The following is a 57,671-nucleotide window of genomic DNA, read 5'->3' on the forward strand; positions in this document are numbered from 1 at the left end:
ATGAAATCGGATTACCAACAAATGTTCCACCAACGGCTCCATCACCTGCTGTGTCCATTATGCTTTTCCTACCGATAACAGCCGATAATGGAAGTCCTCCAGCAATAGATTTCCCGAGTGTAATGATATCTGGCTCAATGCCAAAATAATGTGAGCCTAGGAATTCACCTGTCCGACCATAGCCCGTTTGAACCTCATCAGCAATAAATATTATTCCAGTTTCATTGCATATTTTCTGTAAAGCCTTCAGGTAGCTAGCCGGCGGAGTAATAAAACCAGCCTCTCCCTGGATAGGTTCAATAATTAGGGCGGCCACTTCACTAGGAGGTATCTGTGTTATAAAGAGATTTAACAAAGCTTCTATCGCTTGTTCTGAAACTTCCTCCGGGTCATTTGTACCCATCCAGCGGTAGGGATTCGGATAAGGAATACGGTATATATCATTAAAAAACGGACCCATTTTCTCCTTATAAGGTTTTACTTTGCTTGTCAGTGAAAGTGAAAGCATTGTTCTTCCGTGAAATGCCCCTTCAAAGCAGATAATACCTCTTTTTCCGGTTGCCTTTCGTGCAATTTTTATGGCGTTCTCAACCGCTTCTGTTCCTGAGTTGAAAAAGGCAGCTCTTTTTCTTTCTTCACCCGGCATCATTCTACATAACCGGTCTGCAAGCTCAATGTAAGATTCATAGGGTATAACAGTAAAATCAGTGTGTGTAAAACGCTCGGCTTCTCTCTGAATGGTCTGAACCACTTTTGGATGGCTGTGACCGACATTGAGGCATCCAACTCCACCTGCCATATCCAGAAATACATTTCCATCCAAATCCCACACACGGGCTCCTTTGGCATAATCAACAATGGAAGGGACAAAAGTTCCGAATGCACGTGCCACAGAACCTTGTTTTTCCAATATTTTTACGGATTTTGGTCCTGGTAGATCTGTATGAATCTTCGCAAAAGCCATATTATCGCTCCTCTTAAACTGTATTCTTTTTCTAACGATTTTCCCTATTGTATTTTGAGATTTGTTTTTGAAAATCATATTCCGCTCTGCATATACATCCTCGGTGCCGGTGGCTTTACTGATTATACAGGTCCGTTTACTAATACTTAAAACGTGTTATGGTTTTACAGATATTTAATTTATTTAACTGCATAAACAGAAGAAATAGCGTTACGCAAACTAAGAGGTCTCATGTCAGTCCAAACTTTCTCAATGTGCTGCAGGCAAACCTCCTTCTCTCCTACTGTGCCTTCTTCCGTCCAGCCTGGTGGTGTATTTTTGTGCGCTGGCCAGATGGAATATTGTTCTTCATGGTTAAAAACAACTTTGTATAAAAGCGATTCCTGAGTCATCTTTCTCACCTCCTTAAAAAATTTAATATTCAGCCACTAAGTGGCGGTATTTACTTGATTCCATCCGTTCATCACTGACAATCCGTCCGTAATCGACATTAATAACTCTTTCGGCCAAGTGAAAATACTGGTCATCATGCGAAATAACTAGAATTGTTTTCCCACGTTCTTTAAGATCCTGGAGAAGATGCGTGTAAAAAATCTCCTTAAATACCGGGTCCTGATCTGCAGCCCACTCGTCGAACACATAAAATGGCCTGTCTTCAAGATAAGCTGTCAAAAGAGCTAGTCTTTTTCTTTGCCCTTGAGACAGCCTCGTAGTCGATAGCTTCCCATTTCGGATAGTAACTTTGTGGTCCAACTGTAACAGTTCCAGATAATGTTGAGCCTCTTCCTGTTGTTTTTCTAAGTCTATTCCCAGAAGATTATCAAATAGATAAAAATCACTAAACACGACGGAGAAGAGTTGACGGTAATGGTCTATACTATCTTTTGTCACTTCTTCGCCATCAAGAATAATAGACCCAGAGTCTGGCAGATAGAGGCCGGTAAGCATTTTCGCAAGTGTGGTCTTACCGCTTCCGTTCCCACCGACAAGAAAAACAATCTCTCCTGGTGTAAAAGTTAAGTTGTCTATTTTCAAAGTGAAATTCAGGTCTTCTTTTTCTCTGTAATACTGATGAGTGAGCCCTTTAAATTCCAACTTCTCATAACCTCTTTTTTCCAGGTTGTTTTCTGTCAGTACATCGTCTCCAAGGGATAGGCCAAGGCTGTCTATTTTCTTCAGTGAGATATTTGCCCGTCCAAAGTTTGGCATAATGTTTAAAATAGTTATAAGCGGAGTCATCATATATAAAATCGCCAATGTATACCCCACCAAAATTTCTGAACTGACCGAACTGAAGACAGGACCCAGAAAGAGTACGAATCCTATGAAGAAGAGAAATAGCAGCTGCCCCCAATTTCCAGCAAATGTATACAGTGTCATCCCACGGACTGTACATTGGTAAACTCCATGTACCGTTGGCTCTAGTTCATCCTGAAAGAAACTCAGTCTTCTTTTTTTATTGGTTTTGAGCTCTTTTGTACCCTGGGTAAGGGCATTAAAATGATTAAACAGCTCATCTTGTTTCTCCCTAGCCTGAATCAAATACTTATTGGCGAATTTCATCAATAGCTGGTAGCTTAGAAAAGCTGCCAGCATAAAACCGAGACCAATGCCTAAAACAGGCAGAGAAAGAAAACCCATATACCCAAGACATCCAAGGACAATTACCAAATTGGTTATGAGCATAGGGCTAACACTAACTGCATTCATAATCGCTGCTACGTCATCCGTAAGACTAGCCAAGAGTCTATGAGGACCTTTTTCTTCCAGAACGCGAAGAGGTGTAGAAAGAATCCTTTTGCTTAAATCTAGTCTTAACTCGATGATCGAACCTTGTGCCAGACGTATTAGGAGGTAGCCAGACACAAAACTAGTCAGCAACATAGCTAGGCATAGACCCGCGAACCCCAAAATAATACGGAGCATACCAGGATTCTCTAGTGTCAGAATATGATTGACCAGAGCAATTACCAGAGTACCGCTGCCTCCAGAGATAATGCCAGCAACAATGGCAAGTACTACATTTACCTTTGAGGTGCTAAATAAGAATTTAAATATTTTCATAGTTCGTTTCTCACCTGTTCCTGGTAGGAATTCTTTGGTTTGACCAGCTTTGTCTTTAATCCCTCAAGATGTAGAGGAGAAAATCTAATAGTATCTTTTGGCAATTCTTCATACATAACCTTTCCTTCTGTTAAACTTGTCCAGAAGTTTCCTTCCTTGGCACCAGAAGTAAGGATAAGAAGATTAGAGCGTACTTTCCCAGGAAAACCACTATTCCACAATTGTTTTTTTATCTGTCTATTGAAATGGTCAAGCTGGAATATAGTATAAATATCCTGGTATTGGACTTCTTCACTAATCAAATCCTGGTCAACAAGAAGCTCCCTTGTTTTTTCCCATATTTCATCTTCCGGTAATTCCTTTAAGGATTGAGGATAGCTTTCATCCCCTCCTGTCTTGCTGATTGCCCTCCGGAGGAATTCTTCCTTCACTAAGGGATCGTCTGTTTCTCTCTTTAACGGTTCCGAAATAGCGTTATCTTCTATTAAAAACAGTGTCTCTATCTCTTCTCCTTCAATCTCCAGAATCTTCACAACCTCTAATGCAAGCAAGCATCCTGTTGATTGCGCACCGATTATAAATGGCCCTTGCGGTTTAAATTTCCTGATTCCATTTACCGTTAGTTGCGCTATTTCTTTTAGGTTTATATATGGTTCAGCCAATTCAACTTTTAAGGTTCCCACTTTTCTTAAGTCTGCCTCTTCAAGATCTTTCAGAAATGGAGGTGGCTGGATAGCAATTATCCGGTAATCTGACCCAATTGCCTCTGCGAGATCTGTTGCTTGAGGAATCATTGAAGACGGGTATATGGCTTCCATCTCTGATATAAAGAATAGCGTTGGACCCAAATCTGTCACTTCAGTAAACAATTCACCATGCCTACTAGTAAGTTCATTCTTAGTAAATGCATTAATTCGGCCGACAATGGAGTTTCTTCCAGTCGCTTCTTCCAAAATCTCATGAATAGTCGGCTTTTCATAAATCACATCTAATGGAATTTTTTGACCAAGCAGCTTTTCAATCTGCCCCATTAAGTGAACAACATTTAGGGAATTTCCCCCTAGTTCAAAGAAGTCGTCGTGTATTCCGATTTGGTCCACTCCGAGAATTTGCTGAAAGATTTTCACCATTTTTCTTTCCATAACAGTAGTAGCAGGTGTTATGTCTCTCTCACTTACAGTTCCAAGCATCGGTTCTGGCAGCTTACTTCTGTCCAACTTTCCATTTGGGTTTACTGGAAGCTCTTCCATCAAAATGATCCTCTCTGGCACCATAAAGCGTGGAAGACCTTTTCTCAGAACTCTTTTGGCTTCTTTTTCGTTTAGTTGCTCTCCATTTTCAGGTATTACATAAGCAACCAACATTCCATAAGGAGATAAATCATCTTTACGGTAGATAACCACACCTTCTTTAAACTCAGGCTGTTCTCTTATGATAGATTCAATCTCACTTAACTCTATTCGCAGGCCTCTCATCTTCACCTGACTGTCTTTACGGCCGATATATTCAATTTCTCCTTCGGGGCTATACTGAGCAAGGTCGCCAGTTTTATACAAACGTTCTCCTAATGAAGAGAAAGGATTTGGGATAAAACTCTCAGCTGTTAAACTTGGTTTTCCGTGATAAGCAGCAGCCAAGCCAAGTCCTCCGATATAGATTTCTCCAGGTACTCCAATTCCAGAAGGATGTAAGTTATCATCCAATATATATATTTTTGTATTGGACATCGGTCGTCCAATCCGAACAACTGCATCCTCTCTCCTACAAGCAAAAGATGTCACTTCAACTGAAGCCTCAGTTGGTCCATATTGGTTGTAAAGTTCAGCATCAAACATTCTAAAAAATGAATCTTTTATTTGTGAAGTTAAAGGTTCCCCGCTGCACATTACTCTTTTAATCGTAGTAATAGAACCAGCTTCCAGTGCCTTCAGGAACTCCTGTAGCATTGTTGGAACAAAAAACAGTGTAGTTATTTGGTGCTCTTTAATCAGGCCGGCAAGATAGCTGCTGTCTTTGTGGCCTTCAGGCTTCGCAAGTACAAGAGCTCCTCCTGTGCAAAGTGTACTGAAGATTTCAAATACGGAATAATCAAAGCTTAATGGCGTTTTGTGAAGTCCCCGTTCTTCCTGTGAAATCCCGTAGTGCTTTTGCATCCAGAGAATCCGGTTAACAACCCCTTTGTGGGCAACCATTGTCCCTTTAGGCCTTCCTGTTGATCCCGATGTATAAATCATATAAGCAAGCTTTGGCGCTGATTTTTGAATAGGAAGCGAGCGAGATGCATGCAGTATATTTTCTATATCGATAAGGCTGTCAGTGATTCCTTCAAGCTCTGCTGAGCGTTTTTCTGTAGTAAGGGTGCACTTTACTTTTGAATCCTTCAGCATATATTTGATTCGGTCTTCGGGATAAGAAGTGTCCAAAGGTACATAAGCACAACCAGATTTCAATATCCCAACCAAACCTGCGATCATTTCAGCTGAACGATCCATATAGATACCGATAAAATCATTGGTCATTCCCCTACTTTGCAAGTAAGCAGCTACTTTATCACTTTCTCGGTCAAGCCATTGATAAGTGTACTCCTTGTTCCTTTCAATCAGTGCCACCCTGCCTCCATCCTGTTTTTGAATAAGCTCATGAAGGGAAAGGTGTTCATCATTAAATGTTTCTTCATTTGAGTTCCAACCAAACACTACTTTTTCATAAATATCATCAGGCAGAAAAGGTCGATCATTATGCGGTTCTTCTGGGCATTCCGCAATGGACTTCAGAATAGTATGATAAATCCCTGCGATCAAATCCATTTGGCTTTCTGTAAATGTACTCTCATCGTAGGCCAGCGTTAGACGAATTTCATAGTCTGGCGGATGGTTCGAGAATGTGACCATTAATTTAAAATGGGTATCATTAGCTGAATGGCTGTTATATCCTTCAACCTGTATTTTGTCAGAAGTCAGCAGTGGCTCCATTGAATGAAAATACACATAATTAAAAGCTGTATCAAAGAGCGTAGACTGGTTAATATGACGTTGTATCTCCGGCAGAGGAAGTCTCCTGAATGGTAAGATCTTTTGCTCTGTTTCAAAAATCATCTTCATATGATCAATCCAGCTTCCTGAAAATACCTGCTGCCTGAATGGCAGTGTATTTATAAAAAGACCTTTGACCTTTTCCCCGTCTTTTTCCTCCATTCTGCCGTTAGAGACCATTCCTGTTACTATATCGCTTTGGCCCGTGATAGACTGCAGAGCTTTGATATGCGATCCAAGCAACATACTTTTTACAGGGATTCGATATTCCTCTGAAACTTGCTTTAGTTTTCTGGATGTTTCCTTTGACAGTTCTACAATCCTTCTTCTCACTCTAAAAGTGCCTTTTTGCTTCCGTTTTTCTTCATAAACCGGGAGCTTAAGAACTTGACACTCCGCTAAAAATTCTTTCCAAAATTCAATGTGCTCTGCACTATTAATAGCTTCCTGCTCAAGATAAATAAAATCCCTGTAGTCAATGGCCAGTTCTTCCCTGTTGGCTATTTCTTCCCCTTCCAGCAAATTGAAGTACACCTCAAAGATCTCAGCAAGTGTTGAAGTCAGGCTCCAACCATCAAAGATAAGATGGCACTCAGTTAAGCTGAACTGAAAAGTTTCCTCTGAACGCTGATGAATAAAAAAACGGAGCAGGCTTGGCTTTGTCAGGTCAAAAGTGTTCTTCTTCTCTTCCTGCACATATTCATCAATAATATTTTCCTGATCCGGATGGTCTAAATGTCTTATATCCATAAAGCCAACAGGCAGAAGTGCATTCTCGTGAACCATCTGCATGGGAATGCTAAAATTCTTAAGATCAAACGATGTACGAAGCATCACATTCCCAGCAACCACTTTCTGTACCGCTTTTGAAAATAAGGAGTAATCAAACTTCCCTTTAAGCAGCACGCTGTCAATATTATGATAAAGAGGCTGTTCAGGATATTGTTCCATGTGAAAGAACATTCCTTCTTGAACTTTTGCGAGAGGATACACATCCTTGACTCCTTCAGGAATAAGAGTCTTTTCTTCTTCAGGAACAAGAGCAAATGGTTCAAGAGAAGCTTTTCGGTTCACTTGGCGACCGGGCTCATTCAACAACTGGACAAGCTCTTCTATGGTTTGATTTTGAAACAGATCCTCTAGAGTGAAGAGGTATCCGACCTCTTCCGCTTTTGATATCACTTTTAGGCAGCGGATACTGTCACCACCTAGAGAGAAAAAATTATCATCGAGGTATACCTGTTTTTTGTTTAATATTTCCTGCCAAATGCCTGCAAGTGTTTTTTCCTTGTTAGTTTCCGGCAATCTGGCCGTTCTTCCAGGATGTTGGCCGCAGAGTTTTAGCAGCGCTGCCTTATCCGCTTTTCCGTTAGTCGTTAAAGGAATTGAATCAACAGAATGTAAATGTGCAGGGAACATGTACTTCGGTAAATCGTGAAGAAGCCTTTGCCTCAGTCCTTTAATTGCTATGTCATTAGCAAGTTCTTTAAAAACAACAAAAGCCGCTATTTCTTTTTCATTATTTTCATTGATCCTTACAGTTACTTCACAATCCTTTATCGAAGGATCGTTAGATATATAGCTTTTGATTTCTCCTAACTCAATCCGGTGTCCCTTGATCTTTACCTGGTCATCCGCCCTCCCGATATACTCAATATCACCACTCGGGAGTATCCTGCCAACGTCCCCTGTACGGTAAAGACGCCCGCCCTTATTAGAAAATGGATCCGGGATAAACCGCTCTGCAGTCAGAGCAAATCGGTTATTGTAACCTCGGGCAACGCCATCTCCGCTAACAAATATTTCTCCTTGTACTCCAATTGGAACAGGCTGAAAATCCTCATTAAGAATATAAATCTTAAGGTCGTTTAGTGGGCGGCCAATCAAACTTTTAGATCCCTCATGCGTTTCTTCTAATCGTACCTCCCGCCAAGTCACATGCACTGTAGTCTCCGTAATGCCGTACATATTGATTAGGTGAGTCCTGTCTCCGTACTTTTCAAACCAACGTGAGAGGTCATCAAAATGAAGCGCTTCGCCGCCAAAGATAATATATTTTAAGTTGAGGTTTGCAGGTACCTTTTCCATCTCATGTAACAGCTCTTTGAATGCTGAAGGAGTTTGATTCAATACGGTGATGTTTTGCTGAAGCAACAAGTTTAAAAATTCATTTGGGCTTCTTCTCACTTCGGATGGAACAATCACAAGTTTCCCTCCGTAAAACAAGGCTCCCCATATCTCCCAAATTGTAAAGTCAAAAGCCAGTGAATGAAAAAGTGTCCAAGCATCATTTTCAGAAAATGCAAAATGTTCCTCGGCGCTCCAAAAAAGTCTTCTGACGTTATGGTGCGTATTTAAGACTCCCTTTGGTTTTCCTGTCGAACCAGAAGTGTATATAATATATGCCACCTGTTCCGGATAAACGTCCATGGAATTTCCACCACTGCCCTCTAAATTCCAAGGATCTTCCTCGTAAATGATTGATTTGTAATTCCCACCCAGGCTAAAAGTATTTTTGAATTTTGCATGAGAAATTACAATGTTACACCGAGAATCTTCTATTATATATAGCAATCTGCTCTCAGGCTGTTCAGGGTCGAGAGGTATATAGGTACCGCCTGCTTTCAGAACACCAAGAATGCTGATGATATATGAAATTGAACGGTCCTGCAGGATAGCTACCCTTGTCTCTCTTCCAACCCCGTTTTTTCTTAGGTAGTTCGCCATCCTGTTACTTTCTTGGTCCAACTCAGCATATGTAATTTCTTCTGTTCCATAGACGATAGCTGTCCGATTTGGAAATTTTTTAACTTGTTCAGCAAATCGTTCATGTATATTACCTTCTTTTGGATATTTGCAGCTCTTTTCTCCAAGCAGATAACTCTCTTCAATAGGAGTAATGGCTTTAATCTCTCCTAATCGTTCATTTGGAGAAAGGATCATTTCTGATAGAATCTGAAGATAACTATTAATCATTCTATTGATAGTTTCTTCTTCAAAAATTGTGCTATATTCAAAGAAACCTTCTATTCTCTCTGGTGTATCCAATAACGATAGTGACAAGTCAAATTTGCTAGTTCCCGTTTCTACTTCATAAGGTTGAAGAAGGCATTTATCCAGCCGGAGTGTGGACTGCTCTTTCCGCTGGTAAACAAACATAGACTGAAACACGGGATTATTAGTTAGGCTTCTTGTCACATTTAAGAGGTCAACCAGTTTATCGAATGGAAGCTCCTCATGATCCTGTGCCTCCCGTACTATTTCGGATATTTTCCTCATAAAGGCAACGGATGTCTCTTGGTGATCAATATCTGCTTTAAGAGGTAGAGTATTGGCAATACATCCTATCAGTCTTTCAGTGTCCATCTGCTGGCGATTGGCAACCGGAACCCCAAGTATAAGCTCTTTTTGATTAGTGTATTTGTATAAAAAAACATAATAGGCTGCTATGAAAATAACAAAAGGAGAAACCTTATACTCCACGCTCGCATCTCTAATAGCACTTACAATGACGCTGTCTACTTCAAATCTTTTAATGCTTCCTGCAGATTTCCCTTCTTTGTTCATGCCAGAATCTGCTGGAAGCATAAGGGGAGGAGGATTCTCCCCGATCTTTTTTTTCCAATAAGCAGACTGTCTGTCTAAATCCCCATTTTCAAATCTTCCACGTTGCCATTGTGCATAATCGGCATATTGTATGTTCAGTTCCTCAGACTTTTTCCCTGTAAAGAGGTCTGTTATCTCCTGCATCAGGACTCCTGTAGACCATCCATCAAATACTATATGGTGAAAAACCAATAACAGGATATGATCTTCTTCAGTAAGCTTGTAAATTTCTATTTTGTACAGAGGGCCGGAAGAAAGACTGAATGGGACAGATGCTGATTTTTTTATCTGTTCATTTGCTTTTTTTTCCTTTTCCTGCAATGTTTCCCCATTGATTTTAATTACAGGGATTTTCACCTCTTGATAAGGATTGATGTGCTGAGTTGGTGTACCCTTAGAATTTTCGAATCCCGCCCTCAGAACTTCATGTTTTTGTATAATCCTGTTAAAAACTTGTTCCAATTTATTAAAATCTGCCGGTCCAGTCATTCTCATGGCAAGCGGAATATTATAAGCTGCACTTGAACTTTTAAGTTCGGAAGCAAACCACATTCTTTCCTGCGCATAAGATAAAGGATATTCATTTTGATTCTCCCGCTTAGGAATGGTGTTTGCCGTTCTTAGTCCCATTTGCTTTTTCAATTGCTTTAATATCTCAAGTTCTTTTTCCAGACTCAAAGGTTACCCTCCTTTCATATCTTTGCTTCTTCGGAAGCCATTTTTTCGGCTTTTAGATAAGCTTCGGAAACCAGTCGAATATACTTATCTTCATGCGGGTATAGTTCTTGAATACCCTTTGCCAGATTTTCAACTGTCTCTGATTCAAATAACAGACTGACCGGTACATCGAGCTCATAAATTTTCCTTATACGGGAAATGATTTGCGTAGCGTTCAATGAATGCCCGCCCAGTTCGAAAAAATTGTCTCTGATTCCTACTTGCTCTTTTTTAATGACACTTTTCCATATCCCTGTTATTACTTGTTCCAATTCAGTTTTCGGAGAAACATACCTTCCTTTCTCAAGCCTATTGTATAAGGCCAGCAGTGAATTTCTATCTGTCTTGCCGTTATTATTAAGCGGAAACTCGGCTAAAGCGATAATTTTGGCTGGCACCATATACACCGGCAGCCACTTTCTTAAGTACTCTTTTATCTCCTCTTCTTCTGCATTCCCAGTGCAGAAAGCAAGGATCGTTGTTCCTTCTTGGACAAGTGGAAAGACGATTGCTTCTTTCACAGAAGGATGTGTCCTCAACACCGCTTCCACTTCATTTAAATCAGCCCGTTTGCCATTAATTTTTATCTGTTCGTCAATGCGTCCGACAAATTCAAGCTCACCGTTTACCATGAGGCGGGCAAGATCTCCAGTTTTATAAAGCCTTTTTCCGTGTTCGAATGGATCAGGCAAGAATTGAGTTGCGGTCAGGCTCCGGTTTTCAAAATAGCCGCGGGAAACAGATGTCCCTCCTATATAGAGCTCTCCAGTCTCCCCTACAGCTGTTCTTTCCATTTCCTTGTTCAGCACCAACACCTTCGTATTTCTAACTGGTTTTCCCATTGGCACAAACAATTCATTTTTGATAGAGGAGAACGTTGAATTCGAAGTAGTTTCTGTAGGGCCATATAGATTAATAACCTGTATATTCGGAAACAGCTCCCATGTATCTTTGAGCAGAACACTGCTGATTTTTTCTCCACCTACCAACAGATGAGTTATTCCTGTTTTTACTTTTTCTGCTAGGATATCATCTTTAAGTATTTCCCCCACTAGAACATTCCATAGAGAAGGAACTAGGTTCAAAGTATTCAGTTCATATTCTAAAAATTTCTCAAGAAAGCGAACTGGCTCAAGAACATCTTCTTCTGAAAAGAGTGTTACCTTTTTTCCCCTCATCAACGGATAAAACAGTTGTTTTAAAAAGGCGTCAAATCCAAGTTCTGAAATAAAAGGTAGCTTTAAGTCCTCGTTTTTGAACTGCTGATCCACCCATAAAATATAATTTAGCAGGCTGTCATGCTGAACTGAAACGCCTTTAGGCATACCGGTTGAACCTGAAGTGAAAAGTACATAAGCTAGTTGTTCAGGAAGAACGGAAGATACGAAAGGCACTTCATCTTCCTGCTGAATTTTTAATCGCTCTGCTTCCAAGTCCAGGACTTTAATGCCTAAGTTAATATCTTTCAAACCAGCTTGTTCTTTTGTAATCGCTAAGGATGCGCCACTGTTCTTAATAGCGTATTGTACTCGGTTAACAGGCCACTTCACGTCAATTGGAACAAAGCAGCCTCCCGCCTTTAAAACTGCTAATATACTAATGACAGCCTCTTCAGATCTTGGAAGAAAGATAGCTACACGGTCCTCTGGATTGATATATTGTTTAATATATCTTGCCAAACGGTTCACTTTGCTGTTAAGTTCCCTGTAAGAAAGCGTTTTGCTATCCACAACTAGAGCTGGTAGATCACTATGGGCTTGAAAGCTTTCTTCCAATAGCTCTAAGATAGAACTCCTTTCTCGAACAGAATCTAGACTATATGTTCTGTTTAGTTGGTCTTGTAGGAAATTCTCTTCTGTCTCAGTTAAGAAAGACAGGCATTTAAGTTTTTTCTCTGGGGAATCAGCACAAACCTTAAGATGATGGATAAATTCATTTAGCAATTTTTCTGCATCATCTCTTCTGTAGTTGCATGCATTAAATTGAAGAATCATTTTATATCCTTCTTCAGCAGGAAAAATTGTCAGAAAGAGTTTATGCTTTTCAGAATAGGTGGCCAAATCTTCGATAGATACAGAAAATGGTTCTGGCCAGTCAATCTTATCGATATAACGCGCCTGGTACGGAATAAAGTCTTCAGACTTTGACATAAGTGTCAGTGGATTCACATATTCTGCTTTATCAAACAGAGCCTTTGTATGCTTTTGCCACTTCTCCGCATATTCGATATACGTATAGTCGTTATAATCAAGCTGTACAGGCAACACTTTCTCAAACTGACCAACACTTTCTTTCAACTCTTCATATTCCCTTCCCTCTGCTACAACCCCGACCGGCATGTCTAAACAAGACAGTTTGGATAAGAACACTTTCCACCCGGAAAGAAGAAGAGAGGAAACAGAAAGGTTATACCGCATTCCTAAATTTTTTATTTCAGAGGATAGAGTCTGGTCTATCTGTTTTTTAATTCTTTGGAGACTAAGGTTTTTTGACTGCTCATTAAGTCTTTCGTAAGGAAGCACCGCTTGCCGCGGGATTTCTATTTGGACCTCTTCACTTTCATATATGTCATACTGCCACTGGCTAAAATCTACATACTGAATAATTTCTTCTTCTGGTAACTGAGTGTTCCCAACATAAAGGCTGATAGCCTGATGGATAATCATTTTTAAAGAAGCTAGATCTGTACATAAACTTAATCCATAAAGATTAATTTCATATTCTTTATCTTTTAATTTTCTTATCTCAATATGAACGTTTTTGCCTGCCCCAACATCTAATCTATTGCTTACAATCTGCTGGATGGACAAGTTATGGTCTTCCTCTTTATTTGAACTAGGAGAATATGAAAAACTAAAAGGCACTTTTTCATCAATTATTTGAAGAGGGTACTCCATTCCCTCAACCTCCTGGAACCTTGTTCGCAGGATTTCATAGCGGTTCATGCATTCTATTAAGCACTCTTTTATTCTTGGGATAGAAAGGATCCCATTCATTTTGACAGATAGAAAACTATAAAACGGAGCTTCATAGACACCTTGCAATTTCCAGATCCTTTTCTGATGGTTTGACAAAGAGTAGCCTTCCATCGTTTTCATAAACGTCCCCCCTTATTATTTATTCCAACTGCATGTTTCTGTCATTCCCACCAGTGTTCTTCGGTTTCCGGTATATGGTGAACGACCATGTGCCGTAAGCATGTTATCGAGCATCAGAATATCGCCTTCTTGCCAGGAGAACATCACTGTTTCTTCTTCGTACACTTTTCGGATATGCTCCAGTACTTCTGGCTCAATCTCTGTTCCATCTCCATAAAAAGAATTTTTGGGAACATCCTGGACATCATATTGCCTTAAAATTTCTTCCCTAATTTCCTTGTTAAGTGTAGTAAGGTTAAAAGCGGTTATTTGATTGAACCAGAGAGGTGCTCCGGTCACAGGATGATCTGTTATAGCGGGACGTATCTGTTCTATCCTCAAGTGATCATCCGTTTTCCAGATACAATCCATTGCGTTTTGTCTGCAAATCTCCTCTACTTCCTCCTTAAGTTCCGTTTGAAATACATCTTGCCATTTCATTCCTAGGGTAAGTCCAAGATTTCTTACATACATTACTTGTTTGTCTTCAAACTTTTTTCTTATCTGCGGATCAATCTTTTGATAGATTCTCCGGCTATCAGCTATTGGTGTTTCCCCACCTGAAACAGCTGCGATGTTACAGTAAAAAAAGATTTTCATTGGCCATTCGTTGCTGTAGGCCATTTCATTATGCAGCTCTATCCACTGATCTGAATCAAAATCAGTTGAAGTGTAAATTTGATTCTTTACTGCGCTTCTTGGAGTAGCATGATCTTTGTATTCAAGGAGGTCCCCTGCTATTTCACGAATAAAGGTATGAAAATCCCTAATACCCTCTACCTTAAAGCCTCTAAAAAGTATTCCTCCATGCTTTAGCAGGAAAGCATTTAGTTCTTCACGACTCTTACTGGCCCATTTGAATAAGTCTACTTCCTCAGAGTTCGGAGTGATTACAATAGGTAAGAACTTTCCTTCCTTTAGAAGATTCTTGGTAACAAGTGGCTTATTCATCTGTACAGTCTGCCTTGTTCTCCGTTCCACTTTTAGTGTTTTTGTCATTGTTTGGGCTCCCTTTTAACTTAATATTGATATAGATGTTCTTTTCCGGCTGCTTAATCTGCTCCGATTCCGTTCCTTTTTTTGGGACTCTTGTGATTGATTATGATAAAGTAGAAGCTTTTCCATTTCTGCCATCAGCATTCCTACTTCACACCCTGAATCAGTTCCCATTTGTGAAAGGACTGCTACAAGAAGATCCAGGTACAAATTAATGTCATCTTCATTAAAGTGAGAGCAACTGTAGTTAATATCCAACGAGAGGCTATCTTCAGGCACGATGGAAACTGTTAATGGAAAATTCGTTTGCTCAGCAATCTCCACATCCTGCACGCTGACACCTTCAAGAAGCTGCTGTTTTCCATCCGATGACAACATATTAGGGAAATTGGCAAAAATAAGACATGTCTCGAATAAGGGATCTTTTGATTTATATCCGATTATTTCCTTAATTTCTGTTAACGGCATATGCTCAATCTGACTTATTTTTCCTTGCAGGTTTTGAACTTCGGACAAAAGGCTCCTTACAGACTTCCTTTTAGTGACTTTAACCCCGATTGGAAGGGTATTAATGAACATCCCAACCATTTCTTCAATCCCCTTTACAGGGGCTGATCGACCAGAAAATACTGAACCGAATATTACCTGCTCCTTTTTCCCGAGAAAGCTAAGTAATAGTGACCATCCGCATTGAACAATAGTATTCAACGTAGCTTTTTCTCTAGAAGCTAAAGTCTTTAAGTTACCAGTGAGATCCAGTGAAAGCTTCCTCTTTATTTCCCTATGCCCACTGCTCGCCAAGTTTGATTTAGTTGCAGTTCCAACAAGTATCGCCCTTTGATCGTAATTTAATAAATTCTCTTTCCAGAACTCGTCTGTGTTTGAACGATCCTGTGTGCTTTGCCAGAAAGAAAACTCGCCAAAAGAAAGGGATGCCATTCTTCTTAGCTCTATGCCTGAAATGATATTTCTGTATGCTTCTGATAGCTGGTTAATTACCATAGGCATTGACCACCCATCAAGAAGGAGATGATGATAGGTCCAGATGAAATAATGGGTTTCTTCATTTAAGCAAATCAGTTTAAGCTTTAGCATCTGATCCCTACCTGGAATAAACCCTGTCAATCGCTGCATTCTTCTTAAATCTTCTAAATCAGTCTCGGCACTCAAACTAGATTTTCCTGACCAGTCTTCATACTCCACCTGCACTTTAGGTTCTGAATTTATTACATGAATCGGCTTGGTGAAGCCTTCCCATAAAAAGTCCGCCCTGAGAATACTGTTAGAAGCCAATACATGATCCCATGCTTTTGAGAACGCCTGTACAGAGAACTCCCCGCAGATTCTAAACGCCATCTGTTCTACATAGACGCCTGAATTCGGGTGCATAAGTGTATGAAAAAGCATTCCTTCCTGGACCGGCGATAAAGGAAAAATGTCTTCTATATCAGTAGAATGACTACTAACAAGTTCCCATTCATCCTCTCTGAGGCTGATTTTTGGAAAAGATTTTGGCAATAGCAGCTTATATTCAAATTGCTTGGCGAGGGCAATAATGTCCTTCACAGTTGAAACAAAAGTGGAAATAAGTATTTCAATCGTTTCATCTTTATGGACATAACTACTGTACATCCAATCTAAAGAAAGCTTTCCTCCTATGACTGCCCCCTCGACATCAATTAGATATGCTCTTCTGGACTCTTTACTTCTGATCGGTTCCGCACTCCTGTTGGAAATTTCAAAGAAATCATTTTCCCTAGAGTGCATTACTTGGCCTAGATAATTAAAACTGACATCAGATGCATTGTCTTTAAGCTCTTTATCTGTTAAATATTTCAATATTCCAAACCCGATACCATTTTGCGGTATACTTCGGATTTGTCTTACGGTACTTGTCAGGCTTTCGAGAAGTGATTGATTTTTACCTGTGTCAGACAAAAAAGGGAAAAGTGCTGTAAACCATCCAACAGTCCTGCTGAGTTGAACGCCTTTATTTATTTCTTCTCTACCGTGTCCCTCTAGGTCTACTTTGACTTGTTTATTTCCGGTCCATTTTCTTAAAGTAAGGATTAAACTTGTAATAAGTATCTCCTGAATCTTGGCATCCAAAGTTTGATTGACACCGGTTAATAGATATTGTGTTTCTTTTTCAGTAAAACTGATCGTTTTCTTGACCTTGCTTCCCTCTGTGTTTCGAATATCCGAGTTAATGAAATCTCTAGGTATCTTGGTACTGAATGCCGCTGTTTTTTTCCAATAGGGATACTCTTTCGCCAGTTTTTCACTTTTCGCATAATTCTGGAGAAAATGACCCCACTCTTTGAAAGACATTCCTTCATTAGGCAATTTCACTTGCTCATTCTTTAATATCTGATTGTACGCTGATTGCAGGTCCTCTAGTAATATTCTCCAGGAAACACCATCTACGATTAGATGATGGGCAGTAAAGAAAACTTCATATTTCTTTTCTTTTTCATTTCTGAAATATAGAACCTTCATCAATGGACCATTACTAAAGTCAATAGATGACTGGGCTTCCTGAATTCTTTTATTCTGGGAATCTAACGCAGCTTCACCATTTATGTCTATCACTTCAAATGTAAAACCAGGACTATCATCCGGAATCTGTACCCACTCATCACCGTTATGGATGAACCTTGTTTGGAAAGCTTGGTGGGCTTCAACCATACACGTTAGAGCCTGCTTAAATTCACGAACAGCAAGATCTTCTTTTGAATTGATAAAGACAGATTGGTTCCAGTGATGTGGATTTGCAAGTTCCTTTTCAAAGAACCATTTCATTATTGGTGTAAACGGCTGGCCATTTGCTCCTCCCAAATCTGTTAAATTAGAATTCAAGTATTCGTCGCTCTCGTTCTCCAGAGCAAGTGAAATATTTTCAATGGTCTGGTGTTCAAACAAGTCTTTAGTTGTTAGATGAATGTTTACTTCCTGACACTTTGCAGCAATTTGAAGTGCTAGAATGGAATCTCCGCCAAGCTCAAAATAATTATCATGGATCCCTACTTTATCAACCCTAAGTACTTCTTCCCATATGCAGGCCATTTTTTCCTGAAGAGAGTTCACCGGAACAGCAATAGAAGTACGTGTATTTTCAAGAACTTCAGGCAACGGAAGAGCTTTACGGTCAACCTTTCCATTTGTAAGCATTGGCAGTTCATCCAGTACTATAATCGATCTAGGGATCATATATTCCGGGAGCACGCTTTTGAGTGATGCTTTTAATTCCTCATTAGATATTGCTTTGTCCAAAGTTACATAAGCGTAAAGTGTTTTTCTTCCTGAAACTGATTCTGCTTTTACAATGGACTGCCTTACTCCAGGGATAGTTAACAGTGCTTTTTCTATTTCTCCTGTCTCGACCCTGTAGCCACGTATTTTTAGCTGGTCATCGTTTCTTCCAAGAAAATCGATTTCCCCTGTAGGAGAAGATGCTACTATATCCCCCGTGCGATACATCCTCCCTCCTGGAACTGTGCTGAATGGGTCCGGCAAAAATCGTTCGGCGGTCTGCGCTGGTTTCAAATGATAACCGCTTGAGAGGATAGGTCCTCCAATGTAAAGTTCCCCCGGCTTCCCATCGGGCACTAGTCTGTCCATGTTGTCCAGAATATAGGTTTTTCTGTTTGGGAATGGGATACCTATACTCACAATTGGTGTATCAGGCAGTTCTTTGCTAATTTTATAGTAAGTACAGGTTGTCACAATTTCTGTTGGTCCATAAAAGTTATAAAGTTCTGTTTTCCCTTTATTTACCAGGTTCCATGCTTCAGCGTGAGCTTTGGAAAGCTTGTCCCCTCCAATTGCCAGCATCCTTAACGAAGGCATTTCCAGCTGTCTATTGGTTAGACGGTAATACTGTACAACTTCAGTCCAATATGGGGTTGGAAGATTCCCAATAGTTATTTCATATTCATTCACTTTGTCTACAAATTCTTGAGCATCCCACAAATGTTCCCCCCGGATAAATACTTCTCCCCCACTAAATAATGTCGGGAAAATTTGTTCCGTTGAAGGATCAAATGTTATAGTGCCAAATTGAAGCACTTTATCCGATTCTTTCAATTGAAAAGTTTCCTTGAAAGATTGATAGTGAAGTAGAGCAGCATTATGGGTGACCGTCACTCCTTTAGGCTCACCTGTAGAGCCCGAGGTATACATCAGGTATGCGGAATGCAAACTGCTTACCTCCGCTTTTGCTGTTCTACCACCAATGTCTTGTTTAACCGAGACTGGGATACAAGTAATACCAGTGAAACTAGCAGTCTGCCCTTTTTTTCCTACAATCATGAAACGAGCCTCTGAATCATGAAGAATATATCTTATCCGTTCTTCTGGCATATGCTTGTCAATAGGAACATAAACTCCGCCTGCCTTTAAGATACCCAATATGGCAATTACAAGATCGGCCGACCTTTCCATCATGACAGCAACGTGCTGTCCTGTAGTTAGCCCTTTTTCCACCAGATGTGCTGCTAACTGATTGGAACGGCGGTTAAGCTCTTTATATGTATAAGCATCATTTTCACTTCTCACAGCAATCTTGTTCCCGTAGATAAGAACCTGTTTCTCAAATTGTTCATGTAATGTAAATGGTCCCGTTATCTTCTGTTTTAAAGTTCTTCCATGTATTACTGTTTTTTTCGTTTCTTTTTCATCCTTTAGCTGAAGGCTATCCACTGTTTTGTTTACATCATCAAGAACCTGATTCATAAATAAAGTTAATCTGTTCAAGATAGCCTCGGCATCATCATTATTGATTGCAGAGGAAGAAAAATGGAGGCGGAGAAGGAGTTTCCCTTCATATGGAATTACCGCTAAACTAACAGGAAAATTGGACTTTTCCTCTACCTGGAAACGAGTAATGGCTAGGCCTGCTTTTTCATCTGTAAAAAGCTTGGGATCAAATGGATAGTTCTCGAAAACAATGATGCTGTCAAATAGCGGTTTATCTGCGCTTAGCCCACTGACTTTTTGCACTTCGAACAATGGGGTATATTCATACTGAAGCAATTCAGTCTGCTCTTTTTGAACCTGCTGGATTACTTCCAGCATTGTATCTTCCCTTTTAAGTCGAATTCTTAAGGGGAGTGTATTTATGAATGGACCGACAATTCTATCGGAGTTTCTCACTTCAGGCCTGCGACCGGACATTACTGTCCCCATTACCACATCCGTAAAGTCAGTCCTGCTGTTTATCAATAAAGCCCATAGGCTCTGTAAAACCGTAAACAGAGTTACGTTATGATCACGGGCAAGTGATTCAAGTCTTGTTCTTTCCTGTTCAGATATAAAGCAATCCCTGTACTGATCCTGAACGGAGTGCATACTATTACCCCGTTTTGTTTTGAGATAACTGGGTTCTTCCAATCCTTCCAGCTTTCTTCGGAAAAATTCAAGAGCTTCACTAAGCTCTTGTTTGTTAAGCCAAGAAATATATTCTCCGTACTGTGGAGTATTTTCTAAACTAAGTGGCTCATCTCTTATTGTTGAATGGTAAAAGTCCAGAACATCCTTTAGTACAAGGGGCATAGACCAGCCATCCATCAAAAGGTGATGAAAGGTCCAGATGAACTCATATCCATCAGTTAGCTTTATTAAACAAAACTTCATCAAAGGTCCCTTCTCAAGGTCAAAAGGTTCTACTCGTATATCCTCAGCAGTTTTGTTAAGTTTTTCATCGGCTTCATATAGCGGGCAATCCCATGACTTTTCCTCCCACGGAACTTTTATTTTTTTTTGTACTACCTGAAGTTGGCTGTTAATCCCTTTCCAATGAAAAGTGGTCCTTAGAGCATCGTGCCGCTCGACGGTCTTTTCCCAAGCCCGACGGAAAACTTCCTTTTCAAGAGCATCTGATAATGAGAACCGAATCTGCTCAATATATAAGCCTGTTTCTGGCTGATGTACAGCATGAAACAGCATACCTTTTTGCAAGGGAGAGCATTCATAAATATTTGCAATATTTTTTATATCCATAAAGGGACTCCTTACTAGTTACTTTGTTTAAGAGAAAGCAAAAATTTATCCAAAGCTCCTTGGTCCAGGTTTGCTTCAGGAAAATCACTTGCTACCAGGCCAATTTCTTCCGTTACTGTACAAAAACGTATCAACTCACGGATATTAGTTAGAATATCTGTACAAAGGCGACCAATATCTTCTTCAGAAAAACTTGGACTATAATGTATTCGCACACATAGTTGCTCATTGAAGATATATGGTTCAAATTCTAGGAGATAGACTCTCTTTTCAGAAGGGTTTTTTACAGACTCGCTTAGATAGCTGTGAAAAGAAAAGTGTTTTGAACGGAAAAAAGTCTGATCCACTTTTCCAAGATAGTTGTAGCTGAAGAGGCTATTACTAAGCTGCGGCCCCTCCATTTCTTTTAGCCACCGTGCGACACCATAGGTAATTCCTCCATTTGGAAATCTTCTCAAGCTGTTTTTCGCATGTTTTAACAACACATTATCTTGAGCCTTTAAAAGGCTACCTTCCAGAAAGACTGGATAAACACTTGTAAACCACCCTACAGTCCTTGAAAGATCAATATCAGATGTAAAAGGATCACGCCCATGGCCTTCGAGATCAATCACTAAATTTTTGTCACCTGTAAAAGTTTTCAAAGACGAAGCAACCGCTGCAAATATGACTTCATTGGCTTTTGTTTCAAAATATTTCGGAACCTCTTTTAGAAGGGAAAGGGTCAAATCTTTTTCGAGCCACCCTTCTGCTTGCTTTTTACTGCCTTCAGTCCCTTTATCCACGTTAGCCAAGACGCTTTCATCCGCCTTAAAAGACCTTGTTACAAGCCATTGATTCTCTTTCTTTAATTCGTCTTCATCCAATTCTCTTAAATAACGAGACCATTCAGAGTAGGTGAAATTTTCAGGCGGCAGTGCCAGTCGATCACCTTTCAGTTTCTGTTCTAATAGTAAATCCAGATCTTGCAACAGGACCTGCCAGGAAATCATATCAACGATCAGGTGGTGGGCAATTATTATGAGTTCATTTTCCCGTTTACCATCACAATCAATATACGCAGCTATTAATAGAGGGCCTTCTGTAATGTTTAAAGATGCTTGAAGTTCTTTAGCAAACCTGCTGACTTCACTTTCAATGTCCGCAGACATATCCATTTTTTTATATAGAATCTGAAAAGAAGATTTATCGTCTTTGTATTTTTGTACCCAGCTACCATTCTGTTGGAAGAACCTCAGTTTCAAAGATGGATGTACTTTCATCAAATAATCGAAAGCATCCTGTAATAGGCCGTATTCGATATCTTTTTGAACCTCTAACCGAAGTGCTTGGTTCCAGTGATTCTGATATAAGAACCCCTGAGCAAAAAACCACTGCTGAATCGGTGTTAACGGAACTGTTCCATGATCTACTGCATTTATTGACTTCTGCTTTACTTTCTTCATTGCTCTTGCCATATTGACAATTGTTTTCTTTTCAAAAATATCCTTGGGCTTTAATGTCCACCCTTTTTCTAGGAGTTTTGAGGATATCTGAATAGCGAAAATCGAGTCTCCTCCTATTTCGAAAAAGCTGTCATTCATGCTTATTTCTTCTCCGAGCAACTCGGTAACTACGTTACTAAGAACTCTTTCTTCTTGAGTCTCCGGGAGAAGAATATCCTCACGCTCTTCCTTAGCGGATATTTTAATTTTCAATAGTTTCTTTTTATCAACTTTTCCATTTTGAGTTAATGGAAGTTCATCCATCACTATAAACTGTGAAGGTACCATATAATGAGGCAGGCGGGCAGCAAGTTTTCTTTTTAGCTTACTAAGCGATATGCCCAAAGGAGCAACAATAAAGGCTGCTATTCTTGATAGATTATTTTCTTTTTTTAAGAGCACGACCGCTTTATCAACATCCACTTGTTCTTCAATTGCTGCTTCAATTTCCCCTACCTCAATGCGGAATCCATTCACTTTAACCTGTCCGTCAATCCTTCCAAGAAAATGAATGCTTCCATCTTCGTTATAACGAGCCAAATCACCGGTTTGGTACAGACGTTCCCCTAACCCGAAGGGATTTGGAATAAATTTATCTGCAGTTTGAGATGGCCGATTATTATAACCCCTAGTGATGCCACGCCCGCAAATATATATTTCGCCTTCAGTGCCTTGAGGAACCATATTAAGATGTTTATCGAGAATATATATTCTTGCATGTGCAGGAGGATATCCAATTGGAACCGCAGGATGATTGCATGTTTCACCGAGTCTGTAATAGCTGGACCACACTGAAGCTTCCGTGGGACCGTATTCGTTATAAAGGTCTATATTCGGGAATTTTTCCTTCTGAGATGTATGTAGACTCTTAGGAAAAGGTTCTCCTGCGACAATTACACATTCAAGGCTTCTCAATTGTGCTGTTCCTGCCTGGTTTAGCATTAACTGAACAAACGAGGGGACACTTAACATATGAGTTACTTTTTCTTTTTGAATTTTACCAAGCAGCTCCGGTACATCAAGCTGATTGTTCAAGTCTGTCAGGATAATTTCCCCGCCGACCGTCAGTGTCCAGAAAATACCTACCATTGAGCTGTCAAAGGATATCGAGGACAGCAGCAGAAAGCGGCAAGCTTTGTTCAATTTATATACTTGCTCTCTTGACTTGGTAGAATAATAAATGTTTTCATGGCTCACCATAACGCCCTTAGGTCTTCCAGTTGAGCCTGACGTATAGATGATGTATGCCAGCTGCTTTGGATTTAGTTCCATTAGTGGTTCTTCCGCTGTATGAAACAAATCGTCCAATAATAGAAAATTTATATTAGGTACAGATAAGTCCATTATTCCGTCTGTGATGATTTTCGAAATGCCTGCATCCATTATCATGTATTCGAGTCGTTCTCTGGGATACTTAAGGTCTAGAGGAATATAGACTCCACCGGCCTTTAGAATTCCGATGATCCCAACAATGGCTTCTACACTTTGGGAAACTGCAAGCCCTATCCTCTCCTCCTGACAGATTCCAAGTTTTTTCAATCCTCCAGCCAATTTGCTGGATTTCTCAGAAAGTTCACGGTATGTAAGGGTATCTCCTCCCATAGTTACAGCAGGAGAATCGGGATTTAAACGGGCCTGCTTTTCAATTTCAAGTATAAGATTTGGCTGATTGGTGTTTTTAAGAAGTTGGGGGTGATTAAGGGAATTCAACTGGTGTTTTTTTTCACTCTCCAGCAGTAGGGGATATTCCTCCAGTACTGCGTATGGATTTTTAGCAATCCCTCTAAGTAGCTGGATAAAGTGGCCGGTGAAGCGTTTCATTAAGTTCCCATCATATTTTTCCGGATCAAATAATAAGCGGAAAGTAATCCCCCCATTAAACTCAATACCATCAAACTCAATTTCAAATTGTGTAATATTTCTTTTAAGTGGATAAACTTCGAATTCAAGTGATCCGAACTTCCCTTTTGCCCCGCCTATACCTAGAAAAGCTGGCCCCAGATTGTTCTTCGTAACACTTCTCATATTTGGAAAATTAAACATTACGTTCGCACGACCCTGTTCTTCTGCCAGTCCATTATCCTGCATCAGTCTCATAAGGCTGGAATAGGTAATCTCTTTATGCTCCTTGCTTCCTTCGAATTTCTTAGAGATTTGTTTGAGTAACTCTGAGAAGGTTAAGCCCTCTGTAAAAGCTCCATCTATATAAAGTGTGTTAGCGTAGAAACCTACGGATTTTAATGTTTTTCTGGTTCTATTAAAGAAGGGAGTGCCAACCCAGATATGCTTTTGCTGACTGTATCTGTGAAGTAAAACTTGAAAAGCAGAAAGAAGTATTATATATAAGCTCGAATCATTCATTTTTGCTGTTTCTTTTAATGCGTTTGCAAGCTTTTCATCAATTGAAAAGAATAAACAATCCCCCTTAAACGAATGATGATCAGAATTTTTTGCAGGGAGATTAACAGGATGTATACCCTTACCTCCTTGAAGCCTTTTCTTCCAATATTCTAGACTCTCTGTACTAGGGTATGCTTGTCCTTCTTTATTTGCTGAAAATTCAAAATATTTTAAGTCTACTTCCCGCTCTTCCGGTTCCTTTCCCTGAGAATACAAATCATAGAACCTGCCAAATTCCTTCATTATAACCATCATAGAAATTCCATCTATTGCAATGTGGTGTATATTGATCAAAAGAACTTTCTGAAAAATACAATTCTCCAAGATCCTGACTTTCATCGTGCATTTTTTTAGATCAAAAGGTGTATGAGCTTCCTCGCTTAGACTCTTGTTAAATTCTTCAAGACTTAAGTGAGAAAGGTTCTTTTGCTGGAAATCAAGTGTTTGATTTTCCATTATTTTCATAAAAGGTATTCCATCTACCATTTCGTAAATGGTCCGTAATGAAGCATATCGATCTAAAACGCTCTGAAAAGAAAGTTTCAAAGCAGATATGTCTGCATCCGCAGGTAACAGCCAAGATGTAAACATATTTAAATGGTTCTGCTCTGAGGACAGATAGTGAGAACGCCAGAGATTTTCCTGATTTGGAGACAAGGAATAACTTTTTCCTGCGGTTATAGTCATATTAACGCTCCTTTAAAGATAAATGCCTTCTTTTAGAGTTAAGGCAGATAATGTATGGGAAACCAGTAAAGTAATATAGGTATCAAAATGTAACTTAGTTTCTAGAGGCTTAATAAAGTACTTAAAAGAAATCTTGGCAATGAATACTATCAAAAACTGTAGAAATTTCGCTTACATACTAAAAGTTTCACCATTATTTCAACACCAACGAAATTTTGTCTTGATTTCTTTTAGTTCATTTAACCTAACTTACTATCACAATATAAGTAATGATTCTATATACACACTTTCCCTTTTAATCATTAATTTTTAAATTTACAAAGCACCCATATCTCCTTTATAAGCTGAAACATTAATCCTCTCCAATATAGTTCAGATAGCCTACCTATAAGATAATCCTGTAACCTTTTACACTTTTTATATTAATTGAATTGTAATTGGTTGACTATTGAGAAAATGCACGGTTAGAATTAATAGGAAATGGAAAAATTTCCATTAATTTTCTCAATATGGAAATTTTCTAAAATCCTATAAAATACATACGGGAGGAATTATGCAAATAAGGAACTCCGAAATAGACTTTGGAAAGCTGGTGTTTTACACAAGGACAAAAAAAGAGATGACTCAGCAGGAATTATCCTTGGGGATCTGTTCCATCACTTATTTAAGCAAACTAGAAAATTCTAAGATTGATCCAAATGAAGAGACCTTGGCCTTGCTGCTAAAGAGGCTGGATATTGATATCCACGATATCCATCATAATAATCTTGACATCATCCAAAACCTTGAATTATGGTACCTTTCGATTATAAAAAGGGATGAGCCAGAATTAATTGAGCAACTGAAAGAGATTAATGATTCAGTGATCAAGAACGTATATTCAACAGATCTCATTTTTTATTCTTACCTGGTGAAGTTACGCTACTATATTCATAGGAAAAAGAAAAATGAGGCAACCACTGTACTAGAGACACTAACCAAAAGCAAGGAGAAGTTAAATCAGCACCAAAGCGCTTACTTCACCTACTTACATGGTCTTTATTTATGTACTATTCTGTTGGATTTTCCAAAAGGCCTCGAGTACTTTGAAAACATAATTTACTTCTTTAATGACCCTCAGCACGAAGATCCTGAGTTTTTCTATCATCTGTCTTTGACCTACACAAAAACGTACAATACAAGAATGGCAGTGACTTATGTGGAAAAAGCTCTAACTATCTTTAACAGCAAATTGTTTTTTAAACGAAGCTTGGAGTGCCAGCTGCTTTTAGGAGTAAACCTAGGTCGGCTTAAAGAGTATAATAGGGCTATTGAAATTCTAACCCAGATTACCGAAGTCGCTCCAGGCTTAGACGAAAAGTTAACTTTTGCCAAGGCTCTCCATAATCTCGGCTATTTGTATAGTAAGATTGGAAGATTTAATGAAGCTATTGATTACTATCTGAAAACTCTTAAATACACCGATTCACAAACAGATTTTTATCTCAATACAATAATTGAACTTTCGACTGTTTTAAAAGAAAATAACCGACTTAAAGAAGCAAAAGAGTGGATAGAACTAGCCTTTAAAGAGTACAAACCATCCAATGAACAATCTAGTAAGCTAATCCAATTAAAAGTATTGGAATTCCAAATCTCAAAAAACACTGATGAGCTCATTGATTTTTTAGAAAACACCGCAATTCCTTGTTTTTTAGAAATAAATGAATTTGGTTTGCTTTCAAAGTACTATGAACTTTTGGGGAACATCTATAAGAGACTGCATCAATACAAAAAAAGTAGCTATTATTTTGAATCCTGTTTGCACCTTCAGAAAAAAATGTCCTAGGAGGAACAATGATGAAAAAAATATTAGGTTTAATTATACTCTCTTCTCTTTTTACTTTTGGTGCTAGTGCTTCTGCAGATACAGCTGGACTTCCGGCTGATAAGATTTACCTAAAATACGGAGAAGAACTTCCTGAGTACGGAGAAGAACTTCCTGAATACTGAGAACATAATATGACAAGCAAAAACCCCTCCATTTAGAGGGGTTTATTATTTCAATTTAAAAGAACTTTAGTAGGCAATAAAATAGATACTATTTTCTTGAGAACTTCTGCTTCATTTTCCCTAATAAAAAAGTGGCCTCCTTCAAATACGTGATCCTCAAAAGACCCTTGTGTATGGCATGACCATTCCTTCCTCAGTTGATAGACTTTTAAGTCATTGTTTCCAGTAAAAATATGTAGATTATTTTTCATTATTGACGCCTTCGGTTTATAGATATACTGAAACACCAATTTATAATCTGCATACAAAATTGGAATAAATAAATTATACAAATCCTTGTCTTGAAAAATAGTTTCAGGAATATTGCCGCTTTTTCTCATTTTCTCTGCAAAATCATTCATTGGCAGCAAGTGGATATCTCCCTCCAGCTTGATATGAGGAGGCTGAAAAGCAGAGACAAACAGATTCTCAGGTAAAGATAGTCCTTCTTCATTTATCCTCTGACATAATTCATATGCCAGGAGCCCTCCCATACTATGTCCAAATATACTGTAAGGTTTCCCCTCTTGCAGAACGTCAATATTTTTTTCCATTAGGTCATCTACGGCTTCGTCAACGCTTTGAAATAATGGCTCCCGGATTCTCTTTCCTCTTCCAGCGAGCTCCAAAGGTATTACCTCAACATACTCTTCAAGCTTTTTTTTCCATGATAAATAAATAGATGCAGCAGACCCTCCCGCATAGGGCAAACAAATTAATCTGGTCTTTTCCACAAATTCACCTTCCCTCAAATTATTTCTTATAATTTTGAAATTATATGTGCTTACTTGCCGTTTATTAGGGCTGGGGTCTTAAGAGAAACCATAAACAAGGTGTATAGTTCTTCGAGGGTAAGTACTTTAAGATTTTCGAAGCAACCAGAATCGGAGCTGACTGCCAGCTTGTAGGATGAATCAAGGTGATATAACTTAAGATAGATTTCCTTTTCTTTTAGATAAGATTTGTAAATACTGCTATCGATCCTTTCTAGAATAATAGAATCCAGCGACAGAGACAGGCCTTTTCCTGCTGTTTTTATGTAGCATTCCTTTAAGGTCCACAAGTCATAAAATAAATGCGCTCTTTGGTTTCCTTTCATTCCCAACAGTTCTATATATTCTCTTTTACTATAAAATCGCTCAGCCAATGCAAGATCTACATCACCCATTTCTTGAACATCTATGCCATTTTCATTAGTGTCCAGCACAGCTACTACCCAGTATCCTGAATGAGATAAATTAAAGTATAAAGGGTATTCTTTTAAATATGGCTTACCGAACTCATTATGAGAAAAATTTATTTCTTGTGGGCAAATTCGCAGATAGCTGGCAAGCATATAGCGGACTAAAATATCGCCAATCAGGCATCTCTCTTTATCTTCATATCGATAAAAGGATTTTATCCGCGATTGTTTTTCACTATCAATATAATTTAATAAGGTTTGCATCTTAGCTACTTGCAAAGATTGATCCAGTTTAACAGCTATAACCTCCAGAATATTCACCTCCATCTTCATGGGTTTAAGATTAAAAAGAAAATAGATTGACGAAAGCAAATTGAAACTCTAGAATCTAACATATACACTACTTTCCCCTTTAATTGGTTATTATGGCAAATTTTTTCAATAATTAAAAGAGTTTTTTAAAGAACCTGTTTCTTTATTAAGTCCTATGAGGTTTTCACTGCCCTTCTCATCCTTTAGGGAACACGATATTCTCTCTGTATTTTTATATAATTTAGCCTATTCCTGCCTTATACACTTTAGTTTTTACTATTGCTTTGTGAAGGAGAGAAGGATACTTGTTAAAACAGAAGCTTAAACCTTATTGTTATTCTGAGAATGGGACTTTAAAAGAGGTTTTTGTTTGTTCCCCTGCGAATCATAATGTATTAGGATCTGAAGTTTCAGCAGTTGGGTTTGCGGAAGAATTTATTGCCGAAAAAGCATATGATCAACATTATCAAATGAAAATGAAACTAAAAAATTTCGGCTGTACCGTCCATGATCTTAGTACAGAAGTGATATCTCCTCTCTGGGATCGGTTAGTAAACCGCATTTTCATTAGAGATGTTGGCGCTGTATTCGGAGAAAATATGATTCTAGGTACTCCTGGCAACGAGTTAAGACAGCCGGATTTTTACTTTTCTCAAATTTTTTTAAAGAGTTTTACAGAAAATAGGGCTCTACTGTCAATACCTTCTTCGAGTTCACTTGAGTTTGGAGATTTCCTGATAATTAGCCCTGAATGTGTCTTAATTAATACTGGACATCGGTCACAAAACCGAATTGAGCTTGCAAATTTTTTATTCTCAATAGGTGTGGAAGAAGTTGGGTTTGTTTCACTCCCAAAAACTATAGAGTCTCTTCATTTGGATGTTGTCTGTAATATCCTGGGCAAAGATATTTTCATAGCAGCTTCTTTTTTAAGATTTTCAGCCGTCTCTATTTTTAAATCATCATCAGTTAGTTATGAACCTGAATACAGCACAATTGACAATTTTATAGAACGTCATGGTTATTCTGTATTTTGGCTTCCAAACAAAGATTACCTGCTTGATTATACAAACTTTATTAATCTTAATAAGCAAACGGTACTGATCAGCAATGAATCAGTCTCTTATTATCAGGAAATTTTCCCACATATAGAGTATATAGGTGTAGACGTGAAACAACTTCAGCATGGCGCTGGTAGCATTCGCTGTCTAACTATGCCGTTTGTTAGAGAGCAATAGTAACAAGCAAATGTAAAAGAGTTAAAGTTGCTAAAAAAAGGAGTAATAATCCTAAAAGAAATTACTCCTTTTTCTATTAAACTGTTAATAAATCACATATTAGAAAATCAAGCTTTTAAAAGCTTGTTTCCCTGGGTCTTTTTCGACTGAACTATAAAAAAAAGAAAGCACCTTTAACGATCATACTTAAGGTAGCAAACTTTTCTCCTTTTCTCTTAAATCCAATCCTCTGATAAAGACCTTTCTTAAATATAGATTCTTGTGTTTACAAGACAGAGTAAATGATCAAATTTAGTTCATCTGAAAGAAATAAACGTAATCGAGGTTTTTTTAGGAAAAGCATATGGATATAAGTATCTATCGAATTATTTAATCAAAAAAATAAATAGTGCTGATCTGGACTTTATTAAAATGCGTAAAAAATTATATTACACCACATAGCTTCAGACATGTTTTTGCTCTTATTAGTGCTGATCAGGGTGCGGATTTGTTGACCATAAAAGAGAGTCTTGGTCATTCTGATATCAAGACGACCCAGATTTTCTTACAAAGAAAAATGCTACGTAAAAATAATACAGCTCACTCATGGAAGGACTCTGATATTATTAATAAGATATAATTTAAAAGACCACATAATCGATATTATGTGGTCTTTATTAGTATTAGCTTATTCAACAAAAGCACCTTATACTTTAAGTACAGGACTTCACAATTTTTTTTACACATCAATAAACTCAATCCCTAAATGTGCTGTACACGCAAAAAGACCCCTTCTTATTTAAGAAAAGCGCCCGACTGTTAAACAATGAAATAGGAGAAAGATCCCTCTGCAAATACATTCTATTTATTTGACTAACACACCCATTTAGCCATCCATAAAGCAGGAATATCACCCGCTTCACCATAGAGAATGAAAAGAGCTTCACACCGTCAATACTGCTTCTACCGCTGGGCGAGGAAGTTGCTGAATTATGGTGCTTTACGACCAATCAACGCCACCCCAAGAGGATTGCAACTTTCGCAACAGAACAATTTGGCCGAGATGATACGCATCGTGCATCATGATATTGCTGAGTAAACGCTCAATAGAGTACCTGTTAGCTGCATACGGAGCTTTTAACTTTTCATCGTCAAGGTCCGCCATGACCGTTTTTAATTTATTCATGACTTTATTAAGGCGCTGCACTGTCTGAGCCCACCCAATCTCGTCTTCTGGATCCCCCGGATTTCCAAAGGTTTCTTCATTGTCTTCTGCCTTATGCGGATTCTCTGTGCCCTTAATTCGATGGATTACGTCCTCATTCCAAAATATCAAGTGGTTGACAATCTGCCAAATCGAATTGCTGATTCCCGAACTTGTCCATGCTGGGTCAACTGCGGTCACTCCATGAATCGCCTGATCCATAGATGCAAACCAATCATTCTCATGGCAATGCATCTCGAGTTGTTCTAAAAACATTTTGGTTACAACTTGCATACAACCAATCTCCTCACTGTTTAGTGTAATTTTTCATTTTCGACTGTCGGCCATAACGAAAAAATAATCTTAATTAAATACTATCATGACAAATAAAGTACCCTATAGGGCAGACCTTATTAATTGTCTACTCAACTAAACAGTGAGGAATAGGGTACATTTTATTTTTCTGGTTGACTGTTGGCTAAACGAAATACCTGGCCTTTGATTTTAAAATTGGCTTAATTCAAATAATCTTTGGCATAGATGGCTGTCGATTTGATTAAATCATCGATTTCTATAAATTCACCAATTTGGTGAGAGCTATTTACCTTACCAGGGAAAAGCGCACCTTAAGCCACTCCGTTTTTCATTTACGCTGCATATGTTCTCCCGCCCAAACCCGTTTCTTAAGAAAAAGGAAAAAGCCACCTGGAATGGCAGCTAGATCTAAAAGTAAGGCAAAAGTTCAATAAAAAATTGTCAACTACTTTATTGCTATGTGAATTTCAACTTCCCCATTCGAGTAGTATTTTTCAAAATCATATGAGTAAGCTCTTTTTAACGAACCTGTTTCTTCCTGATCCCATATTTCTCTCCAAGTATTATAAATACCTTGTTCTTTAGATGAATCCACTTTATAGATTTCGTATTTCTCGTTTTTCGGTATGTCTATAATAGTTTCCCCATTTTTGTCTTCAATAGCAACGCTTAATGAATAATCACCTTTGTAGTCACTCTCATATTCATAATACACACCGTATGTAATGCTTTCATTTTTAGTTAGACGTTCAGAAGCTTCCTTCCACAATTCCGTAATTTTTTGCATTATACGTTCATCATTAAAATTATTCGTTCTCATGCTATTTATAATTGATAACTTCAATAATCTCACCCTTTCAATATAGTTATTTCTTATGATTTCAAGAAATAAAAACAAATTCCTTCTTCAACCAGCCTCCCCCGTTTGTCCAATAGTGACTTTAACAAAAGCAGCACTAATCCCTCCTGGATTAATGCCCTATTAGATGCAAAAGCAGTCATGTGTAATCAGCTTATATGAATGTCTGTTCCATAGTGAGCTAATTGCAGCTTCCTTGCCACAGATTGAGAAGCTAAGTTGTGCTTAGAAGTGCTATATAGAGCAATGCGTCCTTGTATCTGAACTTCTGCAGCCCAGGCCTTTGCAACATCTGCACCGTATGCTCTTCCACGGTAGTCTTCATTTGTAAACAAACTTGCTTCGTCGGCTTTTGAAGTCTTCCTTGCACTACAGCAAATTGAAACTGGTATATTGTCTTCAATTATTACAAAACAGGGTTGCTTGTATTCAAAATCTTCATAGGTATATGGAAACTGAGACTTTAAAATTTCTTTGTTTTCATGAGTTATTTTAATTGCTCTTGAATAAGTCCTGTCCCTTACATCAGGAAATACATACGCGGGCCCAGTCCATACATTGCTTAAAAGATGGTCAATGCTTAATGCCTTTATTATTTTCCCTGGATGAGCACCAGGGTTAGCTCCTATAACTTGGTCTAACTTCTCTATAGTACTCTTATCCAGTGAGTTTGAATACCTTACTATACTACCCATTCTAGTGGCACCAATGAAAATTCGTGGCGCTGCACCGTAAGGGGGTTCATTCACAGCTATCAGTCGATTTTCACTATCATGTCTAAATAACACATTCACATGAAGCTCCATCAATTCTAAATCAGAGATCATACTATTCCTCCGCAATCTTCATTTCTGTCTAATATTCAAGATTACACTGTCATCTCCTGCAGCGTTTTCATTTATAGTCCAATCCTATGTATGGATAATTCCTTTATCTCTTAACAACCATATCTATATTTTTAAAGCTAAATCAATAAAATCCCCCCCTATTTTTCCAATTTATAACCTGCCCAGTTTGTAAAAAAAGCTGCCTGGTTTAGGCAGCTCTCTTAAGCACTAAAGAAGCAATCCCTCTCATCGCAAGATGATTGGGATTGCTTCTTTATAAAACATGCTGCAGTAAAAGACAATAGGACCTGCTATAGCAGGTCCTCACAAATTAAGCCGTTGCAGTTGCAGCGTATTTTTCTTCCAATGTCTTCTTTAATAATGAAGCTAACTCAAGCATTCCATATTTTCCGGCTTTCGCTTCTGCTTCAGAGTTATAGTTTGTGTTTGTATTAATATCATAAGTAAAAATGTCACCTTCAGCATTTCTGATAAATTCAATGCCAGCGACTTGAATATGATTCCTGGCCAGAACGTCTTTATATTTTTCTAAAATTTCGTCCTCAAAACATTCAATAATCTTGAACTTTGGCCTCTCTTCTGCTTCTTCTCCAACAGGGCAGAATAAGTCGCCAATCTGGCATGCGTCCGCAGGGCATAGTTCAAATCCTTCCGATGTATCAACCCTGACGGCATAAACAAAGTTGCCTCCGACAAATTCACAGCGGGTGATATAGCTTTCAGGAGATTGAATATATTCCTGAATAAGGGTAATGCCATCAACAGGCTCTTCGAAGGAAGGTCCCTCCACATAAGCTTTTAGAGCTTCAATACTATGGAATAATTGAACACCCAGGCCTTTGCCGGCACGGTTATGCTTCGTGATAAACGGCTGTCCGGCAAATGCTTCGGCCGCCTTAATAATATGTTGTTTTCCAACCGCTGCAATCGTTTTGGGAGTCCTGACACCAGATTTGTTTAATTCCAAGTACTGCAAAACCTTACTAACTTCAAGCTCCAGAGCGCTCGTTCCATTCAACACTGTACGGCCATGTGCTTCAAGCCAGGCCAATACTTGTCCCGAAAATTCAGCTGCAAAGCGATGATCACGGGTATGAGAAGAAGCACTCATCCGGCTATAGAAGATTCCTTCTGGAGGTTCTGCCGATAAATCTACCGTTCCTTCGTCTAAATGCCATTCTTCATAAGGAACACCCAGTTCCTCCAGCCTTTTTGTCAAATGGACTGTCCACTCACTATTTTCATGAATTACATATACCTTGCTCATTATTATGGCCCCTTTCTAGCTCTTTATTAAACTGCGTTTTTGTTCCACTAATGGCATAACCGTCTTTGCAAAGCGTTCCATTTCCTCCAGCTGAGGTGAAAATTGCAATAATAATAAGTCTAGGCCAGCTTCTTCATATTGTAAAATCCGATCAGCAATTTGCTCTGGTGTTCCTACTAAGTTTGGCCGCAGACCTCTGTTAGAGACAGAGTAATCCTGTAGCTGAATCTGCTGCTCTAATTGTGACTTTGTAGTGAAATCCTTAAAACCGGCGTAACCGCTGGAATCCTTCACAGCCGTGATTTTTTCAAGCTCAGCAAGAGCTTCTTCTTCTGTATCACGGCAAATAACATAAGCAGCCATTCCGAAAGAACTGAATGGCGCATTGCCCGTTTGTTCACGCCGTGCCTTCATTTCTCCTATTTTCAGATCAATCTCCTCAGCCGTTCCGCCGTGCATAACATAAGCATCACATTTTTCTGCAATGGTCTGCTTGCCTTTTTCGCTTTCACCGCCTGCATAAAGAATCGGGTTAGGTCTTTGAACTGGCTTTGGAGCAAGCTTCGTGTCCCTTAAGTCGTAAAATTGACCGGAATAATGGAAGGTTTCTTCCGTCCATAACCCTTTTAGAACATCAATGAACTCCTCAGTGCGGGCATAACGCTCATCATGTTCTGTAAAAATACCGCCATATTGACGCGCTTCTTCGGCCCACCAGGCAGAAACCACATTTAGAGTAAAACGGCCGTTGCTGATTTGATCAATATTGGCTGCCATTTTTGCTGCTACAGCAGGATTATGAAAACCAGGGCGGATCGCGGTCATAATTTCAATTTTTTCCGTCACGGCTGCAAGTGCGGCTGCCGTGGACCAGGCTTCAAGAGAATCATGGTCCGGTCCTTTAATATCATTTAAATATAATTCAGCTATTAACGTAGTCGAGTATCCCCATTTTTCAGCCGACTGAATGACGTTTTTAGCATATTCAAAGGTTGGCGGCATATTTTCGTCTTCTACATTTCGCAGCCAGCCTCCAAAAATCGGCAACCAGAAACCATATTTCATTTTTCTTCTCTCCTCTTGCATTTTTAAATATCTACTTTTCGCATAACTTAAGTTGGATTTATAAACAATTAAAAAACTCTCCTCCTAAGAAGAGAGTTTTATCAACCCTCTTCTCATCTTTCAAGCGATGCGCTTGCTGGAATTGGCACAGTATTCATCAGAACCTGCTGCCGAGGCTTCAAAGGGCCAGTCCCTCCACCTCTCTGGATAAGAAGAAAATATTCAATTTTTTAATTATTTAAAGCGATAATAATTTAAATTCACTCAATTGTCAATTAATTATTTCTGAACTCTAAATATTGATTTCCCTTAATAAACGTACTAATACATATCCTTCTGAGTAAAATTCCAAAACGCAACAGCAAGACAGGCGGCAGCCCAAATCCCAAGCATGGTTAATGAAAATGGCAGTGACATCCCTTCAATCGGCGGAGCTTGACCTTCTAAGTAGTTAATCAGATCAAAGTTCAAGTTCACTAAATACTTGGAGCTCGTCCAGCTCGAACCGATAGAAGATAACAGGGTGCCTGCGATTAACACGGCCATCATCGCCCCAATTCCAGTCGCTGTATTTTTCACCAGAACCGATATCATGAGGCTTATGGTTCCAACAACCGCTGTTACCACCCAGGCAAGCCCAACTGACATCAGCAGGTATTCCCACATCGACAGGGTATGGATGTATTCCGTTGAAAACTCACCAGATGCAGAAGCTTGAAATCCGGTCAAAATAGGTGCAGTCCAGCCATCATAACCGAGTACGATTCCTGAAACCCCATAACAGACAATCACGGTTGCCGCCATCAGCATGGAGGTATAAAGCAAAACCGTCAGCCATTTAGCCATTAGGATTCTCCATCGTTTAACCGGCCGGGACAGCAATGTTTTGATGGTGCCATCATTATATTCCCCGCTCACAATATCAGCCATTATAATAATAATGAATAAAGGCAGGACAAGCGTGATTCCCTGTGAGAAAAAGATGCGGATAAACGTAGGGGCTCCAGGATAGTTTGGATTAATATCGTTGTCCAGATAATACTGCTTTTGCTTCAGATCAAATTCAAGGAACTGTCTGAACTCGTCCTGGATTCCGCTCGATGCCAGCCGATTTTGCCGATCGACAATCTCCTGCTGAAGCTCCACTCTCCAGTCCAGAGTGCCCTGTTTTTCGATTTTCTCCTGTATCTCCCGGTATTGTGCGTATGTAAACATAGAGACTAGAATGACTAAAATGACGGTGACAACCGCCATGCGTTTTTTGGAAGCAATCTTCATCACTTCATTATGAATCAGGCCAATCATATTTGGATTAGACAATATGATCGCCTCCTGTCAAACTAATAAATAGATCCTCCAATGTCTGCACTTTCCTTTCGATCGTCCATACATCAATACCCGCCTTCATTAAAGCTTCATTCAGGAGCGAGGTTTTGCTGTCATCCATAAGAGTGTGTATAGTATGGTCATCATATAGTTCTGCAGCCTGGACATATGGGGATTCTTTAAGAATAGCAAATGCACGAAAAGAATCACTGACTCTCCAATCCACACCAGATGACAGTGCACCAACTAAATCGCTGACGCTGCCGACCTTCACGATCTTCCCATGGCTCATAATAGCCACACGGTCCGTCAGCAACTCGATTTCACTTAAAATATGACTGGATACGAGCACCGAAAGGCCCGTATCATCGACCAGCTTCCTGATAAATGTCCGCAGATCTTTGATTCCCATCGGGTCCAGTCCATTTGTAGGTTCATCCAGTATAAGCACATCCGGACGGCCTAACAATGCTTGTGCAATACCAAGGCGCTGACGCATTCCCAATGAATAGGTCCGAACCTGATCATCAATTCTTACAGTCAGATCAACCAAATCAATGACCTCTTGGATCCGTTCTTCATCCACATCAGGCAGCATCCGTGCAAAGATTTGCAGGTTTTCGCGGCCGCTCAAATACTTATATAACTCTGGATTTTCGACGATAGAACCAAGCCGCTGCATCGCTTGAACAAATTGCTTTCTCACATCAAATCCGCAGATGTGAATCTTCCCGGACGTTGGCTTAATGAGCCCAACGAGCATCCGGATCGTGGTGGTTTTACCGGCACCATTAGGACCCAGGAACCCAAATACTTCTCCTGGATAAATGTCAAATGATATATTATCAATAATTGTTTTCTTTCCAATGATTTTCGTTACATTTTCCAATTGAACTATCGGCTTTAAGCTCATAGCATCACCCTTGTTCTATTCTAACTAAATTTTCGAATAATGACTCTTTTAAATACTCAATTTGAGAAAAATTTAGATACAATTACATTAAAAGGAGAAGTCAAACGATGAAAAAATGGATGTGGCAGTTATTTTTAACATTGTCCCTTGCGCTGACAGTTCTTTTTGGGTATGGCCTAGTCAGTGCCTACATGGATGTTACCAGTCCGCCTCGAGCAGAGATATTAGCTAAAACAGAAGAAGTTCCTGTCACACCTGGTGATACATATGTTGCACTTGGCGATTCATTGACCAGAGGTGTCGGCTCATCAAATGGGGAAGGTTTTGTCCAGCCGGTTGGAAATGAACTTAAAGAAAATAATACTATAGAGCGTTTCCAAAACCTGGGTGTGAGAGGTGCCAGAATTGAAGATTTGCTGGCCCAGTTAGAACAAAAAGAAGTCAAGAGATCTCTTAAAGATGCCAAAATCATTACCATTACAATAGGGGGAAATAACCTTTTTAATAGCGGGGAGATCCTCGAAAAATATTCAGAAGAAACCGCCCTTGGCATCCTGGAGACCGAAATTCCGAATTTGGAAAAGACGTTTAAAAACATTCGTGAAAGTAATCCCAATGCAGTCATACTCTATATGGGGCTATATAATCCATTCAAGCAATCGCCCAACGGGGATTCATTTGATTCCATCATCCAAAAATGGAATGAGTCTGCCCGTACACTAGGCTTGAAATACAAAGTTCAAGTAGTGGATACTTTCAATCTGGTCACAGACGCCAAACGCCATCTTTCCAGTGATGTCTTTCATCCGAATGATGCTACTTATCAGCAAATAGCTGAAAGCATGTCACTTGTCATTGAAAAAAGTATCATACAATAAGAAAAAGGTGAATCCACGGCAGATTCACCTTTTTCATAATTTGTATGCTTCATTAACCTTTAGCCAAAAGGTCCTATAGGGCTATGAATCCGTTATCCTATAATGGTGTGCTTACCCTAACTGGCGTTTGAATTCTTTAACAGCGAAGAAGTAAGAGATGAGCATGATGCCGACGCACCAGGCAAGCGCGATCCAGATGCCGCTGCCAACAGACCCTTCATACAAGAGGGCACGGATCGCATCCACGATTGAAGTCACGGGCTGGTTTTCAGCGAACGCACGGACTATTTTAGGCATGGTGTCGGTGGGAACAAAGGCCGAACTGATAAACGGCAGGAAAATCAGCGGGTATGAGTAGGCTGTCGCCCCTTCCATAGACCCCGCTTTCAATCCGGGAATGACCGCCAGCCATGTCAGCGCCAGTGTAAACATCCCGAGTATTCCAGCTACCGCAAGCCACTCCAGGACATCAGCGCTGGAACGAAAACCCATCAAGAGAGCAACGAGGATAACCACCACGATAGTAAGCGCATTGGAAACAAGCGAGGTCAGCACGTGAGCCCACAATACCGACGAGCGCTTGATGGGCATCGTAATGAAACGCGACATCAGCCCGCTCTTTACATCCGTAAACAGCCGGACGGAAGTGTAAGCAACGCCGGACGCGATAGCCATCAGCAGAATTCCCGGCAATAAATAATTGACGTAGTTGTCCGTTCCTGTCTCTATGGCGCCGCCAAATACGTAGACAAACAGCAGCATCATCATAATCGGCGTAATCGCCACCGTGATAATCGTATCCGGACTGCGCATAATGTTGCGCATTAAACGACCTAGTAATACCCCTGTTTTGCTTTTCATTTACATTTCCTCCTTTTTGCCGATGATTGCGAGGAAAATTTCCTCCAATGTCGGCTGCTTCTCGATATACTCCACCTTCGCTGGCGGGAACATCTCCTTGAGTTCGGTTAGAGTACCGGTCGTGATGATTTTTCCGCCATGCAGAATGGCGATTCGGTCCGCCAATTGTTCGGCTTCCTCCAGATACTGGGTCGTCAGCAGGATGGTCGTGCCGCCGCCGGCAAGCTCCTTGACGGTATCCCAGACTTCAATCCGCGCTTCCGGGTCAAGCCCTGTCGTTGGTTCGTCGAGAAAAATGACTGCCGGCGTCCCGATCAGGCTCATGGCAATGTCAAGCCGGCGCTTCATCCCGCCGGAATAATTGTCAGCCCGGCGGTTGGCCGCCTCGGCCAGGCTGAATCTTGCAAGCAGATTGTCAGCGACTTCTGCGGGATTGGAAACTCCCCTCAGCCTGGCGATCATCATCAGGTTTTCCCGCCCGGTGAGCATGCCGTCTAAGCTTGAGAACTGCCCTGTCAGACTGATGCACTGGCGAACATGATCCGGTTGCCGCTGGACGTCAAAGCCGCAAATACCTGCTTCTCCGCCATCAGACTTCATCAGCGTCGAGAGGATGTTGACGGTCGTCGTCTTGCCCGCTCCATTTGAACCCAGCAGGGCGAAAATTTCGCCGCGCCTCACCTCAAAATCCACCCCCTTTAAGACTTCCTTATCTTTAAAGGATTTTTTTAACCCTTTTACAGAAATCGCTGCACTGCTCATACTTTTTTCCTCCTTATAATTAGCGCCTTGCGGAGCTGGATTGCCTACAAACCCCTACTTAGTCTAACAGATATTCTGTATAACTTAGTACCGAGGTAAAAATGAAACTGAATAGTGCAGGTGACAAATCACATTTGTAAAACACCTATTCAGTCGGTATTATATATAGAATTTATTTTTTCCCCAATCGCTTCATGATACTCTCATTCAAATCCTCACGATACTTGGCAACATAGGTTTTAGCATTTGCCACTAGTTCGTCGGCAAAGGATGCCACGTCATCTCCGGTGATTTCCAGCACTTGTCTGCCTTCCGCCGCACCGGCTTCGAACAAATCGATTAATTCATACTGCATGTGCAGCATATCCATCCCGTTGCCCGCTGAGAAATTCCACATATAGTTTTGAATTTTCTTAAATACAAACTGGTAATCCTCTGGAAGGGCTTCAACCCTCGCCATCATCATCTTGTATTCTTTTTTATCACCAATCATTTTTTTAAACATATCAAACATGTTATTTTTCCTCCTTTTTTTATAAAGCTGAACAAGACACTCCAAAAATATCCGACAGAATATCTTATGAAACTAGGTTGACTTCAAGACGTTGATTTTTGAAGATACAAAATCCCATTTTTCCCAAAATAATTCAAGTTCCTGGCGGCCAGCATCATTTAGTGAGTAAAATTTGCGGGGCGGTCCCATATCTGAAGGTTTCTTTTCCACGTTCACCAGCTTTTTCTTTTCTAATCGCACGAGGATGGTGTACACCGTCCCTTCCACTACTTCGGTAAAACCAAGCTGGTTCAGCCGGCGGGTAATCTCGTAGCCATAGGTTTCATGTCGGCTGATGATTTCCAGCACACAGCCTTCAAGCGATCCCTTCAGCATTTCAGTTAAATTTTCCATATTCAGAGCCTCCTCTATTGTGTCTGACTTATATTCAGTGATACTTAGTACCAGGGAAAATTTTTTTACTGAACAGCACTTGTAAAACTCCGCTATTCAGTATTGCTTATTACAGGTATATCGTAACACCGAGTAGCAAAGAGTGTCAACTATTTTCATAAGAATAATTTAATTTGGTCAACTGCCCCACAAGCATAATAAAAAAACCTGCCTGATTAGTAGCTTATGAGCAACGATAGCTCAGTAACAAATATATGACAACTAGCTATTTCTCCCAAAGCTCGACCAGTCGGCCATCAGGGTCTTCGATCCAAATAAACTTTCCAAACCCACTAACCTCTTTTTCCTTAGCAAGAGGGACACCAATTTGTTCAAGATACTTAATAGTTTCGTTTAAATCACCTACTTGAAAATTTAACATCACTTGTTGCTCTGCTGGAAAATAACTGTCATTCCCGGCAAAGAAAGAAAAGATAGTCACATTGCCTAATGGGGGTTTAATCAAGGTCCCATTCCAATTTTCTATTTCAATCTTCAGCACTTCACTGTACCATTTTTTCACAGCATCAAGATTCTTAGTTCTCCATTCCGCCGAAACCTTTTATCATCGCAACTAACTCCTGTCTTTTTTATTTACAAACTTTAGTATTTCTATAAAAAAGGAACTGCTGCACACAGTTCCTTCGATATACTCCACCAATGACCAGTTAAATCCAATCTGCACTTTCGTCGGCAAGCCTTTGTAAATCATTCATAAAAACACCAGCATGATAGCCATCACAAACAGCATGGTGCATTTGTAAAGAGACAGGCAGGAAAAATTCATCATTTACTTGTGAATACTTCCCTCCAGTTATTATGGGTAAGAGAAAATCCCCGCCATTATTTATATTTAAATTAAATGCGGTAAAAGAACTCCAAGGAATCATAGAGATCGGAATAGTATTATCTGGTATAGGTATTTTTGGAAATAATCTCCCCGTACCATTGTATTTTTCTGCATCATTTTCATATTGAGAATGAAACTCAGAAAAAATAGATAAGTTTGGTGACCAGATGCCAGAAAATGTGTGTGTCTTTTTATCAAAAATGGTATAGAGAGGGTATATCTCTGTCCAATAACCTAAATTACCTTCTGAGTTGAAATTTATTCTAAATTCTCTGTGGGCGTTAACGATTTTTGTCACCATAAAAATAAACGCAGGATATAACTTATAATTCTTTTTCTTTAAGTTCTTCATAAGTATCGTAATATTTATTTCATTCGTCAGACTGAATGTTGTCTGCTGCTGTATATAGTGTTCAAAATATTCCTTTCGATCCCAATTGTCACGATTAATACTGTTAAATTTCATACTCAACGCCTCCTAATATAATCAAATTTATCTTAGGAGGCTATATTCACTGCTTTTTTCATGACAGTCATCCTTTTTTATTAAATATTTCTTTATATTAGGCTCTTTTCGTATAAATTGTTGTTTTTCACCTACCAATGTTGTCCGTTGATTTCCGCTCCAGGCTGCTCGCTTTCCGCGGGGCGGGCGGTGAGCCTCCTCGACGCTCCGCGTCTGCGGGGTCTCATCTGTCCCGCTACTCCCGCAGGACATTGAATATGCTTCCTCGAGCAAACACCGCACGAAGAAAATGCAAATGTATTTTCGAGGATCTCGCACCTTCCGCTGCAATCAACTCAGCAAATAATATACAAAAAGCAACAAACCTTGCGAAAACAGCCTTATATTATCAAGTATCCCTAACTAGTTTCAACCAGCTTTCTCCACTAACAAGCTCCTCAGTTCAAAAAGCAGTACTAAAGATTAGCCTATTCAGATATTAAAACTCATTAATATTTGATATGACACCTTTTAATATTTCAATTGATTTTATAGGTTCTTCATCAAGCTCTAGACTGTGATTTCCACCCTCAACCACTTTTAATATAAGATTTTGGTTCTTTTTCAATTTTTCAAAGCGCTCCTCAATGAAACAACTATCCCGATCTCCAATTATACAAAGTCCCTTATGATCACTATTACCCATTGCGTTAAATACGTCTTCTCTTTGCAGCAATGGCGTCAGCCATACGGCTTTTGCATCTTTCAACATAGTATTATTTAGCAGATAACTCAAAGCTATTGTTCCGATTGATTTAGCCACTATATAATAATTACTGTATTTCTTGTTCTTGATGGCGCTATCGATTGCATGTTGTACATCTCTCGAGAAATCCTCTTCACTTAGAACAGACATCTCTTCCCTGCTAAGTGTATAGTTAATGTGTAATACATCAAAACCCTTTGTGTAAAATAACCCTGTGGCAAAGTGCAGCAGCGGAGCTTTTGTTGTGTAGCCAGCCCCAGGCAAGACAATAACTAAACTGTTTGTTTCTCTCTTTTGTTCTATCAATCTAAAAGGAATACTTTTTGAACCAGCAATACTGCGATTAGTCACCGTTTACTCACTTCCTAAGTTTTTATTGGTATCTATTCTTGACTATTACCAAATATTCCTCCTTCATATGAACTGCACCGATAGCAGAAGAAAAGCTGCCATAATGACAGCTCCGAACTTTAATTCATTGTTTGTTCCAGGGGTTTTGGCCACTTATCTTTTGACACCGCATATCATATAGATAGAGAAATCATCAAACCAAAATAAAGGGCAAAAACAAAACTCATTCCGAAAAGAATTGCAATATAAGGTTTTACTTTCTTAAAGCTGATCACAATTAAAGCTAAGAAAAGCAGAGAGTTAGCCAATAGAAATAATGATAAAAAATTTGGTGTTAAATGAACATTATTTACAGAAGGAATGTCAGTTCCCAAAAGCCATTCCACCCAAATCGAAGCACCTTCCGACTGGACCGTAAATTCAACTTCGTGGGGTGGCGATAAAGTTCCCAATACACTTGTAAAACAAAAAACAAGGAAAATAATAATACTCTCCCCCTTAATCCATGGCCGAGGGTCAAAAGAGGAAACTCTTAATGATTTTCTGGTTAGCACTCCATTTAAAAATGCGAATACCAATAAAGGAATAATGCTTAGATGTTTTAACAGAAGCATTTGCCCATATGGGAGGACCCATGAATTCACATAATCCTTTGGTTCAACCACATAGAACATTAGAGCAAAGCCGCTTATAAGCAAGATCATTAAATTTATCATGGCAAATGGGGTAAACCACCGCAGGAACAATGGCCACTTTTTTTCATCACTTGAAAACCAGGCGACGTGGATTAGAATCCCTGTCCAAAGTGTCACCATAAGAAAATGGATGGAGTGTGCAATAAACCCGTTCCAAAAGGACAATGAGGCAACATGACTGGAGTACCCAATGGCAAAAACCATCAGCAGCAGCCAAAGCGCCTGCAGATATTTTGAACCATTTAATAACAATGTCATCCATAGGAATACCGACATAAACCCAATGAAGATCCAGGCTCTACCTACTTGAAAATCTGTCAGAACTGAATACGCTGCGAGTGTAAGACCTACGTCATCGCTAAAATAAGAAATCGTCTGTGCGACCGGTCCAAATGTAAAAATATAAATGCCTAACGTTGATAAAAGCAGCGTCTTTTTAGAGATATTTGTTTTGGGCTTTTTCTTTTCAGATATAAACTGAAGTACTGTGTTTCCGATTAAAATCGAAAATAAAAGATATGTTACGACTTCGGCTAACGGTACGGCTACACTCATTTTAACGCTTCCTTCTGAACAGAAGGAACAATCCCAACACTAATATAGCCAATGTTAAAATTGGAATAAAGATATTCATAATCCTATTTGGAGAGGATTCTTTTTCGCTCTCTGCCCTTTTCTCTGTTTCTTCTGTCTGCATCTTTTCTTCATCAGAAATTTGAGATTCTTCCATTTCTGATTCTTGACTTGTATTTTCTTCAGATTTTACAGTAAAGGGGATTTCCCCTGTAATCTGGTGCCCGTCTTCCCCGACTATCTTCCAGTGAATAACATAGGATCCGTTTTCAAGTGGTGCTTCTAATGTTCCGCTCATTTGCTTGCCATTTGGTTCAACATCGGAAAAAGGGATTTCTTGTCCTTCCATGACTAGAGTCATTGTACTCAAAGATTCAATTTCACCAGCAAAGGTAAGAGTAATTTCATTTAGATCTTCCGTTACTATTTGTCCTGGTTTTGGAGTTGAAGATTCCAGCCCAGTGTGAGCAGTTGCCATTGATGGCAATATGATGAAAAAACATAGGAATGACATAAGTATCTTATTCATAGTAAAATTCCCTTCTCATTTACTTAATTCCCAACAGAAGTATACCATTATTATTTTGACTTTAATCATCACTGAGAGGCTGCAGGTTCTTAACCATTTCATGAACTAAATATCAGCAACCTCCCCACCCCCTTGGAGCAGCGCCGAACCCCTTCTATATTGCCAAGGGAGCCCTAAAAAGTATAACCCTTGACTATCAGTAACTCCTCTTTTATGTATTGGCATCTCTTTCTCCTTAAAGATTGCGGGAAGCTTTATCCTGCTATCACCCGATTTAAAGCCAGTGGACCAAATCAGATTTCTTACTTTCACTGTGCTTTGGTCCTTAAAGAAGGGGCTATGATCATTGGCAGATAAAGCCTTCGATTTCTGCTTTATTCCTCCGTCTTTGAGCAAATTTTTCTCCTTTTAGGATAATAGCCTGCAGAAAGGCTTGCTTGGCCTGTGCCAGTAACCAAAACGTCGTATCCCAAGTATCCCCCTAGCAAAAGAGCTTCCCATGAAAAATGGGAAGCTCTTATCTTATTTGTCTTTAATTCTGAGTAATCTCAAGCCGTTTAATGTGACAATAAGAGTCGCACCCATATCTGCAAAAATCGCAATCCAAAGCGTTAGCCAGCCTGGAATGACCAGAAGTAATGCGACAAGCTTTATCCCTAATGAAAACGTAATATTTTGCTTAATAATGCTAAGGGCTTTTCTGCTTAACTTTACGGTAAATGGCAGTTTGCCAAGATCATCTGCCATCAGGGCAATATCCGCTGTTTCAAGAGCCGTATCTGTTCCAGCTCCCCCCATGGCTATTCCAACAGCAGAAGCAGCCAATGCAGGGGCATCATTTACACCGTCGCCAACCATCGCCACACGGTCATATTTCTTTCTAAGATCTTTAATATACCTTAATTTATCCTGTGGCAATAATTCGGCTTTAATATCTGATACGCCGACTTGTTCACCAATCGCGTTTGCAGTTCCTTCGTTATCGCCAGTAAGCATAATGGTTTTTTGAATCCCCATAGAATGGAGATTTCCAATAACATTTTTGCTGTTTTCTCTTAACACATCCGCTACGGCAATCAGACCCAATACTTCCTTTGAGGTACCTGCTGCCATGACCGTTTTTCCCTGCTTTTGAAGGCGGGCAATGGTTGCTTTTAATTCAGAAGGAATGCCGTTTGATAATAATTCCTCAAACAAATTCGGGCTTCCAACATAATACATCTGATTTTGAAAGATTCCTTTAATACCTTTTCCCGTAATGGAAGAAAATTCTTCAATACTGATGTCCTGGTATGCAGCATTTTCATCTTCCGCTTTTTTCATGATAGCTGAAGCCAGTGGATGCTGTGATCCTTTTTCCAATGCGGCAGCAATGGACAAAAGCTCATTAGAATTTGCATGGGATTGCGGAAGGTAATCTGTTACCATGGGAATCCCTTTTGTTAGTGTTCCCGTTTTGTCAAAGGCAATGGCTTTGATTGCGCCCATCTCTTCTAAATGAATACCGCCTTTAATCAGTACGCCATTTTTTGCCGCATTCCCAATCGCAGTCACAATTGCAACAGGGGTCGAGATCACGAGCGCACAAGGACAGCCAACCACAAGTGCAGCTAATCCCTGGTAAATCCATGTATCCCAATCAGCTCCAAAAAACAGCGGAGGAACAACGGCCACACCTAAGGCAATAAGCATGATAAGCGGCGTATAGTATTTAGCAAATTTGTCGACAAAGGCTTGTGAAGGTGCTCGCTCAGCCTGAGCCTCTTCCACTAAGTGGATGATCTTCGCAATTGTCGTATCATCTACATGCTTTGTTACTTTAACCTCAAGCAGTCCCTCTTCATTCAAGGTTCCTGCAAAGACTTCATCTTCAGCCGTTTTGGCAACAGGGACCGACTCACCCGTAATAGCCGCTTGGTTGACGGATGACACCCCTTTTACTACGATGCCATCCATCGCGATCTTTTGCCCGGGCTTGACAATCATAATGTCGCCAAGCTGAATATCATCCACCTCAACCATCATTTCTTGATTTCCTCTTCGGATTAAGGCTTCCTTTGGAGCAATATCCATTAAAGAGCGAATGGATTGACGCGCTTTATCCATGGAATATGTTTCAAGTGCTTCACTGATGGCAAAGAGGATGACGACAGTCGCTCCTTCGCCCCATTCCCCTATAAAGGCGGCACCAATGACAGCAATAGTCATCAGTGTTTTCATATCAAACTGAAGGCGGATTAGATTTTTTAACCCTGTTGTGAACAAGCGGTATCCGCCAATAACCATCGATGCGCCATACGCTAAAACGGAGAAAATGCTCCCTTCCCCATTCAGTTCCCCCGCAGCCCATCCAATAACGAGGAGGACAAAGGAAGCGATGACAGTCGCATGCTTTTTCAGAAAAGGTTCTTCCTTCTCTTCAAACCGCTCCTTCTCAGGGATAATTTTTATATTCTCAAAAGCTCCGGCCTTTTCCAGTTCTTCAATGGTTGCATCTCCATAAACGGTCAGCTTTGAAGCACCAAAATTTACACTTGCATCAGAAACACCATCCAGGTGTTTTACGTTCTTTTCGAACTTTGTGGCGCAGCCTGCTCAGGTGAATCCCTGCACACGATAGACCGTTTTTTCATCTGACTTCGCTAAAGCCTCACTCATAGTGCGCCACCTCCTTTTGATGTGTAAAGGCAATTTGAATCAGCTGTTTGACATGATCATCATCCAGTGAATAAAAGACCAATTTGCCCTCCTTACGATACTTCGCCAATCCCATATTCCGAAGAAGCCGTAAATGGTGAGAAGCCGTAGCCGTTGTGCACCCCACAATATTGGCTACATCACAGACGCACAGTTCTTCTTCCTCACATAGGGAAAAGGCAATCTTAACCCTAGTTTCATCAGATAATGCTTTAAATATTTGGGCAACAGCAGAGGTATTGTGGTGTGAGGCAGATTCTTTAACACGTCTTACTTTTTCTTCATCTACGCAGGTTACTTCACAAACATCTTCGTGCTTCAAGGAAGCCACCTCCTTAATCAAACGATTATTTGATTATTAGTATATGCATCTATTATCAAACAGTCAAACATTCATTTGATTATTAGGAAGATATTTTTATGTCATAAGAAAATGAGTATCCAACAGCACAAATGGTTCATCCAAATTGAAGGATGAACCATTAACTGAAAATTATTATTTGCTTTATTCTACCTTAAATTCTTTTGTTGGCATATTATGCATACCTCTTGCCGTTACATGTGCTGTTACTGAATAGGTTCCCGCCTCTTGAAACGTTGTTGTAATAGAATAAACACCTCTGCCCTGATGCTCCCCAATCATTTCTTCTGATGTATCTTGACCTGCTTTTTTCACTTCAAACTTAACCCCATTGGCATCTTCAACCTTTTCCTCCCCCTGTGTGACGGCGGCCTGGATGACTGCCTCTTGATTTACCTGTATCACTTCTGGAATGTTAACCGAAACCTCCAATAAATCAGGAACTTTTTCAGCAGCGTCATTCTCCTTTGAACACCCTGCCAGCAAAAATAAAACACAGGCAAAAAGAAAAATGGCTTTCCTCATATATAGCACGTCTCCTTTGTTTACATGTTCAAAAAATTGTATGTACCTTTTCATTATAGCGATGGCTGGTGTTTTATTTGTGACTATTCTATGAATTCATTGTGCCCTTGGTAATTATTATTAGGCATAGAATCATTGAATCAGTAATTAGAATTAGGTATTCTTACATTAAAATAGCAATTTGATAGAAAGGAAGGTTTAATGAAGAATTTCATTTTCCCTATACTAACAGCCATTGCGCTAGTTTCTGGCTGTTCGCCGGCAGAAGATCAGGCATCAGAGGATAGCCATTCACATAGCGGCCATCAAGAACAGGCTGCTCCTGTCTTAACGTATGAAATCGGCAGCAATGACTGGTCAGCCGTCACCACATACAGCGACAGCCCTAAAGTTTTAGAAGCATATCAGTTCGCTGTCGCACATCCAGAGGTATTGGATTACATGCCATGTTATTGCGGCTGTTATGAAGAAGATGGTCACACCAGCAATACGAATTGCTTCGTTGATAACGTAAAAGGGACCACGGTAACACTTGATACCATGGGCTTTGGCTGAGGGGTTTGTGTGGACATAGCCCGTGAGGCTAAATCAGAGTTTGAAAAAGGCACAAGCTTAAAAGATATTCGTCATATGATTGATAAAAAATACGAAAGCATGGGGACAGAATCTACTCCAACACCTATGCCTGAAGAAGTATAAAACACGCTAATCATCAGCGTGTTTTTTAATCGTCAGCAGATCCTATTATTTAACTAACGTCCCTGTCCCGTTAGCATATTACTAATACGCCCAATCAATATGCTATAATTTGGAGGGTAAATTGAAGATAGAGGTGACAATCCTTGGCCATACATGTCGTACTATATCAGCCGGATATTCCGGCCAATACCGGAAATATTGCTCTAACTTGTGCTGCAACGGATACATCCTTGCATTTAATTCGGCCGCTTGGCTTTTCAACAGATGAAGAAATGATCAAACGGGCAGGCTTTGATTTCTGGAACTCTGTGAACATAACGTATTATGATTCAATGGATGACTTTTTTTCAAAAAACCAAGGCGAGTTCTACTATATTGAAACCTTTGGTGAACAGGCACATTCATCCTTTGATTTCAGCGATGCTTCAAAGGAGCATTATTTCATGTTTGGAAAAGAAACAACGGGCTTGCCAAAAGACTTACTGGAAGAAAATAAGGATCACTTTTTAAGAATACCCATGAATGATAATGTCCGTTCACTCAACCTTTCAAGCACAGCTGCTATATTGGTGTATGAGGCTCTGCGCCAGCAGGGATTTCCCCATCTGAAATAAAACATCTTCCTCGCTGGAAGATGTTTTGTTTGTTTTCATTCCAATTAGCACTTTAGTAGGTCACGCTTATTATGTTCTGCTTAAATGGAATGCTGTTTTTCTTTCTTGTTCCTCGCAATAATAACAGCTAATAAATTTATCCCAACCCCAATTAAATTCATAATAAAGTTACCTATCTTACCAAAGTTATCGATGGTTAAACCAATTAAAAAACTCCCAAAAAGAATTAGTAAAATAACAGTAAATAACCTCAAATCCCTTCCTATCCCCCTATTAAACTCATTAACTTATATTGTCCAAATATCCCGCTATCTCCATAAGAAAAAGCTGCCGAATGACAGTCCAGAATCCAGCTATCGAATTGATTAACTGAGCACCTTCAGGTCAGTCACTTTTCCGGTTTCAGAATAGTTCTTTGCAGGGGAACGCCTCCCATCGAAACATTGCGTTCTATGAAAATATAGGTCTGGCCATCAATAATAAATTTTCGATTCCCCATATAACTGACCTCTCGCCCTTGTTTGATAAGTTCACTCTGAATCGCTTCAACATACTCTTTAAAGTCCACGTACCTCTCATCCAAATCAATGGTGATATAATTTTTTCTATAGCCCATAAGCCAATTAAAACCAATCAAGCATAAACCGAGTATGGCCAAAAATAAAATGACTTTCATATTCGATGCTTCACTCCCTTTTTAATAACTACTGTATGAGAATGATATTAATTCGTTTCATGAAAAATAAGATCAACGTCCTCGCCTCTATACTAACATAATATTCCAGATGCTAAAAAACAGAGGGACATCCTGGTTCCTCTGTTTTTTCCTATAAACTTACAATCTCTTTTTTACCTTACCCTCCATCAGTTGGGCCATTTGCTTAGAATTAAGATCATTCTCTTCATGGAGTTTATGAATTATATTGTGATAGTCTCTTTCATTGCGGTTCTGGCTTAGTTTATCGGCAGCTTGAATTTCCTCTACCCTAATCTTGAATCCAACAATTCCTTTTAGCTGCTGTTCTAAAAGCTCCGGAGAAAGCTTATCCCATAAAACTGGATTCTTGCGATGCTTTTCATATTTTTGAAGCAGCATGGCCAGATCCTGCTTTAATTCCTCTTCACTCAGAATATTGGCTCGACCATATACATGGACAGCCTGATAGTTCCAAGTCGGGACATTTTCTTCCTCATACCAGGAGGAAGAAATGTAAGCATGTGGTCCCTGGAACATCACCAGAACATCTTCAGAGGCTTCGAATGTTCTCCATTGCGGGTTTCCATAAGCCATATGCCCTGTTAAATAGCACGTATCTCCTTCTTTTATTAACTGCAATGGCAGATGAGTGGCTATGGGTCTTCCATGTTTGGTCGTGACCATCGTGCCAAACGAATTACTTTGAACAAACTCCCATATTTCATCCGCATTTGTGACTTTATAATATTTAGGAATATACATGATCATCCGCCCTTCAAAATATTATTTGAGAATCTTGGCCATTATAAAATCCGTTTGTTCTTCATCACCCATATAAAAGGAATGGGCTCCCGTTTGGACAAATCCCATTTTCTTATAAAAGGCAATTGCCTTTTCATTTTTTTCCCATACACCCAGCCAAATTTTCTTTTTATTTTGTTTCATCGCAACTTCCAGGGCTTTATTGAACAGATATTTACCAAGCCCCTGTTTCTGAAATGGGCTTCTGATATATATCCTCTCAATTTCGAGTGCTTCATCGCCCATTTCTTCAGTCTGAGCCTCATCGGTATTCACCTTTAAATACCCGGCAGTCTCGCCATCAATTTCAACAAAGTAGAACTGTGATGAACGTTGAGATAGTTCAGTCTCTAATTGCTTTCGGTTAAACGCCTTTTCCAAATAGGCTTCCATGTTTTCGGGAGAATTCTGTTCCTTAAACGTTTCATTAAAGGTTTCATAACTAATTTCCTGAAGTCTGCTTAAATCTTCAAGTGTACATTTTTTTATATTAATAGTCATTATGCCTCTCCTTTAATAATTTCTCTTGTTCCCCTTTTTCACATATTCCCAGTCTTTCTCTACATTTTTTCTAACCCTTTGAAGCAGCTTGAAAATGGTTTCTGCTTCTTTCTCGGAAAGCCCCTCTAAGCAAATCGCATTGGAATATTCATGTTCTCTCTTTATAAGAGGAAAAACTTTTTTCCCTTTCTCTGTTGGGAAGAGCTTCCTGATTTTCTTGTTCTGTTCATCATCTTTCTTTTCTATAAAGCCATTCATTTCAAGCTTTTTAATCGCACGGGCTGCCGTTGTCCGATCAACTTTTATCATCTCAGCTAACTTTTCCTGAATAATTCCTGGATTTTCACATATTCGCACCAGGTACAGGTACTGCCCTTTTGTAAGGTCAAGCTCTTTAAATTCGATATTGCTTATGGAATCCAGTGCCCTAGCGATCATGCCAATTTCACGGAGAATTTCCAGTGTACTCAGCTCCTCAACATGAATTTTTGTTGTAAATGCAATAATAATACTATATATTCAATCTACCTTAATTTTGTTGCATTTGCAATAAAAATAATATAATTTGTATTCCTTGCTATGAAATTCAATGATCCAATTGTCATTAGTCCTTTATTGACGGTCTGTTTAAATAGAAGGAGCACTCTTTCACCACAATAAACTGCCTATCCATCCAAACTCGTATGCTAAAATAGATAAAAATGGGAGGTGTTTTATTTGCCGGATTGGTCGTATCATCCTATTTTTAAGCCCATACTTCAGAAGCTCCCGCCTTCCTTCAGCCGGGAGTTTATCCATCGCGGAATGAGCATGATTTCATCCAGCCGTATAGGGGAAGGATTAATCGAATTTCTTGGTCATATGGAACCCTCCGGCATGCATGCGAAAAGTCTATTTGGCGTTCATTTTTCCACTCCAGTCGGACTTAGCGGCAGGATTGATCCTCACTTATCAGGGATGAAGGCTTTTCAGAATCTGGGCTTTGGTTTTATTGAAGTTGGGCCTGTTTCCATTCGAGGGTCATCAGGAGAACTATTTATGGACCCGAAACTAGAGAAGATATATAGATTAACTGACGCTTCAATGGAGTTAATGGCAGCTAAGGAACAGCTGCTTTCCCTAAAGAAAAAGAAGATTCCGCTTCTTATAAACGTTGAAGGAACTTATCAGGAAGCTATGCAAATTTGTGAAGAATTGCTTCCTTTTAGCGACGGATTTATTTTGGGCAGCCATATTTTTCAATCAGCGAGTCAATTTAACCAATTTAAATATGAATTAAATAAACCTATCATCCTTTCTATTTCACAGGATGATACACTCAGCCTGGACTATGGCCCGGACGGAATTCTTCTTACAGGCAATGCTTCACCAGAAGAACTCATTCATAAGCTGTCAGCTCTCAGAAAGCTGTACAGCGAAGAATTGCCCATCATTACTTCAGGCTGTGTAAAAGAGCCTTCAGATGCTATTAAACTGCTGGAAAGCGGAACTTCTTTAATCATGTTAGGCGATGAGTACATTTTCACTGGACCTGGATTGCCGAAGAGGATTAACGAGGCTTATACAAGCACATTTACGAAGGAGCCTGTCGAAGTGAAAGGATGGCGCTGGTACTGGCTGTTCGGCTTAGCTATTGCCGTTGCAGGGCTCATTGCCCTGTTTTTCAGCATGACTTCGGTGATCCTTCCCTATGACGAGAGCTTTCTGGGGATCTTTAGGAAAGATATTATTTCCTTTAACCCTGCCATTTTATACTTTATGGCTCATGACAGAATGACGCTGTCAGGAACAATGATTTCAGGCGGAATCATCTATATGCAGCTTGCCAGGCATGGAATAAGAAATGGCCTCCACTGGGCAAGAAAAGCGGTAAATATAGCAGGAGCTATCGGCTTCCTGGGCATTGTCCTGTTTATTGGCTACGGTTATTTCGATTGGCTCCATGGGCTGTTTTGGCTTATATTACTGCCCTTGTTTATATTGGGATATGCAAAATCAAGAACAGCAAGTGCATCTCCCTCCAGTTCAAATCTTTTCAACAGTCCGCAGTGGAAGCTGAGCTTATTCGGCCAGCTTTGCTTTGTGATTCTGGGGGTTTCATTAGCTATTGGCGGGATGATCATTTCCGTCATTGGGGCTTCACATGTATTTGTACCAACGGATCTTACTTATCTTTGCATGACTCCTGAAGCTCTGAACGAGTTTAACGATCGGTTAATTCCTGTGATCGCACATGACCGTGCAGGATTTGGGAGCGCACTTTTAAGTGTAGGCTTGCTCGTCTTGATGCTGGCTTTATGGGGGATCCGCGAGGGGGAAAGATGGGTGTGGTGGACCTTCACCATTGGGGCGATTCCGGCATTCGCCGCCGGGATCTTAACTCATTTTTTTATTAACTATACGGATTTTATCCACCTGCTTCCTGCTTATTTCGCATTAGTTTTATATGTGATTGGCGTTATCGCAACCGCCCCTTTTTTATTAAAAAAATAGTGGGTAAATAAAAAACCGGGCGGTATCAGAACTGGATACCGCCCGGGTTTCGGCCTTTTGATCAATCTTTAACTGCCGCTTCTTCACCTGTTTGATTTTCATAATGGGGTTTCACTCTTTTAATAAAGAAAGCAAGTATGAGTGCAATCACCGCAATCAATGCAGAAATGAAGAAAGTGAAATTAATGCCATGCAGCATCGCTTCATTCATGATTTGCTGCTGCATGTCAGCTGCGGCCTGTGCAGATGGCTGAGCTGCACTGGCACTCATATTGGCCAGTGAGTCAGCAGCCAGTTCCTCTGCTTTTTCTTTCGTGCGGTTGTTCATGACGGTAATCAGCAGCGCGGATCCAATGGCGCCGGATACCTGCTGCAGCGTATTATTCATAGCGGTTCCGTGCGGATTATTTATCGCCGGCAGCTGATTCAATCCATTTGTCATGACAGGCATCATGACCATTGACATCCCGAACATCCGAAAGGTGTACAGCAGAACAAGAGTAGAATAGGCCGTATTCATGCCGATTCTGCTGAAGTAATAAGATGTTACAACGGTAATGGTCAGCCCAATTACCGCCAAAACTCTTGCCCCATACTTATCAAAGAGTTTCCCTGTAATGGGAGACATGACCCCCATGACAATCGCTCCCGGAAGCATCAATAGACCCGACTCCATTGGTGAAATTCCCCGGATGGTCTGTACATAGATGGGCATCAAAATCATCGCTGAAAACATGGCGACGGATATCACGATTGAAATGGCCGATGACAGGGCAAACATCGGATATTTGTAGATGCGAAATTCAAGCATAGGGTCATCCATCCGAAGCTGACGGAGTACAAAGGTAATTAAAGCAAGTGCCCCAATCACAATCGTGCCGTACACGAGGGGGCTATCCCATCCTTTTTCCCCTGCTGAACTAAAGCCATAAAGCAAGCCGCCAAATCCGATGCTTGATAAAACCAGCGAGATGAAATCAAGCTTAATAGCTCTCTGGGGTGTGATATCTTTTAATTTAAAGACTGCCAAAACTACGGTTAACAGGGCAATTGGCAGAACAAGGTCAAATAACATCCTCCAGCTGTAATGTTCAATCAGCCATCCTGATAGAGTCGGCCCAATCGCTGGAGCAGTAATCATGACAAGACCAAACATCCCCATTGCCGCCCCTCTTTTTTCGACCGGAAATGCGGTAAGCATGACATTCATTAATAATGGCATCATAATCGCCGATCCTGAAGCTTGAATCATCCGAGCCCCTAATAACACACCAAATGCAGGCGCAATACTGGCCAGGAATGTTCCCAAAGTAAATAATGCCATGGCTGTAATGAATAATTTCTTATCAGAAAATCGCTGAATGAAGAATGCACTCGCCGGTATTAAAATCCCGTTAATAAGCATATAGCCTGTAGACAGCCATTGTACGGCTGTTGCATTCACACCGAATTCTTCCATGATGGATGGGAGGGCAACGTTCAGTAATGTTTCATTCAATATCGCAACAAAAGCCCCGATAAATAAAATGGCGATCATGCCATATGGCGGTTTGTTTTGACCCGTATTGGTTTCCTGCGGCATATAGAATCAATCCTTCTTTCTATGTTAAATATAGATTTGTTAATCGGATACACCCGACCGAGTCAGACCTGGATGAAACCTTCCCGCAAAACGTCTTGCAAAAACGGGCTCGGTGCCCCTACGCTGTAAAGCTGCAAATCATGCATTGCTCTCGTGCAGGCGGTGTAGAAAGCTCGGCGCAGGCTTTCATCACCATAGACATGCTCTGATGCATCATAAATAATGACGGCATCAAATTCGATGCCCTTGGATAAATACGACGGTACGACAACCACTCCTTGTTCATATTCAGTCGAGTTGCTTTTCAAGAGTTTAATTCCATCGATGCCGGACAAAGCCCCATATGCACGCAAACTTTCTTCAGCCGATTTGCATATGATCGCAATAGTTTTAAACCCTTGGCTTCGTAAATCCGCGACTTTAGAGGCGATGCAGCTGTGCAGCTGTGCGTGATCGGTTATTTGTTTCAGCTCGGGCCGCTTGCCGCTGCGATTAAAAGGGATGATCCTTTCGCCGTTTGGAACGAGTCTTCGCGTAAATTCAATGATCGGCTTTGTGGAGCGGTAGCTTCGAGCTATATTGATCACTTCTGTTTCATCCGGTCCGTACAGGCCAGCAAGCGGTTGAAAATCAGCCATTTCGCTGGCATGGGCAAAGATCGCCTGGTTAAAGTCGCCGAGGACCGTCATTTTGGACGCAGGAAACAGGCGCTTTAGAAACTCAAATTGAAATGGCGAATAATCCTGTGCCTCATCAACGACGATGTGCTTAATCGAGCTGTTCGTCTGAAACCCTTGAATCTGCTCCTTCAGATATAAAAACGGGGTAGCATCTTCATAAAGCAGGTGACCTTCATCCAGCATTTTCAGCGTCGCCTGACAAATATCCGTCCATTCTGCTGGTATCTCCCCTTCTATCCACTGTTTGATCTTTATGGGATCAGTAAAAATCTGTTTGTATATTCCCTTAAAATCGACAAAACGCAACGCCCGGATTCGTTTTCGCAGCGGCTTCAGCTTTTTCCGGACAATCAAGCGGGCTAACGCTTCAGGCTCGATTTCATAATCATGAATCGAATCTTCTTTAAAGCCGCGTTTTTTCGCGAGATAGGCATGTGCCTTATGATATTCCTCATTGCTGAGCAGCTCGATTTCCTCCTGTACCCACGGCTTATTCCGTTCCGCCTTTTCAGCTTCATTAATTTGCTTAATAAGCCATTCCATCAGCTTTTCAAGTCTGTTATGAAAGCGAAGTGAAGTGTCGCTGCTATAAAACCTGTCTGCCATTTGCTGCGCGGAGACAATCGGCTTTCCTCTGAAGACTATGTCCTTAAATAGCATTCCGGATAACTCCAGCGACTTCATGTATGCATGGATCGCTTCAAAAAAGCGGACAGATGCTTTGAATTGAATGCCCGT

Annotated in this window: 42 protein-coding genes, 1 pseudogene and 1 riboswitch (2 of these 44 cut by a window edge); of the genes and pseudogenes, 8 read left to right on the top strand and 35 right to left on the bottom strand. The window is 40.0% G+C overall.

The window, feature by feature from the left end; translation table 11 throughout:
- The 8 genes from gabT to MKY20_RS28200 form a co-directional block, all read right to left on the bottom strand.
- Window positions 1–964: the 5' portion of a 4-aminobutyrate--2-oxoglutarate transaminase gene (gene gabT, locus MKY20_RS28165; RefSeq protein ID WP_341004452.1), read on the bottom strand. Its footprint begins 404 nt before the window's first position; 964 of the gene's 1,368 nt are visible here — the first part of the coding sequence; its start codon is at window positions 962–964; the stop codon falls past the left edge of the window.
- A 179-nt stretch (window positions 965–1,143) separates the two neighbouring features.
- Window positions 1,144–1,356, bottom strand: coding sequence for an MbtH family protein (locus MKY20_RS28170; protein WP_019379466.1), 213 nt, complete (start codon window positions 1,354–1,356; stop codon window positions 1,144–1,146).
- Between the two features lie 22 nt (window positions 1,357–1,378).
- On the bottom strand, window positions 1,379–3,028 hold the full coding sequence (locus tag MKY20_RS28175) for a cyclic peptide export ABC transporter (RefSeq protein WP_341004453.1): 1,650 nt from the start codon (window positions 3,026–3,028) through the stop codon (window positions 1,379–1,381).
- Entirely contained in the window at window positions 3,025–10,344 is a 7,320-nt protein-coding gene (locus MKY20_RS28180) for an amino acid adenylation domain-containing protein (RefSeq protein ID WP_341004454.1), read from the bottom strand. The genes MKY20_RS28175 and MKY20_RS28180 overlap by 4 nt, the downstream gene beginning before the upstream one ends.
- A 14-nt stretch (window positions 10,345–10,358) precedes the next feature.
- Window positions 10,359–13,481, bottom strand: coding sequence for a non-ribosomal peptide synthetase (locus tag MKY20_RS28185; protein WP_341004455.1), 3,123 nt, complete (start codon window positions 13,479–13,481; stop codon window positions 10,359–10,361).
- 15 nt (window positions 13,482–13,496) lie between these two features.
- Complete coding sequence (locus MKY20_RS28190) at window positions 13,497–14,519, bottom strand: TauD/TfdA family dioxygenase (RefSeq protein WP_019379470.1); 1,023 nt, start codon at window positions 14,517–14,519, stop codon at window positions 13,497–13,499.
- A gap of 15 nt (window positions 14,520–14,534) precedes the next feature.
- Window positions 14,535–20,516 (bottom strand): non-ribosomal peptide synthetase, encoded by a 5,982-nt coding sequence (locus MKY20_RS28195; RefSeq protein ID WP_251174077.1) that lies wholly within the window; start codon window positions 20,514–20,516, stop codon window positions 14,535–14,537.
- Window positions 20,517–20,530: 14 nt separating this feature from the next.
- Window positions 20,531–25,087: an amino acid adenylation domain-containing protein gene (locus MKY20_RS28200; protein WP_341004456.1), complete on the bottom strand. Its 4,557-nt coding sequence runs from the start codon at window positions 25,085–25,087 to the stop codon at window positions 20,531–20,533.
- 553 nt (window positions 25,088–25,640) lie between these two features.
- Between MKY20_RS28200 and MKY20_RS28205 the strand changes: the two genes are divergently transcribed.
- Together MKY20_RS28205 and MKY20_RS28210 are read left to right on the top strand one after the other, a co-directional pair.
- Entirely contained in the window at window positions 25,641–26,915 is a 1,275-nt protein-coding gene (locus tag MKY20_RS28205) for a helix-turn-helix domain-containing protein (protein WP_019379473.1), read from the top strand.
- 11 nt (window positions 26,916–26,926) lie between these two features.
- Window positions 26,927–27,079: a hypothetical protein gene (locus tag MKY20_RS28210; protein WP_019379474.1), complete on the top strand. Its 153-nt coding sequence runs from the start codon at window positions 26,927–26,929 to the stop codon at window positions 27,077–27,079.
- A gap of 50 nt (window positions 27,080–27,129) precedes the next feature.
- Here the strand turns inward: MKY20_RS28210 and MKY20_RS28215 are convergent, their stop codons facing one another.
- Together MKY20_RS28215 and MKY20_RS28220 are read right to left on the bottom strand one after the other, a co-directional pair.
- Window positions 27,130–27,852: a thioesterase II family protein gene (locus MKY20_RS28215; RefSeq protein WP_019379475.1), complete on the bottom strand. Its 723-nt coding sequence runs from the start codon at window positions 27,850–27,852 to the stop codon at window positions 27,130–27,132.
- A 50-nt stretch (window positions 27,853–27,902) separates the two neighbouring features.
- The gene (locus tag MKY20_RS28220) at window positions 27,903–28,622 is read right to left on the bottom strand and encodes a 4'-phosphopantetheinyl transferase family protein (protein WP_157888522.1); all 720 of its coding nucleotides are present in this window, start codon (window positions 28,620–28,622) and stop codon (window positions 27,903–27,905) included.
- Between the two features lie 296 nt (window positions 28,623–28,918).
- On the opposite strand from MKY20_RS28220, the gene MKY20_RS28225 reads away from it, so the two are divergent.
- Window positions 28,919–29,851, top strand: coding sequence for an arginine deiminase family protein (locus MKY20_RS28225; protein WP_251174079.1), 933 nt, complete (start codon window positions 28,919–28,921; stop codon window positions 29,849–29,851).
- 388 nt (window positions 29,852–30,239) lie between these two features.
- Window positions 30,240–30,470 (top strand): tyrosine-type recombinase/integrase, encoded by a 231-nt coding sequence (locus MKY20_RS28230; protein ID WP_251174080.1) that lies wholly within the window; start codon window positions 30,240–30,242, stop codon window positions 30,468–30,470.
- Between the two features lie 360 nt (window positions 30,471–30,830).
- Here the strand turns inward: MKY20_RS28230 and MKY20_RS28235 are convergent, their stop codons facing one another.
- From MKY20_RS28235 to MKY20_RS28270, 7 genes are all read right to left on the bottom strand, one after another.
- Entirely contained in the window at window positions 30,831–31,328 is a 498-nt protein-coding gene (locus MKY20_RS28235; RefSeq protein WP_341004457.1) for a DinB family protein, read from the bottom strand.
- Window positions 31,329–31,794: 466 nt separating this feature from the next.
- Entirely contained in the window at window positions 31,795–32,193 is a 399-nt protein-coding gene (locus MKY20_RS28245) for a GyrI-like domain-containing protein (protein WP_026041533.1), read from the bottom strand.
- A 164-nt stretch (window positions 32,194–32,357) separates the two neighbouring features.
- Entirely contained in the window at window positions 32,358–33,035 is a 678-nt protein-coding gene (locus MKY20_RS28250) for a GNAT family N-acetyltransferase (protein ID WP_341004458.1), read from the bottom strand.
- A gap of 331 nt (window positions 33,036–33,366) precedes the next feature.
- The gene (locus tag MKY20_RS28255; RefSeq protein WP_019379481.1) at window positions 33,367–34,323 is read right to left on the bottom strand and encodes an ATP-grasp domain-containing protein; all 957 of its coding nucleotides are present in this window, start codon (window positions 34,321–34,323) and stop codon (window positions 33,367–33,369) included.
- Window positions 34,324–34,338: 15 nt separating this feature from the next.
- Window positions 34,339–35,388, bottom strand: a complete 1,050-nt coding sequence (locus MKY20_RS28260; RefSeq protein WP_217027598.1) for an LLM class flavin-dependent oxidoreductase — start codon at window positions 35,386–35,388, stop codon at window positions 34,339–34,341.
- A gap of 110 nt (window positions 35,389–35,498) precedes the next feature.
- Window positions 35,499–35,602, bottom strand: a riboswitch (SAM riboswitch).
- Between the two features lie 107 nt (window positions 35,603–35,709).
- Entirely contained in the window at window positions 35,710–36,693 is a 984-nt protein-coding gene (locus MKY20_RS28265) for an ABC transporter permease (protein WP_026041534.1), read from the bottom strand.
- Between the two features lie 7 nt (window positions 36,694–36,700).
- A complete protein-coding gene (locus MKY20_RS28270; protein ID WP_341004459.1) occupies window positions 36,701–37,627 on the bottom strand; it encodes an ABC transporter ATP-binding protein in 927 nt (308 codons plus the stop codon).
- A gap of 107 nt (window positions 37,628–37,734) precedes the next feature.
- On the opposite strand from MKY20_RS28270, the gene MKY20_RS28275 reads away from it, so the two are divergent.
- Entirely contained in the window at window positions 37,735–38,505 is a 771-nt protein-coding gene (locus MKY20_RS28275) for an SGNH/GDSL hydrolase family protein (protein WP_251263936.1), read from the top strand.
- 111 nt (window positions 38,506–38,616) lie between these two features.
- Here the strand turns inward: MKY20_RS28275 and MKY20_RS28280 are convergent, their stop codons facing one another.
- The 12 genes and pseudogenes from MKY20_RS28280 to MKY20_RS28335 all read right to left on the bottom strand — a co-directional run bounded on the left by MKY20_RS28280 (window position 38,617) and on the right by MKY20_RS28335 (window position 48,866).
- Window positions 38,617–39,366: an ABC transporter permease gene (locus MKY20_RS28280; protein WP_217027590.1), complete on the bottom strand. Its 750-nt coding sequence runs from the start codon at window positions 39,364–39,366 to the stop codon at window positions 38,617–38,619.
- Window positions 39,367–40,128 (bottom strand): ABC transporter ATP-binding protein, encoded by a 762-nt coding sequence (locus MKY20_RS28285; RefSeq protein ID WP_251174083.1) that lies wholly within the window; start codon window positions 40,126–40,128, stop codon window positions 39,367–39,369.
- A 172-nt stretch (window positions 40,129–40,300) separates the two neighbouring features.
- Window positions 40,301–40,642, bottom strand: a complete 342-nt coding sequence (locus MKY20_RS28290) for a DUF1048 domain-containing protein (protein WP_009335229.1) — start codon at window positions 40,640–40,642, stop codon at window positions 40,301–40,303.
- Window positions 40,643–40,714: 72 nt separating this feature from the next.
- Entirely contained in the window at window positions 40,715–41,035 is a 321-nt protein-coding gene (locus MKY20_RS28295) for a PadR family transcriptional regulator (protein ID WP_019379484.1), read from the bottom strand.
- Window positions 41,036–41,300: 265 nt separating this feature from the next.
- A pseudogene (locus MKY20_RS28300) lies at window positions 41,301–41,643 on the bottom strand (VOC family protein).
- 99 nt (window positions 41,644–41,742) lie between these two features.
- Window positions 41,743–42,390, bottom strand: a complete 648-nt coding sequence (gene catA, locus MKY20_RS28305; RefSeq protein WP_341004460.1) for a type A chloramphenicol O-acetyltransferase — start codon at window positions 42,388–42,390, stop codon at window positions 41,743–41,745.
- Between the two features lie 478 nt (window positions 42,391–42,868).
- Complete coding sequence (locus MKY20_RS28310; RefSeq protein WP_341004461.1) at window positions 42,869–43,486, bottom strand: alpha/beta hydrolase; 618 nt, start codon at window positions 43,484–43,486, stop codon at window positions 42,869–42,871.
- A gap of 173 nt (window positions 43,487–43,659) precedes the next feature.
- Entirely contained in the window at window positions 43,660–44,736 is a 1,077-nt protein-coding gene (locus MKY20_RS28315) for a copper resistance D family protein (RefSeq protein WP_251263940.1), read from the bottom strand.
- Window position 44,737: 1 nt separating this feature from the next.
- Entirely contained in the window at window positions 44,738–45,283 is a 546-nt protein-coding gene (locus MKY20_RS28320; RefSeq protein WP_251263941.1) for a copper resistance CopC family protein, read from the bottom strand.
- A 522-nt stretch (window positions 45,284–45,805) separates the two neighbouring features.
- A complete protein-coding gene (locus MKY20_RS28325; RefSeq protein ID WP_341004462.1) occupies window positions 45,806–47,941 on the bottom strand; it encodes a heavy metal translocating P-type ATPase in 2,136 nt (711 codons plus the stop codon).
- The gene (locus MKY20_RS28330; protein WP_019379488.1) at window positions 47,934–48,302 is read right to left on the bottom strand and encodes an ArsR/SmtB family transcription factor; all 369 of its coding nucleotides are present in this window, start codon (window positions 48,300–48,302) and stop codon (window positions 47,934–47,936) included. The genes MKY20_RS28325 and MKY20_RS28330 overlap by 8 nt, the downstream gene beginning before the upstream one ends.
- Window positions 48,303–48,485: 183 nt before the next feature.
- Window positions 48,486–48,866, bottom strand: coding sequence for a FixH family protein (locus MKY20_RS28335; protein WP_251174087.1), 381 nt, complete (start codon window positions 48,864–48,866; stop codon window positions 48,486–48,488).
- Window positions 48,867–49,067: 201 nt separating this feature from the next.
- Here MKY20_RS28335 and MKY20_RS28340 point away from each other — a divergent pair, with 201 nt between their 5' ends.
- Window positions 49,068–49,565: a PCYCGC motif-containing (lipo)protein gene (locus tag MKY20_RS28340; RefSeq protein ID WP_341004463.1), complete on the top strand. Its 498-nt coding sequence runs from the start codon at window positions 49,068–49,070 to the stop codon at window positions 49,563–49,565.
- 143 nt (window positions 49,566–49,708) lie between these two features.
- Entirely contained in the window at window positions 49,709–50,179 is a 471-nt protein-coding gene (gene trmL, locus MKY20_RS28345) for a tRNA (uridine(34)/cytosine(34)/5-carboxymethylaminomethyluridine(34)-2'-O)-methyltransferase TrmL (protein WP_009335240.1), read from the top strand.
- Window positions 50,180–50,567: 388 nt separating this feature from the next.
- On the opposite strand, the gene MKY20_RS28350 is transcribed toward trmL, so the two are convergent.
- The 4 genes from MKY20_RS28350 to MKY20_RS28365 form a co-directional block, all read right to left on the bottom strand.
- On the bottom strand, window positions 50,568–50,855 hold the full coding sequence (locus tag MKY20_RS28350; RefSeq protein WP_341004464.1) for a hypothetical protein: 288 nt from the start codon (window positions 50,853–50,855) through the stop codon (window positions 50,568–50,570).
- Window positions 50,856–51,014: 159 nt separating this feature from the next.
- Window positions 51,015–51,638 (bottom strand): FMN-binding negative transcriptional regulator, encoded by a 624-nt coding sequence (locus MKY20_RS28355; RefSeq protein ID WP_192908192.1) that lies wholly within the window; start codon window positions 51,636–51,638, stop codon window positions 51,015–51,017.
- A 21-nt stretch (window positions 51,639–51,659) separates the two neighbouring features.
- Window positions 51,660–52,178 (bottom strand): GNAT family N-acetyltransferase, encoded by a 519-nt coding sequence (locus tag MKY20_RS28360; protein WP_341004465.1) that lies wholly within the window; start codon window positions 52,176–52,178, stop codon window positions 51,660–51,662.
- A gap of 12 nt (window positions 52,179–52,190) precedes the next feature.
- Window positions 52,191–52,616, bottom strand: a complete 426-nt coding sequence (locus tag MKY20_RS28365) for a MarR family winged helix-turn-helix transcriptional regulator (RefSeq protein WP_009335245.1) — start codon at window positions 52,614–52,616, stop codon at window positions 52,191–52,193.
- Window positions 52,617–52,895: 279 nt separating this feature from the next.
- On the opposite strand from MKY20_RS28365, the gene MKY20_RS28370 reads away from it, so the two are divergent.
- Entirely contained in the window at window positions 52,896–54,671 is a 1,776-nt protein-coding gene (locus tag MKY20_RS28370) for a dihydroorotate dehydrogenase (RefSeq protein ID WP_341004466.1), read from the top strand.
- Window positions 54,672–54,732: 61 nt separating this feature from the next.
- Here MKY20_RS28370 and MKY20_RS28375 read toward each other — a convergent pair whose 3' ends face one another.
- On the bottom strand, window positions 54,733–56,253 hold the full coding sequence (locus MKY20_RS28375; RefSeq protein WP_251156631.1) for a DHA2 family efflux MFS transporter permease subunit: 1,521 nt from the start codon (window positions 56,251–56,253) through the stop codon (window positions 54,733–54,735).
- A gap of 62 nt (window positions 56,254–56,315) precedes the next feature.
- Window positions 56,316–57,671, bottom strand: partial view of an RNA polymerase recycling motor HelD gene (gene helD / locus MKY20_RS28380; protein ID WP_341004467.1) — the 3' portion only. The gene runs 981 nt beyond the window's last position; only the last 1,356 of its 2,337 coding nucleotides appear in the window; its start codon lies off the right edge, out of view; it ends in the stop codon at window positions 56,316–56,318.

The sequence above is a fragment of the Cytobacillus sp. FSL W8-0315 genome (genome assembly GCF_038002905.1).
Taxonomy (GTDB): Bacteria; Bacillota; Bacilli; order Bacillales; family Cytobacillaceae; genus Cytobacillus; species Cytobacillus pseudoceanisediminis.

What these genes read in the sequence shown, in the direction of transcription:
- MKY20_RS28170 (WP_019379466.1), bottom strand. Translation starts at nt 1,356, where the DNA reads ATGACTCAGGAATCGCTTTTATACAAAGTTGTTTTTAACCATGAAGAA.
- MKY20_RS28175 (WP_341004453.1), bottom strand. Translation starts at nt 3,028, where the DNA reads ATGAAAATATTTAAATTCTTATTTAGCACCTCAAAGGTAAATGTAGTA.
- MKY20_RS28185 (WP_341004455.1), bottom strand. Translation starts at nt 13,481, where the DNA reads ATGAAAACGATGGAAGGCTACTCTTTGTCAAACCATCAGAAAAGGATC.
- MKY20_RS28190 (WP_019379470.1), bottom strand. Translation starts at nt 14,519, where the DNA reads ATGACAAAAACACTAAAAGTGGAACGGAGAACAAGGCAGACTGTACAG.
- MKY20_RS28195 (WP_251174077.1), bottom strand. Translation starts at nt 20,516, where the DNA reads ATGGATATAAAAAATATTGCAAATATTTATGAATGCTCTCCCTTGCAA.
- MKY20_RS28200 (WP_341004456.1), bottom strand. Translation starts at nt 25,087, where the DNA reads ATGACTATAACCGCAGGAAAAAGTTATTCCTTGTCTCCAAATCAGGAA.
- MKY20_RS28205 (WP_019379473.1), top strand. Translation starts at nt 25,641, where the DNA reads ATGCAAATAAGGAACTCCGAAATAGACTTTGGAAAGCTGGTGTTTTAC.
- MKY20_RS28210 (WP_019379474.1), top strand. Translation starts at nt 26,927, where the DNA reads ATGAAAAAAATATTAGGTTTAATTATACTCTCTTCTCTTTTTACTTTT.
- MKY20_RS28235 (WP_341004457.1), bottom strand. Translation starts at nt 31,328, where the DNA reads ATGCAAGTTGTAACCAAAATGTTTTTAGAACAACTCGAGATGCATTGC.
- MKY20_RS28250 (WP_341004458.1), bottom strand. Translation starts at nt 33,035, where the DNA reads ATGATCTCTGATTTAGAATTGATGGAGCTTCATGTGAATGTGTTATTT.
- MKY20_RS28255 (WP_019379481.1), bottom strand. Translation starts at nt 34,323, where the DNA reads ATGAGCAAGGTATATGTAATTCATGAAAATAGTGAGTGGACAGTCCAT.
- MKY20_RS28260 (WP_217027598.1), bottom strand. Translation starts at nt 35,388, where the DNA reads ATGAAATATGGTTTCTGGTTGCCGATTTTTGGAGGCTGGCTGCGAAAT.
- MKY20_RS28265 (WP_026041534.1), bottom strand. Translation starts at nt 36,693, where the DNA reads ATGATTGGCCTGATTCATAATGAAGTGATGAAGATTGCTTCCAAAAAA.
- MKY20_RS28270 (WP_341004459.1), bottom strand. Translation starts at nt 37,627, where the DNA reads ATGAGCTTAAAGCCGATAGTTCAATTGGAAAATGTAACGAAAATCATT.
- MKY20_RS28275 (WP_251263936.1), top strand. Translation starts at nt 37,735, where the DNA reads ATGAAAAAATGGATGTGGCAGTTATTTTTAACATTGTCCCTTGCGCTG.
- MKY20_RS28280 (WP_217027590.1), bottom strand. Translation starts at nt 39,366, where the DNA reads ATGAAAAGCAAAACAGGGGTATTACTAGGTCGTTTAATGCGCAACATT.
- MKY20_RS28285 (WP_251174083.1), bottom strand. Translation starts at nt 40,128, where the DNA reads ATGAGCAGTGCAGCGATTTCTGTAAAAGGGTTAAAAAAATCCTTTAAA.
- MKY20_RS28290 (WP_009335229.1), bottom strand. Translation starts at nt 40,642, where the DNA reads ATGTTTGATATGTTTAAAAAAATGATTGGTGATAAAAAAGAATACAAG.
- MKY20_RS28295 (WP_019379484.1), bottom strand. Translation starts at nt 41,035, where the DNA reads ATGGAAAATTTAACTGAAATGCTGAAGGGATCGCTTGAAGGCTGTGTG.
- catA (WP_341004460.1), bottom strand. Translation starts at nt 42,390, where the DNA reads ATGAAATTTAACAGTATTAATCGTGACAATTGGGATCGAAAGGAATAT.
- MKY20_RS28315 (WP_251263940.1), bottom strand. Translation starts at nt 44,736, where the DNA reads ATGAGTGTAGCCGTACCGTTAGCCGAAGTCGTAACATATCTTTTATTT.
- MKY20_RS28320 (WP_251263941.1), bottom strand. Translation starts at nt 45,283, where the DNA reads ATGAATAAGATACTTATGTCATTCCTATGTTTTTTCATCATATTGCCA.
- MKY20_RS28335 (WP_251174087.1), bottom strand. Translation starts at nt 48,866, where the DNA reads ATGAGGAAAGCCATTTTTCTTTTTGCCTGTGTTTTATTTTTGCTGGCA.
- MKY20_RS28350 (WP_341004464.1), bottom strand. Translation starts at nt 50,855, where the DNA reads ATGAAAGTCATTTTATTTTTGGCCATACTCGGTTTATGCTTGATTGGT.
- MKY20_RS28355 (WP_192908192.1), bottom strand. Translation starts at nt 51,638, where the DNA reads ATGTATATTCCTAAATATTATAAAGTCACAAATGCGGATGAAATATGG.
- MKY20_RS28360 (WP_341004465.1), bottom strand. Translation starts at nt 52,178, where the DNA reads ATGACTATTAATATAAAAAAATGTACACTTGAAGATTTAAGCAGACTT.
- MKY20_RS28365 (WP_009335245.1), bottom strand. Translation starts at nt 52,616, where the DNA reads ATGATCGCTAGGGCACTGGATTCCATAAGCAATATCGAATTTAAAGAG.
- MKY20_RS28375 (WP_251156631.1), bottom strand. Translation starts at nt 56,253, where the DNA reads ATGCCGCAGGAAACCAATACGGGTCAAAACAAACCGCCATATGGCATG.